The sequence below is a fragment of the Bradyrhizobium sp. 139 genome, from assembly GCF_023074175.1.
In the GTDB taxonomy this organism is placed as follows: Bacteria; Pseudomonadota; Alphaproteobacteria; order Rhizobiales; family Xanthobacteraceae; genus Bradyrhizobium.
Window position 1 is genome coordinate 115344 of record NZ_JADPKS010000023.1, and the last position, 57038, is coordinate 172381.

At 64.0% G+C, this 57038-nt stretch carries 50 protein-coding genes, 1 tRNA gene and 3 pseudogenes (2 of these 54 cut by a window edge); 17 read left to right on the forward strand and 37 right to left on the reverse strand.

Annotation, left to right across the window (positions count from 1 at the left end):
* From IVA80_RS06095 to IVA80_RS06135, 9 genes are all read right to left on the reverse strand, one after another.
* A protein-coding gene (locus IVA80_RS06095) for a chemotaxis response regulator protein-glutamate methylesterase (RefSeq protein WP_247426640.1) crosses the window boundary here: on the reverse strand, window positions 1–203 show its 5' end (the start). It extends 889 nt beyond the left edge of the window; only the first 203 of its 1092 coding nucleotides appear in the window; the start codon lies at window positions 201–203; its stop codon lies beyond the left edge, outside the window.
* 15 nt (window positions 204–218) lie between these two features.
* A complete protein-coding gene (locus tag IVA80_RS06100; protein ID WP_247426643.1) occupies window positions 219–1073 on the reverse strand; it encodes a CheR family methyltransferase in 855 nt (284 codons plus the stop codon).
* A gap of 141 nt (window positions 1074–1214) precedes the next feature.
* Window positions 1215–3383 (reverse strand): methyl-accepting chemotaxis protein, encoded by a 2169-nt coding sequence (locus tag IVA80_RS06105; RefSeq protein WP_247426647.1) that lies wholly within the window; start codon window positions 3381–3383, stop codon window positions 1215–1217.
* Between the two features lie 75 nt (window positions 3384–3458).
* A complete protein-coding gene (locus tag IVA80_RS06110; protein ID WP_247426650.1) occupies window positions 3459–3947 on the reverse strand; it encodes a chemotaxis protein CheW in 489 nt (162 codons plus the stop codon).
* Window positions 3948–3982: 35 nt separating this feature from the next.
* Complete coding sequence (locus tag IVA80_RS06115; protein WP_247426653.1) at window positions 3983–5680, reverse strand: methyl-accepting chemotaxis protein; 1698 nt, start codon at window positions 5678–5680, stop codon at window positions 3983–3985.
* Window positions 5681–5718: 38 nt separating this feature from the next.
* On the reverse strand, window positions 5719–6180 hold the full coding sequence (locus tag IVA80_RS06120) for a chemotaxis protein CheW (protein WP_247426656.1): 462 nt from the start codon (window positions 6178–6180) through the stop codon (window positions 5719–5721).
* Window positions 6180–8279, reverse strand: a complete 2100-nt coding sequence (locus IVA80_RS06125; protein WP_247426659.1) for a chemotaxis protein CheA — start codon at window positions 8277–8279, stop codon at window positions 6180–6182. The genes IVA80_RS06120 and IVA80_RS06125 overlap by 1 nt, the downstream gene beginning before the upstream one ends.
* Window positions 8276–8641: a response regulator gene (locus tag IVA80_RS06130; protein ID WP_018317043.1), complete on the reverse strand. Its 366-nt coding sequence runs from the start codon at window positions 8639–8641 to the stop codon at window positions 8276–8278. The genes IVA80_RS06125 and IVA80_RS06130 overlap by 4 nt, the downstream gene beginning before the upstream one ends.
* Window positions 8641–8964 (reverse strand): STAS domain-containing protein, encoded by a 324-nt coding sequence (locus IVA80_RS06135; protein ID WP_247426662.1) that lies wholly within the window; start codon window positions 8962–8964, stop codon window positions 8641–8643. The genes IVA80_RS06130 and IVA80_RS06135 overlap by 1 nt, the downstream gene beginning before the upstream one ends.
* 283 nt (window positions 8965–9247) lie before the next feature.
* Here IVA80_RS06135 and IVA80_RS06140 point away from each other — a divergent pair, with 283 nt between their 5' ends.
* The 5 genes and pseudogenes from IVA80_RS06140 to pncB all read left to right on the forward strand — a co-directional run bounded on the left by IVA80_RS06140 (window position 9248) and on the right by pncB (window position 15018).
* Complete coding sequence (locus tag IVA80_RS06140; RefSeq protein ID WP_247426666.1) at window positions 9248–10387, forward strand: HD domain-containing phosphohydrolase; 1140 nt, start codon at window positions 9248–9250, stop codon at window positions 10385–10387.
* 187 nt (window positions 10388–10574) lie between these two features.
* Window positions 10575–11243 (forward strand): hypothetical protein, encoded by a 669-nt coding sequence (locus IVA80_RS06145; protein ID WP_247426669.1) that lies wholly within the window; start codon window positions 10575–10577, stop codon window positions 11241–11243.
* Between the two features lie 18 nt (window positions 11244–11261).
* Entirely contained in the window at window positions 11262–13412 is a 2151-nt protein-coding gene (locus tag IVA80_RS06150) for an adenylate/guanylate cyclase domain-containing protein (RefSeq protein WP_247426672.1), read from the forward strand.
* Window positions 13413–13431: 19 nt separating this feature from the next.
* Window positions 13432–13632 (forward strand): annotated as a pseudogene (locus IVA80_RS06155) (LysR family transcriptional regulator); the annotation flags it as partial.
* 81 nt (window positions 13633–13713) lie between these two features.
* Entirely contained in the window at window positions 13714–15018 is a 1305-nt protein-coding gene (pncB, locus tag IVA80_RS06160; protein ID WP_247426675.1) for a nicotinate phosphoribosyltransferase, read from the forward strand.
* Between the two features lie 313 nt (window positions 15019–15331).
* Here the strand turns inward: pncB and IVA80_RS06165 are convergent, their stop codons facing one another.
* Window positions 15332–15952 carry a TetR/AcrR family transcriptional regulator gene (locus tag IVA80_RS06165; RefSeq protein ID WP_247426821.1) on the reverse strand — a complete coding sequence of 207 codons (621 nt, stop codon included), beginning with the start codon at window positions 15950–15952 and terminating at the stop codon, window positions 15332–15334.
* 51 nt (window positions 15953–16003) lie between these two features.
* On the opposite strand from IVA80_RS06165, the gene IVA80_RS38555 reads away from it, so the two are divergent.
* Entirely contained in the window at window positions 16004–16270 is a 267-nt protein-coding gene (locus IVA80_RS38555; protein ID WP_346347971.1) for a hypothetical protein, read from the forward strand.
* A 356-nt stretch (window positions 16271–16626) separates the two neighbouring features.
* Complete coding sequence (locus IVA80_RS06170; RefSeq protein ID WP_247426678.1) at window positions 16627–20031, forward strand: acyl-[ACP]--phospholipid O-acyltransferase; 3405 nt, start codon at window positions 16627–16629, stop codon at window positions 20029–20031.
* Between the two features lie 195 nt (window positions 20032–20226).
* Here IVA80_RS06170 and IVA80_RS06175 read toward each other — a convergent pair whose 3' ends face one another.
* From IVA80_RS06175 to tcuA, 4 genes are all read right to left on the reverse strand, one after another.
* Complete coding sequence (locus IVA80_RS06175; RefSeq protein ID WP_247426681.1) at window positions 20227–20799, reverse strand: disulfide bond formation protein B; 573 nt, start codon at window positions 20797–20799, stop codon at window positions 20227–20229.
* Window positions 20800–20809: 10 nt separating this feature from the next.
* The gene (locus IVA80_RS06180) at window positions 20810–20968 is read right to left on the reverse strand and encodes a DUF5993 family protein (RefSeq protein WP_247426684.1); all 159 of its coding nucleotides are present in this window, start codon (window positions 20966–20968) and stop codon (window positions 20810–20812) included.
* A gap of 73 nt (window positions 20969–21041) precedes the next feature.
* Window positions 21042–22148, reverse strand: a complete 1107-nt coding sequence (tcuB, locus tag IVA80_RS06185) for a tricarballylate utilization 4Fe-4S protein TcuB (protein ID WP_247426687.1) — start codon at window positions 22146–22148, stop codon at window positions 21042–21044.
* Window positions 22135–23526 carry an FAD-dependent tricarballylate dehydrogenase TcuA gene (gene tcuA / locus IVA80_RS06190; RefSeq protein ID WP_247426690.1) on the reverse strand — a complete coding sequence of 464 codons (1392 nt, stop codon included), beginning with the start codon at window positions 23524–23526 and terminating at the stop codon, window positions 22135–22137. The genes tcuB and tcuA overlap by 14 nt, the downstream gene beginning before the upstream one ends.
* Window positions 23527–23674: 148 nt before the next feature.
* Here tcuA and IVA80_RS06195 point away from each other — a divergent pair, with 148 nt between their 5' ends.
* Complete coding sequence (locus tag IVA80_RS06195; RefSeq protein WP_247426693.1) at window positions 23675–24358, forward strand: GntR family transcriptional regulator; 684 nt, start codon at window positions 23675–23677, stop codon at window positions 24356–24358.
* Window positions 24359–24371: 13 nt separating this feature from the next.
* Here the strand turns inward: IVA80_RS06195 and ybaK are convergent, their stop codons facing one another.
* The 8 genes from ybaK to mobB all read right to left on the reverse strand — a co-directional run bounded on the left by ybaK (window position 24372) and on the right by mobB (window position 34043).
* Complete coding sequence (ybaK, locus tag IVA80_RS06200) at window positions 24372–24845, reverse strand: Cys-tRNA(Pro) deacylase (protein WP_247426696.1); 474 nt, start codon at window positions 24843–24845, stop codon at window positions 24372–24374.
* A 148-nt stretch (window positions 24846–24993) separates the two neighbouring features.
* Window positions 24994–27762, reverse strand: coding sequence for a formate dehydrogenase subunit alpha (gene fdhF, locus IVA80_RS06205; RefSeq protein ID WP_247426700.1), 2769 nt, complete (start codon window positions 27760–27762; stop codon window positions 24994–24996).
* Window positions 27759–29462, reverse strand: a complete 1704-nt coding sequence (locus IVA80_RS06210; protein WP_247426703.1) for an NADH-ubiquinone oxidoreductase-F iron-sulfur binding region domain-containing protein — start codon at window positions 29460–29462, stop codon at window positions 27759–27761. Before IVA80_RS06210 ends, fdhF begins: the two co-directional genes overlap by 4 nt.
* Window positions 29463–29613: 151 nt before the next feature.
* Window positions 29614–29889: a hypothetical protein gene (locus tag IVA80_RS06215; protein WP_247426705.1), complete on the reverse strand. Its 276-nt coding sequence runs from the start codon at window positions 29887–29889 to the stop codon at window positions 29614–29616.
* Between the two features lie 83 nt (window positions 29890–29972).
* On the reverse strand, window positions 29973–31625 hold the full coding sequence (locus IVA80_RS06220) for an OFA family MFS transporter (RefSeq protein ID WP_247426708.1): 1653 nt from the start codon (window positions 31623–31625) through the stop codon (window positions 29973–29975).
* 315 nt (window positions 31626–31940) lie between these two features.
* Entirely contained in the window at window positions 31941–32204 is a 264-nt protein-coding gene (locus IVA80_RS06225) for a sulfurtransferase TusA family protein (protein ID WP_247426711.1), read from the reverse strand.
* A gap of 45 nt (window positions 32205–32249) precedes the next feature.
* Entirely contained in the window at window positions 32250–33506 is a 1257-nt protein-coding gene (gene glp, locus IVA80_RS06230; RefSeq protein ID WP_247426714.1) for a gephyrin-like molybdotransferase Glp, read from the reverse strand.
* Between the two features lie 9 nt (window positions 33507–33515).
* Complete coding sequence (mobB, locus tag IVA80_RS06235) at window positions 33516–34043, reverse strand: molybdopterin-guanine dinucleotide biosynthesis protein B (RefSeq protein WP_247426719.1); 528 nt, start codon at window positions 34041–34043, stop codon at window positions 33516–33518.
* A 203-nt stretch (window positions 34044–34246) separates the two neighbouring features.
* Here mobB and fdhD point away from each other — a divergent pair, with 203 nt between their 5' ends.
* A complete protein-coding gene (gene fdhD / locus IVA80_RS06240; RefSeq protein WP_247426721.1) occupies window positions 34247–35137 on the forward strand; it encodes a formate dehydrogenase accessory sulfurtransferase FdhD in 891 nt (296 codons plus the stop codon).
* Window positions 35082–35765 (forward strand): molybdenum cofactor guanylyltransferase MobA, encoded by a 684-nt coding sequence (mobA, locus tag IVA80_RS06245; protein ID WP_247426725.1) that lies wholly within the window; start codon window positions 35082–35084, stop codon window positions 35763–35765. Before fdhD ends, mobA begins: the two co-directional genes overlap by 56 nt.
* 16 nt (window positions 35766–35781) lie before the next feature.
* Here mobA and IVA80_RS06250 read toward each other — a convergent pair whose 3' ends face one another.
* From IVA80_RS06250 to IVA80_RS06260, 3 genes are read right to left on the reverse strand one after another with little or no spacing between them, the layout of a single operon-like run.
* Window positions 35782–37731, reverse strand: a complete 1950-nt coding sequence (locus IVA80_RS06250; RefSeq protein ID WP_247426728.1) for a molybdopterin biosynthesis protein — start codon at window positions 37729–37731, stop codon at window positions 35782–35784.
* A 13-nt stretch (window positions 37732–37744) separates the two neighbouring features.
* Window positions 37745–38851, reverse strand: a complete 1107-nt coding sequence (locus IVA80_RS06255) for a molybdopterin-binding protein (protein WP_247426731.1) — start codon at window positions 38849–38851, stop codon at window positions 37745–37747.
* Window positions 38852–38905: 54 nt separating this feature from the next.
* Window positions 38906–39739 (reverse strand): substrate-binding domain-containing protein, encoded by an 834-nt coding sequence (locus tag IVA80_RS06260; RefSeq protein WP_247426734.1) that lies wholly within the window; start codon window positions 39737–39739, stop codon window positions 38906–38908.
* A gap of 129 nt (window positions 39740–39868) precedes the next feature.
* On the opposite strand from IVA80_RS06260, the pseudogene IVA80_RS06265 reads away from it, so the two are divergent.
* Together IVA80_RS06265 and IVA80_RS06270 are read left to right on the forward strand one after the other, a co-directional pair.
* Window positions 39869–40064 (forward strand): annotated as a pseudogene (locus tag IVA80_RS06265) (substrate-binding domain-containing protein); the annotation flags it as partial.
* A 98-nt stretch (window positions 40065–40162) separates the two neighbouring features.
* On the forward strand, window positions 40163–41377 hold the full coding sequence (locus tag IVA80_RS06270) for an ABC transporter substrate-binding protein (RefSeq protein WP_247426737.1): 1215 nt from the start codon (window positions 40163–40165) through the stop codon (window positions 41375–41377).
* 130 nt (window positions 41378–41507) lie between these two features.
* On the opposite strand, the gene IVA80_RS06275 is transcribed toward IVA80_RS06270, so the two are convergent.
* Complete coding sequence (locus IVA80_RS06275) at window positions 41508–42485, reverse strand: TAXI family TRAP transporter solute-binding subunit (protein ID WP_247426741.1); 978 nt, start codon at window positions 42483–42485, stop codon at window positions 41508–41510.
* A gap of 107 nt (window positions 42486–42592) precedes the next feature.
* Here IVA80_RS06275 and IVA80_RS06280 point away from each other — a divergent pair, with 107 nt between their 5' ends.
* The 4 genes from IVA80_RS06280 (at window position 42593) to IVA80_RS06295 (ending at window position 45144) form a co-directional block, all read left to right on the forward strand.
* On the forward strand, window positions 42593–43570 hold the full coding sequence (locus IVA80_RS06280; RefSeq protein WP_247426744.1) for a tripartite tricarboxylate transporter substrate binding protein: 978 nt from the start codon (window positions 42593–42595) through the stop codon (window positions 43568–43570).
* Between the two features lie 346 nt (window positions 43571–43916).
* Window positions 43917–43992: transfer RNA gene (locus IVA80_RS06285), tRNA-Ile, on the forward strand.
* A gap of 119 nt (window positions 43993–44111) precedes the next feature.
* A complete protein-coding gene (locus IVA80_RS06290; protein ID WP_247426747.1) occupies window positions 44112–44696 on the forward strand; it encodes a hypothetical protein in 585 nt (194 codons plus the stop codon).
* Between the two features lie 40 nt (window positions 44697–44736).
* On the forward strand, window positions 44737–45144 hold the full coding sequence (locus IVA80_RS06295) for a hypothetical protein (RefSeq protein ID WP_247426823.1): 408 nt from the start codon (window positions 44737–44739) through the stop codon (window positions 45142–45144).
* On the opposite strand, the pseudogene IVA80_RS06300 reads toward IVA80_RS06295, so the two are convergent.
* Window positions 45071–45238, reverse strand: a pseudogene (locus IVA80_RS06300) (TetR family transcriptional regulator); the annotation flags it as partial. The gene IVA80_RS06295 and the pseudogene IVA80_RS06300 overlap by 74 nt on opposite strands.
* Before the next feature lie 315 nt (window positions 45239–45553).
* Here IVA80_RS06300 and IVA80_RS06305 point away from each other — a divergent pair.
* On the forward strand, window positions 45554–45901 hold the full coding sequence (locus IVA80_RS06305; protein ID WP_247426749.1) for a hypothetical protein: 348 nt from the start codon (window positions 45554–45556) through the stop codon (window positions 45899–45901).
* Between the two features lie 10 nt (window positions 45902–45911).
* Here the strand turns inward: IVA80_RS06305 and IVA80_RS06310 are convergent, their stop codons facing one another.
* The 10 genes from IVA80_RS06310 to IVA80_RS06355 all read right to left on the reverse strand — a co-directional run.
* On the reverse strand, window positions 45912–46058 hold the full coding sequence (locus tag IVA80_RS06310) for a DUF3302 domain-containing protein (RefSeq protein ID WP_247426752.1): 147 nt from the start codon (window positions 46056–46058) through the stop codon (window positions 45912–45914).
* Window positions 46059–46111: 53 nt separating this feature from the next.
* The gene (locus IVA80_RS06315) at window positions 46112–46621 is read right to left on the reverse strand and encodes a hypothetical protein (protein ID WP_247426754.1); all 510 of its coding nucleotides are present in this window, start codon (window positions 46619–46621) and stop codon (window positions 46112–46114) included.
* Between the two features lie 200 nt (window positions 46622–46821).
* A complete protein-coding gene (locus tag IVA80_RS06320; protein ID WP_247426757.1) occupies window positions 46822–48501 on the reverse strand; it encodes an arylsulfatase in 1680 nt (559 codons plus the stop codon).
* Between the two features lie 76 nt (window positions 48502–48577).
* The gene (locus IVA80_RS06325) at window positions 48578–49978 is read right to left on the reverse strand and encodes a BatD family protein (protein WP_247426759.1); all 1401 of its coding nucleotides are present in this window, start codon (window positions 49976–49978) and stop codon (window positions 48578–48580) included.
* The gene (locus IVA80_RS06330; protein WP_247426761.1) at window positions 49975–51498 is read right to left on the reverse strand and encodes a VWA domain-containing protein; all 1524 of its coding nucleotides are present in this window, start codon (window positions 51496–51498) and stop codon (window positions 49975–49977) included. Before IVA80_RS06330 ends, IVA80_RS06325 begins: the two co-directional genes overlap by 4 nt.
* Complete coding sequence (locus IVA80_RS06335; RefSeq protein WP_247426763.1) at window positions 51491–52489, reverse strand: VWA domain-containing protein; 999 nt, start codon at window positions 52487–52489, stop codon at window positions 51491–51493. Before IVA80_RS06335 ends, IVA80_RS06330 begins: the two co-directional genes overlap by 8 nt.
* Window positions 52482–52967, reverse strand: a complete 486-nt coding sequence (locus tag IVA80_RS06340; protein WP_247426766.1) for a DUF4381 domain-containing protein — start codon at window positions 52965–52967, stop codon at window positions 52482–52484. The genes IVA80_RS06335 and IVA80_RS06340 overlap by 8 nt, the downstream gene beginning before the upstream one ends.
* The gene (locus IVA80_RS06345) at window positions 52960–53949 is read right to left on the reverse strand and encodes a DUF58 domain-containing protein (protein ID WP_247426770.1); all 990 of its coding nucleotides are present in this window, start codon (window positions 53947–53949) and stop codon (window positions 52960–52962) included. Before IVA80_RS06345 ends, IVA80_RS06340 begins: the two co-directional genes overlap by 8 nt.
* A 7-nt stretch (window positions 53950–53956) precedes the next feature.
* A complete protein-coding gene (locus tag IVA80_RS06350; protein ID WP_247426772.1) occupies window positions 53957–54976 on the reverse strand; it encodes a MoxR family ATPase in 1020 nt (339 codons plus the stop codon).
* A gap of 33 nt (window positions 54977–55009) precedes the next feature.
* A protein-coding gene (locus tag IVA80_RS06355) for a fused MFS/spermidine synthase (protein ID WP_247426775.1) crosses the window boundary here: on the reverse strand, window positions 55010–57038 show its 3' portion. 509 nt of this gene lie beyond the right edge of the window; 2029 of the gene's 2538 nt are visible here — the last part of the coding sequence; the start codon falls outside the window, past its right edge — the gene reads right to left on this strand; the stop codon is at window positions 55010–55012.

A 57038-nucleotide genomic window follows, 5' to 3' on the forward strand; every position in this document is an offset into this window, starting at 1 on the left:
GTCATGCCGTCCATGCGCGGCATTTCGATATCGAGAATCATGACGTCGGGGATCTCGTCCTGGAGGCGGCGCGCCGCCGCGAACGGATCGGAAGCCGTCCCCATCACCTCGATATCAGGGTCGTCATTGAGAATCGTTTGCAGGATTTGGCGCACCGACGCCGAATCGTCCACGATCAGCACGCGAACTTTCTCCCTCGGCATCACGTGTGACTCCAATCAGACCTGGAAAATGGTTGGCTGAACTTGCTTCAAACCCGGAACGGAACTGTGAATCATCGATTCCGAATGCCCGACCAGCAAATACCCGCCCGGCCGCAAATGGCTGCAGAGCTGTTGGACGACCTTGCGCTGGGTCGGCTTGTCGAAATAGATCAACACATTGCGGCAGAAGATGAGGTCGACGTCCCGGTCTACCGGATAGGACGCGTCCATGAGATTCATCCGCATGAAATGCGTCATGCGCCTGAGCTCCGGCACCACGCGGACTTCCCCGCGGGAGCGATCCCGCGACGACAGGAAATATCGTTTCGCGAAATGCTCCGGCACCGGCGCAATCACGTCGCGGGTGTAGATCGCGCTCTTGGCAAGGCGCAGTACCGCGGTCGAAATATCGGTCCCGAGGATGCGGTACTGAAACCGCGAGCCGCTCCGCGTCATGTCGTCGAGCACCATGGCGGTGGTGTAGGCTTCCATGCCGGTGGAGCTCGCCGAACTCCAGATCTTCAGGTTCGCTGTCTTGCGTCCATGCGACTTGAGCAAGGACGGGATTGCGACGTCCCGCATGAAGGTGAAGTGCTGGGGCTCGCGGAAGAAGTCGGTCTTGTTGGTCGTCACCACATCGATGAGATGGGTGAGCTCGGTATCGAAATGCTCAGCCTCGAACAGGTTGTCGACATATTCGTTGAGATCGGAGAAGTTCAGCGCGCGCACGCGCTTGTGCAGCCGCCCCTCCAGCATCAACCGCTTGCCCTGCGGCAGCTTGATGCCGACCTGGCCCTCGATCAATTCGGCGATGGTCCGGAAGTGGCGGTCCGACAGATGGACGGCGGTATCCTGCACGGCAGGCATCATGGCTGAATGCCCGGATCCGGGATCGTCGCCGCCTGCACTGAATGTCGGGCCGAACGGGCCATCTTGAATCCTACGCGGTTGCGCTGGTTACTGAAGACGGGGCGGCCCACCGGTGAAGGTGGGCCATTCCCCTAGAAGGCCTTAGCGCTGGAACTCGGCGTCCCGATCGTCCTCGCCGTCGTTCATGTCGAAGGCGAAGCCGCCACCGGCCGCCTTCACGGCACGCGCGGGCTTGGCCTGCGGCTTCTTGGCCGGACGCTCGACCGCCGCCATGGTGGCCGCCTTGGCGCGCAACTGGTTGACCGCCCGGTCGATCGGCGCGGCCGCCTGGCTCCGCCCCTGCTCGATGCGGAAATAGGCGATGGTCGACTGAAGCTGCTCGGCCTGCGATGCGAGTTCTTCCGAGGTTGAGGACACCTGCTCGGATGCGCTGGCGTTCTGCTGGCCGACCTTGTCGAGCTGCTGGATCGCCTGGTTGATCTGGGCCGAACCGACGTCCTGCTCGCGGCAGGCGGCGGTGATCTCCTCGACGAGCTCCGCGGTCTTCTTGATGTCCGGGACGAGCTTGGACAGCATATTGCCGGCTTCCTGCGCGACCTTGACGGTCTCGGTCGACAGCGTGCCGATCTCGGCGGCGGCCGCCTGGCTACGTTCGGCGAGCTTGCGCACTTCGGACGCCACCACCGCAAACCCCTTGCCATGTTCGCCGGCGCGCGCGGCCTCGACCGCCGCGTTGAGCGCGAGAAGGTCGGTCTGGCGCGCGATCTCCTGCACGATCGTGATCTTCTCGGCGATGGTCTGCATCGCGTTCACTGCGCGACCGACTGCGGCGCCGCTGGCTTCGGCATCCTGGGCCGACCGCGCTGCGATCTTCTCGGTCTGATTGGCGTTGTCGGCATTCTGCTTCACGTTCGAGGCCATCTCCTCCATCGAGGAGGACGCTTCCTCGGCGGACGAAGCCTGCTCGGTCGCGCCCTGCGAGAGCTGCTCGGCACTCGCCGAGAGCTCCTGGCTGCCGGCGGAGACGTTCTGCGCAGCCGTGAGCGCCTCGGCGACGATCTGCCGGAGCTTTTCCACCATGCGTTCGAGCGCGAGGCCCAATGTATCCTTGTCCGACAGCGGCTTCGCCTCGACCGTGAGATTGCCCTGTGCGATCTCGCTGGCCACCGCGGCGGTTGCGTTCAGATTCGCCGTCATCGCATTGAGAGCCGAGACAAGGTCGCCGACCTCGTCGTTGCTGGACACCGCAATCTTTTGGCTGAGGTCGCCGACCGCCACCGCCTTGGCGAGATCGACCGCCCGGCCGAGTCCTCGGCTGATGTTGAGGGCGATCCAGGTCGCGGAAGCCACTGCGATCAGGAGAGCACCAACGATCATGCTGATCAACAACGTCTTGGCGAGGGCTGCCTCCCTGGCGCCCTCCTCCACGACGTCCGCCATCTGCTTCTCGTTCAGCTTGACGTACTGTTCGATTGCGGTCAGCGTCTCGTTGAAGACCTTGCGGCCTTCGCCGCTTGCGATAGCCGCCGCCTTCATGTTCCCAGCTTCGAGGGCTAGTCGCGTGACGCTATCGACGGTCTTCGCAAGACGCTCCGACTGCGCATTGATTCCCGCTGCTGCACCGGCCTGGCCCGCCTGCGCCACCGCCGCCTTGACGTCATTTAACCGCTGCATGGCCTCCTTGACGTCCACCTCGATTTCCTGCGTGCTTGTGGCGGAATAGGCCGTCACGATCGCGCGAGACAGACGCGCAATGTCCGCACGCGCGGTCAACATCGCCGTGACCACACGCTGGTTTTCGGATGCGCCCTTGCTCAATTCGGCAACAGCAGCGTCGAACATCAGGTCGAGATCCTTGGCCGCGGCCTGACCCTCGGCCTTCCAGAGCTCGGCAGCCTTGTTATTCGAGTTGAGCAGCGCGAACTTTCCGGCCTGCTCCTCGAACTCGTTCATGCGCTTCATGGGGCCGGAAGCCTGGTCGAGCATGCGTTTTCCGTTGTCGCTCGCCTGCCCATGCAGGTCGTTGTAGAGCTTGAGCGTCTTCTCGCGACGGACCAGCATTGCGTTGTAATTGTCCTGGGTTTCCTTGTCCGACACCGCCTGGATCATCCGGGTCTCGGCGCGTTGCTGGCCCTGGATCGCGTCCATCACATCCGCGGCGAGCTTGGTGCGGGCGGCCTGGCCAATGATCCGCTCCTGCTGCGCGGTCAAGCTGGAGAGACTGTTATAGGCGACACCTCCCGTGATCATTGAGAGAAGAATAACCGCGCCGAATGCCGAGGCCAGCTTAGCTTTTACCGTGAATCTCATTTTAGTCTCGTTGGTTCGAATTGGGGTGCTTACGCTTGACCACGCTTACTCTTGCAAACTCAGTCTCTTGCAAACTCAGGCAGCACGGGATGAATCCGCGGCCGCATCGCGCCCTTGCGGGATCTCGTCATGCGCCATCAGCTTGGCGAGGTCGAAGATGACGACGAATTTCTCGCCCTTGCGGCCGATGCCGGCGGCATAGTCGGACTGCCATTTGCCGCCCACTTCAGGAATCGGCTCGATCGCCTGCTCATCGATATCGGTGACCTCGAACACGCAATCGGCGACGAAGCCGACGCCGACCAGACGGTCCTTCATCGGCACGTCCAGGATGATGATGCGGGTCGCTTCAGTCGCCGTCACGGCCGGCAAGCCGAGCTTGGTCCTCAGGTCGACGATCGGATAGCCGCTGCCGCGCACGTCGATCATGCCGAGCAGGAAGCTCGGCGCATGCGGCAACCGCGAGATCGGCCGCATGTCGAGAATTTCGCGGACGTTGCGGATGCTGATGCCGAACGTCTCGCCGGCGAGCCCGAGCGTCAGATATTGCGAGGTTGCGGCCATGTTAAAGTCCGGGTCAGATTGGTTTACAAGATGCGTCAGCGCTGAAACGCGGCGTCGCGGTCGTCTTCGCCGTCATGCATGTCGAAGGCGAATCCGCCGCCATTGGCGACCTTCATCGCGCGCGCCGGCTTGCGGGCGGGCGCGGGCTTCTTGACGCCGCGGTCCGCTGCCGCCATGTGAGCGGCCTTGGCGCGGAGCTGGGTGACCGCACGGTCGATCGGCGCGGGCGCGGCGCCCTCGCCGCGGCCGGCATGCTCGATGCGGAAGAACGAGATCGTCGACTGAAGCTGCTCGGCCTGCGAGGCGAGCTCCTCGGAGGTCGAGGACACCTGCTCTGAGGCGCTGGCGTTCTGCTGGCCGACCTTGTCGAGCTGCTGGATCGCCTGGTTGATCTGGGCCGAACCGACGTCCTGCTCGCGGCAGGCCGCGGTGATCTCCTGGACCAGCTCGGCGGTCTTCTTGATGTCGGGCACGAGCTTGGACAGCATATCGCCGGCTTCCCGGGCAACCTTCACGGTTTCAGTCGACAGCGTGCCGATATCGGCCGCCGCCGCCTGGCTGCGTTCGGCGAGCTTGCGCACTTCGGAGGCGACCACCGCAAAGCCCTTGCCGTGCTCACCGGCGCGCGCGGCTTCGACCGCGGCGTTGAGGGCAAGCAGGTCGGTCTGGCGCGCGATCTCCTGCACGATCGTGATCTTCTCGGCGATGGTCTGCATCGCATTGACGGCACGCCCCACGGCGACGCCGCTGGATTCGGCGTCCTGCGCCGATCGCGCCGCGATCTTTTCGGTCTGGTTGGCGTTGTCGGCGTTCTGCTTCACGTTCGAAGCCATCTCTTCCATCGAGGACGAGGCCTCCTCGGCGGACGAGGCCTGCTCGGTCGCGCCTTGCGAGAGCTGCTCGGCGCTGGCAGACAGCTCCTGGCTGCCGGCGGAGACGTTGTTTGCCGCGGTGAGGGCTTCCTCGACAACCTGCCGAAGCTTTTCGACCATCATGTTGAGCGATTTGACGAGATCGCCGATCTCGTCATTGCTGGAGACGTCGATCGTCTGGCTGAGGTCGCCGCCCGCCACCGCGCCGGCAAGGCCGACCGCACGGCTAAGGCCACGGGCAATGCTGATCGAAATCCAGATCGCGGCGATCAGGCCGATGACAAGCGATGCCAGCACAGCCGAGACCAGCAGGAGGTGGGCGCGGTTGCCGTCTTCATGCGCCTGGGCCGACTGGTCGGCCATGTTCTTCTTGACGTTGGTGACATAGGCATTGGCGGCTTCCATCGCCTCGCCGACCGCCTTGCGAACGTCGGTCATCGAGCGCTCGGCGGCCTTCGCCTTGTCGCTCCGCGCGGTCTTGAGCGCATCATCCTGAACCGCGTTCATCCGCGCATAGGCGACGCCGAAATTTTCGATGAGCTTCTTACCCTCGGGAGAGGCCAACGCCTGGATCTCTTCCTTCAGCTTCGAAAGCGACTCGCGCTGCTTGGCGATCTCGGCAAGGAAGCGTTCGGCCTCACTTTCGGACGCAAGAATGAGGTTTTTCTCGGCGCGGACCTGGAGCAGGATTCCCTTCTCGATTTCCGCCGCGCGGTCCATCCGGCCGGCGCGTGAGACCAGGCTGTCCGCGGTGTCGATCATCTCGCTCAGCTTCACGTAAGCGACGCCACCCGCCGCCATCGAGAGCAACAGGACCACACCGAACGCACTGGCAAGTTTTGCCCTGACGGTAAATCTCATTTCCAGCCCCTACCCTGATCTCGCCCCGAGACCTGATCTCAATTCAGAATGCGTTCCATGTTTGGAACGATGACGAACTCTTCACGCCACTTGGCGATGAAGCGAATGAACTCCGGTTTCCAATGCATGCCGACGCGCGGCGTCTGCTGCACGTCGGTCTGCGATATCTCCGTGACCTCGTAAACCTTGTCGGCGGTGACGCCGACCAGGACCGGCTCGCCGTCGAGCGCGAGCTCGATGACAACGATGCGCGTGTCGGCCGAGTTCTCGGGCTGCGGCATGCCGAAGCGGATGCGCAGATCCGCGAGCGGAATGACGTTGCCGCGCACGTTGATGACGCTGGGAACGAAGGAACGCGCGCCTGCGACCCTGGTCACCGGCACGGGATCGATGATCTCGCGCACGAGGCCGGCGTCGAGCGCGAACTTCTCCTCGCCGAGACCGATCATCACGACCTGCATCGCGCCCGTCTGACGTTCGCCCGTCTGCACCTCGTTCATCACGCCGCCTCGCTGATGTGCTGTTTCTCGACCTTCGACTGCGCGAGTGTAACGAGCTGCGCGACGTCGAGGATCAACGCCGCCGTGCCGTCGCCCAGAATCGCCGCGCCGGAGAAGATCGTGACGTCGGAATGCAGCTTGGAGAGCGACTTGATCACGGTCTGGTGGTTGCCGATAATCTGGTCGGCGACGAGGCCAACGCGGGTCTCGCCGGTCGAGATGATGATCGTCTTCTGGTGCCGGTCGGGCGAACCCGACGCGGACATGATCTCGCGCAACCGCAGGAACGGAACGAGGTTGCCGCGAACGTTGAGGAAGTTGCGGCCGCGGGAGCGCTCGTCCTCGGCCGTCAGCTCGACGCATTCCTCCACCGCCGACAACGGAATGATGTAGCGGCCTTCGCCGACACGGATCAAAAGCCCCTCGATGATCGCGAGTGTCAGCGGCAGGCGCAGCGTCACCGTGGTGCCCTGGCCCGGCCGGGTCGACAGGTCGATCGTGCCGCGCATGTTTTCGATGGTGCGCTTGACCACATCCATGCCGACGCCGCGGCCCGACAGCGCCGAGATGGTCTGCGCGGTCGAGAAGCCCGGGTGAAACAGGAACTGGTGGATCTCGTGATCAGTCAGCACCGCGCCAGAGGCGATCAGCCCCTGCTCTTCCGCTTTCGCGCGGATGCGCGCGGTGTTGAGGCCGCCGCCATTGTCCTTCACGGTGACGAGCACCTGCGCACCGGAATGCACGGCCGCGAGCTCGATCCGGCCCTGCTCGGTCTTGCCGTTCGCAGAGCGCGTTGCGGTGTCTTCGATACCGTGATCGATGGCGTTGCGGATCAGATGCACCAGCGGATCGGCCAGGCACTCGATCATGGTCTTGTCGAGCTCGGTGTCCTCGCCCGTCGTGACGAATTCGACCGGCTTCGCCAGATCGCGCGACAAATCGTGCACCAGGCGGCGGAAGCGGCCGAACAGCGAGCCGATCGGTACCATGCGCGCGCCCATCGTGGTATCGCGCAAGGAAGAGGCGAGGCGCTCGATTTCCTCGGCGATCATCTTGATCGAGAGATCCGAGCCGGACGAGGCGAGCTGCGTCAGCCGCGCTTGAGCGATAACAAGCTCGCCGACCCGGTCCATCAACTCGTCGAGACGCTCGGCCTGGACACGGACGGTGGCGATGCCGCGCTCGTCGCGCTTGCCCTCGGGCTTCGGTTCCGGCTTTGACACGGGCTTCAGCTCAGGCTTTGCTTCAGACTTGGACTGCGCCTTTGCGAGGGGCTGCTTGGTGACGGGCGCAGCAACAGCCTCGACCATCGGCGCAATCATCTCAATCACCGGGGCCGGCTCCTCGTCGAGGAGCTGGAACAGCGGCACCGGCGCGGGCGCCTCGACATGCTCCAGCGGCGAGAGCGTCAGCTTCATCTCGTCCTGGACGAACATGAAGACGTCGTCGATCGCCTCCTTGTCGCAGGCCGCATGCAGCTTGACGTCCCACTTCAGATAGCAGTCTTCCGGCTCCATCTCGTCGAGGAACGGGATGCCGTCGGTAACAGGCACGACGAAACACGGGCCGAGCTTGCAAAGGTCTTCCAGCAGATCGAGCGGGTTCGAGCCGTTGCGCAGGACGTGCGATTCGAATTCCAGATACAGATGCCAGCCGACCTGCTTGCTCTCGCTGGAGGCCAGCGGCGGCGCTTCGGCCATTTCGGCGACAGGAGCGACAGGCTGATCGGGAAGGACAAAGCGCTTGAGGTCGTCGAGAATGGCCTCGCCGATGACGTCGTCGGTCGACTGCGGATCCTCGATCAGCGCGCGGATATAGTCCTTGGCGGCGAGCGCGACCGAGATCAGCTCCTGCGTCGGCTTGATCTCGCCCTTGCGGACGCGGTCGAACGCGGTCTCGAATTCATGGGTGAAGCAGGCGACCTTGTCGAAGCCGAACATGGCGCCCGAGCCCTTGATCGTATGCAGGGCGCGGAAGGCGGAATCGACGAGTTCGCGGTCGTCTGGACGCTGGCCGAGATCGAGCAGGGCCCCTTCCAGGACTTCGAACAGCTCGCTGGCTTCCTGGCGAAAGACCTCGGTCGGGTCCATCGCGCTCATGCGCGCACCAGCTTGCCGACGACGGCGAGCAGCTGCTCGGGCTTGAAGGGTTTGGTAATCCAGCCGGTGGCGCCGGCGCTCTTGGCTTCCTGTTTCACCGTATCGTTGGATTCGGTGGTCAGGAACACGATGGGCATGCCGACCGCGCTCGGCAGCTTGCGCAGCGCGCGGATCAGCTCCAGCCCGTTCATGACGGGCATATTAAGGTCGGTGATGACGAGGTCGAGCTTGCCGGCCTGCGCCTTGGCGAGCCCCTGCGCGCCGTCGCCAGCCTCGATCACGCTGTGACCGGCAGGCTCGAGCACAACCTTGATCATCTGCCGAATGCTGGGGGAATCGTCGACGGTCAGAATCGTGGCCATCAGGCGCCATCTTTCTTTTGCAGGAAATGCTGATCGATCATCGCCTCGCTGGCGAAGCCGGCGCGATGAAGCGTGTTACGCAGAGACTGGGAGAATGATGTGAGCACCACTGGGCGGCCCTGGGCCTCGCCTGTCTTGGCGGTCGACAGCAGAAGCTGGATTGAGGTCACGTCGGCCTTGTCGACGCTCGAACAATCGATCTCGAGCCGGTCCTGCCGGCCGAAAGCTTCGCGGATCAGATCATAGACGCTCCGGATCGCAGCGATGCTGCAATCCGCAGGCAGCCGTAGGGACCACTTCGGCTCAGTGACATCAGACGACATTCGTCCCCCAAATTTCATCGGGATTCGCTGCGCGCATGGCGCGAATCCCGCACGACGACTATTCGCAACGGAGAGTATGCAAACCCCTAATGGGCTCCCCCGTACAACTACGGGTCACAAACCGAAGAACTTCGCGTCTGCATGCATGAGTGCATAGCCCGCCCAAATCGCATGCGTTGCGCGCAGTCTTGGGCAGTTCGCCGCGGCATGAACGTTTGCTCCGCGTTAAATCACGCGGGCTATTTCTTGAGGTCATGCCTCGCCATCCGAACGAGCCCGGCCGATGTTGACCCAAGCGCTTCTGATTGACGACAGCCGCTCTGTCCTCAATTTCCTGAAACGTCATATCGAATCCGAAGGCCTGGTCGAGGCCACCACCTTCCTCGATCCCATCGAGGCGATGGCCTGCGCGCGCGAACGCGTCTTCGATCTCGTGCTGGTCGACTACGAGATGCCACGTATGGACGGCATCAGCTTCATCCGCGCCTTCCGCGCCCTGCCCGGCCGCGCCGACATCCCGATCGCGATGATCACTTCGCGACAGACCGATGACGTCAAGATGGAAGCGCTGCAGGCTGGTGCAACCGATTTCTTACCGAAACAGCCGCAGAGCGTCGAAATGACGATCCGCCTGCGTAACCTGGTGCACCTGGGTGCAGCCGTGCGCAAGCAGAACGACCGCGCCGCGGATCTGGCGAGCGCGGTCGCCGCCGCGACCCAGAAGCTCGGCGAGCGTGAGGAGGAGATCATTCTGCGGCTCGCGCTCGCGGTCGAATACCGCGACAACGACACCGGCGAACACACGCTGCGGGTCGCCCGCTACAGCCGCATCATCGCCGAGCAGCTCGGCCTGCCACCCCGGCTCTGCCGGGACATCTATCTGGCCGCGCCCCTGCACGACGTCGGCAAGGTCGCCATCCCCGACAATATCCTGCTCAAGCCCGGCAAGCTGACCGACGCGGAGATGGCGGTGATCCGGACGCATGCGACGATAGGCGAAAGGATCCTTGCCGACTCCAGCTGCGAGCTGATCCAGCTCGGTGCGCAAATTGCCGCAGGCCATCACGAGCGCTGGGACGGCGCAGGCTATCCGAACGGCCTCAGGGCGGACGACATCCCGGTCGCCGCGCGGGTGGTCGCTGTCGCCGACGTCTTCGACGCCCTGACGACGCGGCGGCCATATAAAGAGCCGATGGCGCTGGACGTGGCGCGCAACTATCTGGTCGAGAACCAGGGCCGGCAGTTCGACCCGGCCTGCGTCGAGGCCTTCCTGTCGCGCTGGGACGAGGTCGTGGAGATCGCCGCCGGCCAGCAGGCGACGCCGTATCAGAAGACCGAAGCCGCTCTCGCTGCTGTTATAGAGTGTGCGGCTGAGAGCCGCGCGGTCGAGGACCGGTTGCCCGAGGCCGTCCCGGCCGCTTGACATTATCCGTGTGGGCAACAGCTTGCCGCGGCTCTGTTTTCTCCGGTCGCCGGTTTGAACCTGTTGCTGATAGAGTGCACCAATATCAAAGAGTGATTCCGGTCACACTTGCCTGGGCATCCTGCTGCTAAGCATCGGACCAGGATGAGGACCGGCAAAGCATCGGTCGAATTGGATGAGAATACCCATGAGAAGCCTGATCGGCGCCGCTTTCGGCGCGTTCTATCTTGCGGCCCCCGCTTTTGCGGAGACCCCGGCCGCGATCGTCGAGGATGTGCAGGGCAAGGTCGACGGCATCGCGTTCATGGACTACGTGGCGCCCGGCAAGATCATCAAGCTCGGGCCGAAGGCGAGCATCACGCTCAGCTATCTCAAATCCTGCCTGCGCGAGACCATCAGCGAAGGCGTCGTCCTGGTCGGCACCGAGCAGAGCACGGTGCAGCTCGGCCAAGTACAGCGGGAAAAAGTGCCCTGCGATACCAACGCGGCTCGGCTATCCGAGCGCGAGGCGAACCAGAGCGCCGCAACCACCTTCCGCACTATGCGATCGGACTCGAAGGTTGCGCCGACCAAGCTGCCGACGATCTACGGCGTCGCGCCGCTGGTTCAGGCCAAAAGCGGCAGCACCCTGATCATCGAGCGCACCGACGGCAAGGAGCCCACGATCAACATCCCGCTCAAGAGCGACATCATGGTCGGCGGCAAATTCTATGACTTCGCCAAAGTTGGGAAGTCGCTGACCCCCGGTGGCAGCTATCTCGCCATTCTCGGCGCCAAGCGCTACGCCTTCCAGGTCGATGCCAGCGCCACCTCGTCGCCGACGCCGATTGTCGGCCGCCTGCTGCGGCTCGAATAGGCGGTCAGCGGCGGCGCGATGCGGCGGATCGGCAGGCGGGATATCGTTGCGGCGATCCTGATCGCGCTCGTTGCGGGCGCAGTCTTCACGTCTCCGCCGCTTCAGACGCTGCAAGGTCTCTCGCTCGACATCCTCACGGCGACCCGCGGCAAGCTCGCCCGTGACCGCCGCGATCCCGCGACATCGCCGGTCGTCGTGGTGGCGATCGACGGGGAGACCTACGACACCCCGCCGTTCAAGGGATCGCCGACGCTGACCTGGACGCGCGAAGTCGGGCGCGTACTGGGAAGCGTGATAGACGGCGGTGCAAAGGTCATCGGCTTCGACGTCATTTTTCAGAGCTCGATCGAACAATCGGAGATTCCCTTCGGCGACGCGCCGCTCGGCACGCGCATGAAGGGATTTGACCGGGATTACCTGATCGCCCTGCGGCAGATCTCCGACAGCGGCAAGCTGGTGCTTGGCGAGAGCCTGAGCAACCAGCATCCGGACGTTCCCTACCGTGCGCAACAACTGGCGGTGAAAAACAACATCCGCGCCCTCAACGTCCATACCGACGCCGATGACGTGATCCGTCGGCTGCCGCTGAGCTTTTCGATCGAGGGCAAGCCGGTCGCCGCGATGGCGGTCGAGCTCGCCGCGCGCACGCTCGGTGCAAAGCCTGAGACCGGACCGTCCGGTGTGACGAAGTTATCCGGCTACGCGATCCCGGCTGCGGTGCCGAACACGCTGACGCTCAATTTTCGTGGGCTGGGCCGAGACGTCCCGACGTATTCGTTCGCGGACCTGCACGCCTGCGTCGAGAAGGGCGACCGCGATTTCTTCCGCCGCGCCTTCGACGGCAAGATCGTCCTGCTCGGCACCATCCTCAATTCGGAGGACCGCAAGCTGACCTCGATGCGCCTATCCGGTGGCTATGATGGAACACCGGCCGCACGATGTACCCTGCCCGCCCCGGCAAACACCGCGCAAAAGGCCCGCAGCGACATCGCCGGCGTCTTGGTGCATGCCACCGCGGTCCGAAATCTGATGGAGCGCGATGCCGTGACCGAACTCGGCCTTCCCGCGCGCTCCATTCTCACGATCGCGTTCGCAGCGATGATCGCCGTTGCGGCCTGCATGCTTGCACCGAGCGGCGCGCTGATTGCCTGGTTCGGCCTCACCGCCGCTTACGCCGCCGTGGCAATCGGCGCATTCGTCTACGCCTTTGCGCTGCCGTTGACCGAGCCTGCGCTCGCGAGCCTTGCCGCACTCGCGATGATGATCGGCTATCGCTTCGTGCTGGCCGACCGCGACGAGCGTTTTCTGCGCAAGAGCTTTGCCTTCTATCTCGCCCCCGAAGTCATCGACACCATGGTTGCCTCCGGCAAGATGCCGGCGCTCGGCGGCGAGATGCGCAATGTCACCATGTTCTTCTCCGACCTCAGCGGCTTCTCCTCGATCGCGGAGACGATGACACCGGGCGAACTGGTGACCTTGATGAACGAATATCTCTCCGCCATGACCGACATCATCGAGGGCCATGGCGGCTATGTCGACAAATATATCGGCGATTCCATCGTCGCGATGTTCGGCGCGCCGGCCGACGATCCCGCGCACGCGCGCAACGCCGTTCACGCCGCGCTGAAATGTTACGAGAAGCTCGCGGAATTGAACGCCAGCAATCCCGCCTTCGCAGGCCACGGCCTGTCGCACCGCATCGGGCTCAACAGCGGCGAAGCCGTGGTCGGCAATATCGGCTCGCGCCGCCGTTTCAACTATACCGTGATGAGCGACACCGTGAATGTCGCTTCGCGGCTTGAGGGTGCCAACAAATATTACGGCACCGCGATCATGGCCTCCGAGACGACGATGGCGCAGACCGGCGACAGTTTCGCCTGGCGTGAGCTCGATGCGATCAAGGTGCTCGGCCGCGGCGAGACAATCAAGGTGTTCGAGCCGCTGGCGGACAAGGGCGCGGAGAGCGCCGGGCAGACCAAGGTGGCCACGGCGTATGCGGAGGGGCTCGCCTGCTGGCGCGCGCGAGATTTTGCCAAGGCGGCTGACGCGTTCGAGAGTGTGGCGAAGGCTGATCCAGCCTCGGCGTCGTTCGCGAAACGCGCCAAGGCCCTCCTCGCAAATCCCCCACCGCCGGATTGGACACCGGTCAATACACTCGAAGGAAAGTAGCGGCAAAACCAAGCGCGCGATGCTGGCGAGCATGCCGAGCCTGCTTGCTTCCGGCGTGATGCGCGGCTTTGCACATGTGCGGATTCCGCTGGCCCCGCGCAGGCGAACGCTGGCCGAGCTGCCGATGTTCATGGTCTGGCACCAGCGCTACCAGAAGGATCAGGCCCATCGCTGGATCAGGAGCCAGCTCGATACCGTGGCGGCGATGGCCGAGGCCTGAGCGATCGGCCCCAGCCCCGCCAAAACCTGATCCCCGCCAAACCCACTGGTTGCGCCGCCGCAGCCACGCTAGAATTCCCCCATGACCGTGACCGATATTGCGAGCAGGACCTACAATCACAGCTGGCGGCTGGATCCCATCATCCGCAGCCTGCTCGATACCGATTTCTACAAGCTGTTGATGTTGCAAATGATTCGAGAATCTTACCCGAATCAGCAGGTGACCTTCTCAGTCATCAACCGCTCGCGTCATGTGCGGCTCGCCGAGATCATCGACGAGGGCGAGCTGCGCGCCCAGCTCGACCACGCCCGCACCATCCGCTTCACCAAAAAGGAGCTGATCTGGCTTGCCGGTAACACCTTCTACGGCAAGACCCACATGTTCTCGGCGGACTTCATCCGCTGGCTGGCCGAATTCCGCCTGCCCGAATACGAGTTGCGCAAGGTCGAGGGCCAGTACGAGCTGCATTTCCACGGTCCCTGGACCCACACCACGATGTGGGAAATTCCGGCGCTGGCCATCCTCAACGAACTGCGCTCGCGCGCGGCCATGAAGGGCCGCGGCCGCTTCGAGCTCGACGTGCTCTACGCGCGCGCCAAGGCCAAGCTGTGGACCAAGGTCGAGCGGCTGCGCCAGCTGGAGAATTTGAGGCTCTCCGACTTCGGCACGCGCCGCCGCCACGGATTCCTGTGGCAGCGCTGGTGCGTGGAGGCGGTGAAGGAGGGCCTCGGCCCGTCCTTCATCGGCACCTCCAACGTGCTGCTGGCGATGGACAATGATCTTGAGGCCATCGGCACCAACGCGCATGAGCTGCCGATGGTCGCGGCGGCGCTCGCCCGGGATGACCAGGAATTGCGCTGGGCGCCTTATCGCATTCTCGACCAGTGGCGCCAGACCTATGGCGGCAACCTCTTGATTGCACTGCCCGACGCCTTCGGTACGAAAGCCTTCCTGCGCGATGCGCCGGAATGGGTCGCCGACTGGACCGGCTTCCGCCCCGACAGCGCGCCGCCGATTCAAGCCGGTGAAGAGATCATGAAATGGTGGGAGTCGAAGGGCCGCAATCCCAAGGACAAGCTGCTCGTGTTCTCCGACGCGATGGATGTCGGCTCGATCGAGGAGACCTATCACCACTTCACCGGCCGCGTCCGGCTCTCGTTCGGGTGGGGCACCAACCTCACCAATGATTTTGTCGGCTGCACACCGGACGGCTCGTTCAATCTCGATCCGATCTCGCTGGTCTGCAAGGTGTCGTCGGTCGACGGACATCCGGCCGTCAAGCTCTCCGACAATCCGGAGAAGGCGACCGGCCTGCCCTCGGAGATCGAGCGCTATTTGCGCGTGTTCGGCGACGCCGGCCGGGTGCGCAAGCCGGTACTGGTCTAGACCGATATCTCCCCATCACGTGAATTGCGCACAAAGACTCGAGCCATCGGCTCGGGGACAAGCGCATGTCACCAATCCGCAGCATTTTCATCAATGTGCCCGCACGCGCTTCACAGCCTTTCAGCATCGGCGTTGCCTGCATTGCAGGCGGCAGGACCACGCTGGAGCATGCGATGCGGCGTGCGGACGCGCCTACTATCGCGCCAAGGAAAAGGGACGCAACCGGGTTCAGGTCGACAGCGCGGGAGCGGGCATCGTCGCTGTTGCGGCCCGGCCGCGCGAAGCCGCGCGCGCCTGACGCTGCTCGCCCCTGTCACCGCAGAGGCGGAATCCCGAGACCGGCCAGATGTGCGTCGAGGAATTGTTCGACCTGCTGGCGCAGCATCTGCGGCGGCACGGCGATCATGCGCTCTTCGAGGCCGAGCGAGATGATCCCGTGCACGGCGGAAAACAGGGTGCGCGACAGAAGAGCGACCTGCACGTCGTCGGCTTCCGGTAGCAGCCGCACCAGAGGTGCATGCATCAGCGCGAAGGCATCCATCACCATCTGAAGGATGTCGTCGGGATAGGGACGGTCGTCCTCCATCCGATGCTCGAACAGCGAGCGCAGCAGGTTTGCGTGCTCGGCAAAGAATTCGAGATAAGCCTCAGCCAACCCGTAGAGCTGGCGAACCGAATTTTCGGCCGGAACCTTGCCAAGTCGTCCCGTCAGCGCCTGAACCGTCTCCCGATTGACGGTGAGGATCACCCCGTCAAAGTCGCCGAACTCGTTATAGACGCTGCCGACCGAGCAACCGGCGGCCTCCGCGACCTCCCGAACCTTCAATGATCTCAATCCCTTACTTGAAATAATGCCGCGCGCGATCTCCAGTATCTGAAGCCGCCGGCGGCTTTTTTTCTGGTCTCGCAGCGATTCTTCTTGAACATTGTTCATTTTCAAGCTACTCAATTGAACATTGTTCAATTTAGCCCGGAGACCTGCAAAATGCAAACCCTCGCTGCTGATATCGCCTCCACCTTCGTCGATGACGCCTCGGCTCTCATGGCCGGATTTGGCCGCGCCCTCCTGCGGTTCGCGATGGCACCGATCGACCGCATTGCAAACGCCTGCGACATTGCCGGCGTGCTCACCGAGCGCCGCGCGACCTTCCGGATGTGGCGGGCGAGCCGCGCCCGTGCCCGTGACGAGGGCCGTCGGTTCAGCCTGCTCGGCCGCCTCTCGCCCTTTCGCCACCTTGCCCATCTCACCTGAGGCGCACGCAGCTGGCACGTTCTGGTCGGCTCGAATGCAAGAGCGGGCTGCAACGCAGGACTCACCATGTCCGACATTCGCAGCGGATTGCGCGGCCTGCGGCGATGCGGTTCAGCTTTTCCTTATCGCCCGGCGCGATATCCCGATAGGCGCGGCCCCTCCCGACCGAACCTCGCCGCGACCAGAAATTTGCGAACCTAACGAGACCATTTGGAGACCAACAGGATCGGAAGGATCGAGGGACAGAGCAGGCCGACGAGCTTCGCCCTGCAATCGATCGTCCGATACCCTTCCGATCGTGACGCCTCACCGGCAACGTAACAACCTCAGGCTGCCTTTCCAAAACAGGACTTGTCATGATCAGGGAATTGATGTCGTCACGCCGCTTCGCGCCGCTGTTCTGGGCGCAATTCTTCTCGGCGCTCAATGACAACGTGCTCAAGAACGCACTCGTCATCATCCTGCTTTACAGTGCCGCGACCGGTCACGGCGACGCGCTGGTGACGGTCGCGGGCGCCGTCTTCATCTTCCCCTATTTCATCCTGTCGGGGCTCGGCGGCCAGCTCGCGGACAAATACGTCAAATCCGCCGTCGCGCGGCGGCTCAAATTCGCCGAGATCTTTGCGGCAGGCTTTGCCGCCGCCGGCTTCCTCCTGCACTCGGTGCCGCTCTTGTTCGCAGCGCTCGCGCTGTTCGGCATCATCGCCGCGCTGTTCGGCCCCGTGAAATACTCCATGCTGCCGGACCAGCTCGAACTCGGAGAACTCGCGACCGGCAACGCGCTGGTCGAAGGCGCGACCTTCATGGCCATCCTGCTCGGCACTGTCGCCGGCGGCCAGTTCGTGGCCGGCTCCGCGCATATGGGCTGGGTCGCATCGGCCGCGGTCGTGCTGGCCCTGCTGTCCTGGGCCTTCGCCTCCCGGATTCCCGCCACCACGCCTTCGGCACCCGATCTATCCGTCAACGCCAATCCCTGGACCTCGACGCTCGGCCTCTTGAAAACGCTCTACGCGGACAAGCGGCTGTGGGACGGCACCGTGATCGTCTCGTGGTTCTGGCTGGTGGGCGCCATCGTGCTGTCGCTGCTGCCGGCGCTGGTCAAGGACGTCGTCGGTGGCACCGAAGGCGTGGTGACGCTGTGTCTGGCGACCTTCGCAATCGGCATTGCCATCGGCTCGCTGTTTGCCGCCAGCCTGAGCCACGTTCGCCCGAACCTCGCGCTGGTGCCGATCGGCGCCATCATGATGGGATTTGCCGGCATCGACCTCGCCTGGGCCATCGGCGTGACCGCCAAGGGTCAGGACATAGCCGCGGCCGACTTCGCGACGTCGATTTCCGGCTTGCGCATGCTGATCGACTTCGTCGTCTTCGCATTCGGCGGCGGCTTGTTCGTCGTTCCGTCCTTCGCCGCCGTCCAGGCTTGGTCGGCGCCGTCCGAGCGTGCCCGCATCATTGCCGCCGGCAACGTGCTGCAAGCCGCCTTCATGGTGGTCGGCTCGCTGTTCGTCGCGCTGTTGCAGGCGGGCGGACTGCACGTCGGCTGGATCTTCTTCGGCCTCGGCGTCGCCAGCTTCGGCGCGGTCTGGTTCGTGCTGACGAAATGGGGCAAGGAAGGCGTGCGCGACTTCGGCGGACTGTTGTTCCGCGCACTGTTCCGCACCGAAATTCGCGGGCTCGAAAACCTGCCGCCTCCCGGCACGCGCATGCTGATCGCGCCCAACCATGTCAGCCTGATCGACGGCCCGCTGCTGCACGCCGTGCTGCCGATCGACGCGAGCTTCGCCGTCGATACCGGCATCTCCAAGGCCTGGTGGGCCAAGCCGTTCCTGCGCGTGGTCAAGCACTACACCATGGACCCGACCAAGCCGCTGGCCGCGCGCGACCTGATCAAGCTCGTCGCCGCCGGCGAACCGGTCGTGATCTTCCCGGAGGGACGCATCACTGTTTCCGGCTCGCTGATGAAGGTCTATGACGGCACCGCCATGATTGCGGACAAGGCCGACGCAGTCGTCGTGCCGGTACGGATCGAGGGCGCGCAACGCTCACATCTCAGCTATCTCAACAGCAGCCAGATCAAGCGCTCGTGGTTTCCGCGGGTGACGGTCACCATCCTGCCGCCGGTCAAGCTTCCGGTCGATCCGTCGCTGAAGAGCAAGGCGCGCCGCAATGCCGCCGGCAACGCGCTCCAGGACGTGATGATCGATGCCATGGTGAAGAACGCCATGCTCGATCACACCCTGTTCGAAGCGCTCGGACACGCCTATCGCGACCGCGACACCGGCAAGGTCATCGTCGAGGACGCGCTCGGCACCAAGCTGACCTATCGCAAGCTGATCCTCGGCGCGCAGGTCTTGAGCCGGAAGCTCGAGACCGGCACCATTGTCGGCGAAAATGTCGGCGTGCTGCTGCCGAACTCCGCAGGCGTCGCCGTCGTCTTCATGGCGCTGCAAAACATCGGCCGGGTGCCGGCGATGCTCAATTTCTCGGCCGGCCCGGTCAACGTGCTTGCCGCGATGAAGGCCGCGCAGGTCAAGACCGTGCTGACGTCGAAGGCTTTCATCGAGAAGGGCAAGCTCGACAAGCTGATGGCCGCGATCTCCGCGGAGGCACGAATCGTCTACCTCGAAGACGTCCGCGCCTCGATCGGCACGGCCGACAAGATCAAGGGCCTGCTTGCCGGCACCGCGCCACGCGTCGCTCGCCAAGCCAACGATCCCGCCGTCGTGCTGTTCACGTCGGGCTCGGAAGGCACGCCCAAGGGTGTCGTGCTGTCCCATCGCAATATCCTCGCCAACGCGGCGCAGGCGCTGGCGCGGGTCGATGCCAACGCCAACGACAAGGTGTTCAACGTGCTGCCGGTGTTCCACTCCTTCGGGCTGACCGGCGGAATGATGATGCCGCTGCTCGTGGGCATTCCGATCTACATGTACCCCTCGCCGCTGCACTATCGGATCGTGCCCGAGCTGATCTACCAGACCGGCGCCACGATCCTGTTCGGAACCGACACTTTCCTCACCGGCTACGCACGCTCGGCGCATGCCTACGATTTCCGCACGCTGCGCCTGGTGATCGCCGGCGCCGAGGCGGTGAAGGATCGCACCCGGCAGGTGTTCATGGAGCGTTACGGCATCCGCATCCTGGAAGGCTACGGCGTCACCGAGACCGCGCCCGTGCTGGCGATGAACACGCCGATGGCCAACCGTCCCGGCACGGTCGGCCGCCTGTCGCCGCTGATGGAAAGCCGGCTCGATCCGGTCCCCGGCATCGAGGAAGGTGGACGCCTCTCGGTGCGCGGACCGAACGTGATGCTCGGCTACCTCAGGGCCGAAAATCCCGGCGTGCTCGAACCGCTCACCGAGGGCTGGCACGACACCGGCGACATCGTGGCGATCGACCCGGCCGGCTTCATCACCATCAAGGGCCGCGCCAAGCGCTTTGCCAAGATCGCAGGCGAAATGGTCTCGCTGTCGGCAGTCGAAAACATCGCGACGACGCTGTGGCCGCAGGCCGCATCGGTTGCCGTGTCGATCCCGGACCCGCGCAAGGGCGAGCGCATCGTGCTGCTGACGACGGAGAAGAACGCCGAGCGCAGCGCGATGCAGGGTCAGGCCAAGGCGATCGGCGCGTCCGAGCTGACCGTTCCGGCGGCGATCATGGTGGTCGGCAAGATGCCGCTGCTCGGCACCGGCAAGACCGACTACGTCACCGCAACGACGATGGCCCGCGAGCAGGCTTCCGCGCCGGAGCGCGAAGTGGCGTAAGACAGATGCGCGAGGTGCCCTTGACAGGCGACGCGCAATGTCCGGGAGTGGTTCTGCTGCACGGCATCGCGCGCACCTCGGCGTCCCTGACCAGGTTCATCGTGAAGACGTCCCATACCGGACTTCCGCGCACGCTGTCGCGATCGAACAGACGATCGCGTTCCTGCACGACGGCCGCTTCCGCACCTGCCCTGGTCACTTGAGCAGGAGATAGCGGACTGGGTTGTCGTCGCACTGACCCGCGCCACATTCCAGCACGGTGGACAGCAGATTCGCGGCAACCAGCAACGCGAAGATCGTGAAGGCCGCGTTCGAGGCAAGCCCGTTCGTGGGGACGTGCCCGGCGCCGTTGCGCTCGCCCGCCAGATCCTTCAGGACAAAGACAACAGCGACATAGCATATGACGCCGACCGCCGCGATGAGTGCCCAGGTGTAGAAATGCAGGCCGAACAGCGTCGACCCGTATCCGGGATCACCAGGCGTGAGATGCAGCGATACCTGCCGGATCGAGATGAAGCCGGTGACAAGGCTGGCCACGAGGATCATCGCGTAGTGCGACGCCCGCTCACCGATGCGCAGGTTGAACAGGAACCCCATACCGATTGCAATGAACCCGGCCCTTTGCAGCAGGCAAAGCGGGCAAGGCAACTCGCCGAGCGCAAGCTGATAATAGAATGCGACAGCCAGAACCAACGAGATCCCGAGCAACCCAAGCATGTTCAGGATCGCGCCGGCCGATCGTTGTCTGCTCATCTCCGTAATGCTCATCCCGGCGCCGTCAGAAAGAGAAGTTCAGCGGATCGGTCGCGTGGTGAAAGAACCATGCGACGGTGATGACGATTGTTGCGCTCCAGAGCACATAGCCCAATCCCGCATACGAACGCCCGACGCAGGCGCAGCCTGCGAGCGCCAGCAAAAAGGGCAGAAACATGTACATCGGGACGGGACTCCTCGAGCGATTCGCGCTCTGCGCGAGCAGGCGCAAGACATACGTCAGCCCTGCACGCCCCTCAAGAGCCGGCCCCGCTGCGCCGCTCCTGCGCATAGCGCACCAGCGCCGCGAAGCGATAGATGCCGTGCACGAACTTGCCATAGGGCATGGTGATGAACAGCGCGAACACTGCCCCCAGATGCAGTGCCAGCAGCGGCCCCATGGCCGCGGTCTCGCGCAGGACAAGCAGCGCTATGCCGGTTAAGCCGGTCAGAAACAGCATGGCGATGAAGCCGACGTCCATGCCGTAGCGGTTCTCGTCGAGCAGCGCCGGATCACGGCGCATCTTCGCGACGAAGAGCCCGATCGGACCGACGATGAGGCCGATGCCGCCGAACGTGCCGAGCACGACAGGAAGGTCCCACCAGGGATACGGCGCCTCGCGGGACAGCAGATAATGATACAGCGTGGCGACCGAGGTTGCGGCAAAGCACAGCAGGAAGCCATAAAAGGTCAGGTGATGAAAAAACTTGCGCCGGTCGGTCGGCTTGTCGTCCACGTTGTAGCAGCCGACGCCGCCGCCGTGGAGATAGCGCAGTTCGCCGGCATCGCGGATCGCCTGGAAGATCGAGCCGCCATCGGCCCGGCCGCCGATCGGCGTGCCGATATCGCGCCAGAACGCGCGCACGCTCATGACCAGCGCCAGGATAGCATAGAGAAAAGCGGCGCTGAACAGCGCAGCCATCGCATTGTGCGGCATCAGCTTGTAGAACGCGCCCGGCCCGGTATGGACACCGAACAGCACGCTGCGGTCATTCAAGGCCGCGAAGCCGAGGATGAAGGCGGCCATGCTGAGCGCGGCGACGATGCTGATGACGAGGCCGTTGCGCGCGAAGGCGCCGGACAGCGCCTGCGGCCAGGCATAGGCCGCATAGGATTCGGCACGCGCAACCGCGAGCGTCTTGGGGACATTGACGTTGAACTCGTGCGGCGGCGAGAACTGGCAATCGACATAACAGGCGCCGCAGGAATGGCAGAGATTGGCGAGATAATTGAGGTCGCCGTCGGAGAAGGCGCGGCGCATCTCCATGGCCGGAAAGACCGCGCACAGCCCTTCGCAGTAGCGGCAGGAATTGCAGACCGTCATCAGACGGTCGGCTTCGTCCAAAATCCTAGTTCCGTGCATGTTTCGCCGCTTCCCGTCCTGCGATCCGCCCGAACACGCTGCCGATGGTCATGCCCATACCGGCGGCATAACCCTTGCCGAGCACGTTGCCGGCCATGATCTCGCCCGCCGCGAACATGTTGGCCGACGGCTTGCCGTCAGCCATCAGCATGCGCGCCTCCTTGTTCACGCGCGTGCCGAGATAGGTGAAGGTGATGCCGGGCCGCACCGGGTAGGCGAGATAAGGCGGCGTCTCGATCCGCCTTGCCCAGTGCGTCTTGGGCGGCGTGATGCCTTCAGTCACACAGTCGTCCAGGATAGTATGGTCGAAGGTGCCGGGCCGCACTGCCGCGTTGAACTCGGTGATCGTATTCTCCAGCGCGGCGGGATCGAGCTCTAGCTTGCCGGCGAGCTCGGCGACCGTCTGCCCCCCGATCGGCGGGAACAGCGTCGGCATAAAGCTGGTAACGACAGTGGAATCGAAGATGATGTAGGCGATCTGGTCGGGCTGCGCTGCGACCAACCGGCCCCAGATCGCATAGCGCTTCGGCCAGATGTCCTCGCCCTCGTCGTAGAAGCGCTGCGCGTGCTTGTTGACGACGATGCCGAACACGACGGAATCGTGGCGGGTGATGATGCCGCCGTCGAATTTCGGCGCGCGAGCATCGATCGCGACCGCATGACACTGGGTGGGATCGCCGACCTCCTGCACGCCCTGGTCCAGCAGCATCTTCAGGATCGAGCCGCGATTATAGGGCGTGCCGCGGATCAGGAAATTGTCGGCGGCCTCGCCCCAATATTGCTTCAGCCATTCGATGTTGGCTTCGAACCCGCCGGCCGCGGCGACCAGCGACGTCGCGCGGATCTCGGTCTTGCCCTTGATCGGCCGTTTCAGGCGCGCGGCGAGAAACATGCCGTCCTCGATCACGAGGTCGGTGACTTCGGCGTCGTATTCGACGTCGACGCCGAGTCGCTCGGCGGTGAGATAGAGCGCGTTCAGCATCGCGCGGCCGCCGCCGAGAAAGAAGGAGTTGGTGCGGCCAAGGCTCAGCGTGCCGCCGAGCGAGGGCTGCCAACGCACGCCCTGCTCCACGATCCAGTTCAGGATGTCCTTGGATTCCCGAATCATGTGGCGCGCGAGCACCTCGTCGGTCTGCCCGCCGGTGACGCGCAGCAGATCCTCCCAGAACTCGTCCTCAGTGTAGGGACCGGTCAGGATTTCCGTTGCCGCGTCATGGGCGCAGCGCATGTTGCGGGTGTGGCGGGTGTTGCCGCCGCGATAGAATTTCGGCGCGCCCTCCAGCACGAGCACCGAGGCACCGCCGTGGCGCGCCGAGATCGCCGCGCACAGCGCCGCGTTGCCGCCGCCGATCACCAGCACGTCGTATTTGCTGCTCATCCATCTGCCCGATGCGACGAAGTTAAAGACATTCTGCTCGCCGGCAGCCCGATCAAGCCAAGCCGCCATTGCGTACTTTTGTATACAAAGATATACATCGGCGGTGCAAGCGGCATCTCTGCATGCATTGGATGCGCATCGGGGGAACATGGCCAGAGGCCCGGCAAAGGCAGGCGGATCAATCGCGCGCGGCGGCGGCGTAGCGTTGGGCGAGGCCGTATTCCGGTCGCTGTGCGAGGCCCTTCAGGCTGGCAGCTATCGCGCCGGTGACCGCCTGCGCGAGGAAGAGGTCGCGCAACGGCTGAAGGTCAGCCGCACGCCGGTGCGGGAAGCTCTGGGACGGCTCGCCGCGCGGGGCTTCGTCGAGCCCGCCGGTGGCCGTGGGCTGATCGTGCGCAATCTCGATATTTCCGAGGTGCTCGAGCTCTACGCCATGCGCGAGATCATGGAAGGCGCCTCCGCCCGGCTTGCCGCCGAGCATGCATCGATGCCGGAGATCGACGCGCTCAGGGATATCGAGCAGGCCTTTGTCGAGGCGTCCGCGACCGACGCGGCCGAGATGGCGAGGCTCAACCGCGCCTTTCACGAAGCCATCTGCCGCGCCGCACGCAACCGCTATCTCGACAATGCCTCGCGCGAATTACAGGACTGGATCGCGCTGCTCGGTCCCACCACCTTCACGGTGTCAGGCCGTCCCGCGACCAGCCACGGGGAACATCAGGCCATCGTTGAGGCGATCGCCGCGCGCGACGGCGACAAATCGGAACAACTCGCCCGTGCCCACATTCGCGAAGCGCTACGCTGTCGGCTGAAGCTGCTGCAGAAGCAGTAGCAGAGCGCGGCACTCAGGCGACCAGTTCTGCGGCAATCGCCTTCAACACGTCCCGCACGTCGCGTGGACTGAGCCGCACCTGCAGTCCGCGCTGACCGCCATTGACGTACACATGGTCATGCGCGAGCGCGCTCTGCTCGATCACGGTGCGTACCGGTTTCCGCTGCCCGAACGGGCTGATGCCGCCGACCTTGAATCCGGTGACGCGCTCGGCCTCAGGCGGCTTCATCATCTGCGCCGACTTGCCGTTCGTCGCGGCGGCGAGCTTCTTCATCGAGATTTCCTGGTCGGACGGAACGATCACGCAGACCGGCTTGCCGTCGACCAGCGCCATCAGCGTCTTCAAGACGCGCGCCGGATCCTCGCCGAGCGCAGCGGCCGCCTGAAGGCCGATGCTTTCGGCGTCGGGATCGTAATCATAGGTGTGGACGGTGAAGGCGACGCCGGCGGCCGTGAGCGCGCGCGTGGCTGGGGTGGCTTTGGACATGCGCCACGTCTACCACCGTCATTGCAAGGAGCGAAGCGACGGCGAGGCAGAGACATGTATGCGCCACATACTCAGCCGTCGTCCCGGCGAACCGCCGGGACGACAGCGGTGGCTTGGCGAAGCCGTGCCGCCAAACGACGACAGGGCCCTACTCCGCCGCGTCCCGCATCTCCGCGCGCTCGGCCCTGGCCGCGCAGAACTTGAACTCCGGTATCTTGCCGAACGGATCGAGCGCCGGATTGGTGAGGAGATTGGCCGCCGCTTCCGCGTAGCAGAACGGCATGAACACCATGTTCTCCGGCACGTCGCGATCCGAGCGGACCTTGACCTCGACCGCACCGCGGCGGGTCTCCAGCCGGATGAAATCGCCGGGCGCGAGCTTCTTCTTGCGCATGTCCTTCGGCGACATGAACGCGACCGCCTCCGGCTCGATCTGGTCGAGCACCTGGGCGCGGCGCGTCATCGAGCCGGTGTGCCAATGCTCCAGCACGCGGCCGGTCGACAGCACCATCGGATATTCCGCATCGGGGATCTCGTCCGGTGGGATCACCTTGGCCGGCACGATCTTGCCGCGGCCGCTCGCGGTCGGGAAGCCCGTGGTGAAGATGATCTCGTTGCCCGGCTTGTCGGGATCGTCGACCGGATAGGTGACCGCGCCTTCGCGGACCAGCCGCTCCCAGGTGATGTTCTTCAGCGATGGCATCAATTCCGCCATCTCGGTAAAGACCTCGCCGGGGCCGGAGTAATTCCAGGGCAGGCCCATGCGCTTGCCGACCTCCTGGATGATCCAGAGATCCTGCCGCGCATCGCCGGGCGGCTTGATCACCTGGCGTGCGAGCTGCACGCGGCGATCGGTGTTGGTGAAGGAACCGTCCTTCTCCGCAAAGGCCGAGGCCGGCAGGATCACGTCGGCGTGGAACGCAGTCTCGGTGACGAACAGATCCTGCACCACGAGATGATCGAGCATGGCAAGCGCGTGCCGTGCATGCTGGAGATCGGGATCGGACATCGCGGGGTTCTCGCCCTCGATATACATGCCCTTGATCTCGCCCGCATGGATCGCGTTCATGATCTCGACCACGGTCAGGCCGCGGACGGGATCGAGATCCTGCTGCCAGAGCTTTTCGAAGGCACCGCGCAGGTCGTCGCGGCCGACCGGTTGATAGTCCGGCAGGAACATCGGAATCAGGCCGGCGTCCGAGGCGCCCTGCACGTTGTTCTGGCCGCGCAGCGGATGCAGACCGGTGCCGGGGCGGCCGACCTGGCCGGTGATCAGCGCCAGCGCGATCAGGCAGCGCGCATTATCGGTGCCGTGAACGTGCTGGCTGATGCCCATACCCCAGAAGATGATCGAGGATTTCGCGCGAGCATAGGTCCGCGCCACCTCGCGCAGCGTTTGCGCCGGGACGCCGCAGATCGGCTCCATCTTCTCCGGCGTGAATTCCTTGATCTTCTCCTTGAGATCCTCGAAACCCTCGGTGTAACCGGCGATGTACTGATCGTCAGTCAGGCCTTCGGTGATGATCGTGTTGATCATCGCGTTCAGCATGGCGACGTCGGAGCCGGGCTTGAATTGCAGATGCCTGGTCGCATGGCGCGACAGCGTCTGCCGCCGCGGATCCATCACGAACAGCTTTGCGCCATTCTGCTTGACCGCGTTCTTGATGAAGGTCGCGGCGACCGGATGGTTCACGGTCGGATTGGCGCCGATCACGATGATGACCTCGGCATCCATCGCAGCCGAGAACGGCGCCGACACCGCGCCGGAGCTCAGACCCTCGAACAGCGCTGCCACCGACGAGGCGTGGCACAGACGGGTGCAGTGGTCGACATTGTTCGAACCGAAGCCGGTGCGTACCAGCTTCTGGAACAGATAGGCCTCTTCGTTCGAGCCCTTGGCCGAGCCGAAGCCGGCCAGCGCCTTCACACCGTTGGTGTCGCGGATCTTGACCAGGCCCTTGGCGGCGATGTCGAGCGCTTCCTCCCAGCTGGCTTCACGGAAATGGGTAAAGGGATTGGCGGGATCGACCTGGTCGTTGGCATCCTTCTTCGCATTGGGCAGCCGCACCAGGGGCTTGGTCAGACGATGCGGATGGTGGATGTAGTCGAAGCCGAAGCGGCCCTTGACACAAAGACGATTGTGGTTGGCGGGGCCATCGCGGCCCTCGGCATAGATCACCTTCTCGTCCTTGACCTCATAGGTCACCTGGCAGCCGACGCCGCAGAACGGGCAGAGCGAATCCACCTTCTTGTCCGCGTAGGTCACACGGGTCTGCTTCTCATCCAGCATCACGGCCGGCATCAGCGCGCCGGTCGGACAGGCTTGCACGCATTCGCCGCAAGCCACGCAGGTGGACTCGCCCATGGGGTCGTCGAAATCGAACACGATCTTCGAGCCATGGTTGCGGTAGGCCATGCCGATGACATCGTTGACCTGGACCTCGCGGCAGGCGCGCACGCACAGGCCGCACTGGATGCAGGCATCGAGATTGACGCGCATCGCCGGATGGCTGGCGTCGGTTGCCCAGCGCTCCGCCGCGGGAAAGCGGCTCTCGGTGACGCCTGTCGTCTCGGCCCAGTGCCAGAATTTCGACTCCGGATCGTGCGAGGTCTCGCGCGCCGGCTGGTCGGCGACGAGCAGCTCCATCACCATTTTTTGCGCGGAAACCGCACGTGCGGACTCGGTCTTCACTTTCATGCCGACCGACGGGGTGCGCTTGCAGGACGCGGCGAGCACGCGCTCGCCCTCGATCTCGACCATGCAGGCGCGGCAATTGCCGTCGGGGCGATAGTCCGGTGCGGGCGAATAACAGAGATGCGGGATCTCGCGGCCCTGGCGCTTGGCCACCTGCCAGATGGTCTCGCCAGCGGTGGCCTCGACCTGCTTGCCGTCGAGCTCGAACGTAATTTTGGTCATTCGGCCGCTTCCTTGAACTCGTCAGGGAAATATTTGATCACGGTTGAAAGCGGGTTCGACGCCGCCTGTCCGAGCCCGCAGATCGAGGCATCGCGCATCGCCTGACTCAATTCGTCCAGAAGTGCGCGGTTCCAGACCGGCTTCTGCATCAGAAGCGCCGCCTTCTGGGTGCCGACGCGACACGGCGTGCACTGGCCGCAGCTCTCGTCCTCGAAAAATTTCATCAGGTTCAGCGCTGCGGCTTTCACGCTGTCCTGCTGCGACAGGATCACGATCGCGGCCGAACCGATGAAGCAGCCGTATTTCTCCAACGTGCCGAAATCGAGCGGGATGTCGTCCATCGCGGCCGGCAAAATGCCGCCCGACGCGCCTCCCGGCAGGTACGCGTAGAACTGATGGCCATCGGCCATGCCGCCGCAATATTCGTCGATCAGTTCGCGCACGGTGATCCCGGCGGGCGCGAGCTTCATGCCTGGAGTCTTGACGCGACCCGAGACCGAGAAGCTGCGCAGGCCATGACGCTCGTGGCGGCCGTGACCCTTCCACCAGTCGGCGCCCTTCTCGACGATGTCGCGCACCCACCACAGTGTTTCGATGTTGTTGATCAGCGTCGGCAGGCCGAACAGCCCGACCTGGAACGGATAAGGCGGCTTGTGCCTGGGCAGGCCGCGCTTGCCCTCGATGCTTTCGAGCAGCGAGGATTCCTCGCCGCAGATGTAGGCGCCGGCACCGCGCCGCATATGCAGCGTCGGGCCGCCCGCCGGCAGTTTGGCGATTTCACGATCGAGGATCGCGCGCGCCGCCGGATATTCGTCGCGGATGTAGATATAGATGTCGGAGGCCTGCACCACATGCGCGCCGATCAGCATGCCCTCGATGAAGCGGTGCGGATCGCTTTCGAGATAGACGCGGTCCTTGAACGTGCCGGGCTCGCCCTCGTCGCCGTTGATCGCCATCAGCCGCGGGCCGGGCTCCCCCAGCACCGCGCGCCATTTGCGCCCGGTCGGAAAGCCGGCACCGCCAAGACCGCGCAGCGAAGCATCGTCGAGCGCCTTCAGGAGATCGTCGGTCGACAGTTCACCGGAACGCAGTCGATTGAGCAGCTTGTAGCCGCCGCCAGCGACATAGGCGTCGTAATCGACATATTTCGGCAGATGCGCGTGGGTGTCGCCGGCCTTCGCCGCCGCCAACACGCTATCGACCGTGGCGCGGTCGACGAAGTTGTGACCCACTTCTGCCGCAGGCGCCGTATCGCAGCGGCCGACGCAGGGCGCGCGCACCACGCGGATGCCGGGGCCCGCCGAACTCTGAAGATCCTCGAGCAGCTTCTCAGCCCCGAGCATCGCGCAGGTGAGTGAATCGCAGACGCGGATCGTCAGCAGTGCGATTTCGGGCTCGCCCTCCTTCACCACGTCGAAATGCGCATAGAACGTCGCGGTCTCGAACACTTCGGCGAAGGCGAGCTTCATCTCGTCGGCGAGCGCCGCGAGATGCGCGGCCGAGATCTGGTGATATCTATCCTGGATCAGGTGCATATATTCGATCAGCAGGTCGCGCCGCCGCGGGCGGTCGCCAAGCAGGGTCTCGATCTCGTGCGCGGCCGTGGGGTCAACCTGCCGGCCCTTGGGCGTGGCCTTGGCTCGCTTCCGTCCCTCGCCCGGATGTTCGAACGAGCGGATTTGTTGCACGTCGTGGCTCATCAATGCGTCTCGTCACTCTTCCTTAGAACAAACCCAAGTCTAGCTCCTGGCATACCAGATGCCAAGAGAATTCATGCGTTCCGATAAGCATTTAAGGGGCATGCAGCCGCCAGGCTCCATGCCCCTCATCGACACTCGATCCGGCGTTGTCTCACGTCTTGCTCATGCACTCTTCGATGTAGAACCAGCGGTCGTCGCCGGCGAGACCCTTGGATTTCACATCGGCGCGACAGGCCTTGAGCTTTGGCTTGTTGGCCGCCCACTTCGCCTTCATGTCCTTCAGCTTCTGCATGGTGAGCTTGATCTTGCCAGGCTTGGCTTCGGTCGTTGCAGCAGGCGCCGCCGGTGTCGTTGTCGTCTGCGCGGATGCGGTATGAAGACCAGCGACGAGCAACACGGCCGCAAGGCAAATTCGGGTGCGAAGCATTTAAATCCCCCAAGTCCCATTTCTTGATGATGTCTAAAAGGCGAACGCCGCGGGATGAGCATCCCGCGACGTTGGGTTTGCGATCAGAGGATCTTAACCGCGCTCTCGAGCGTCTTGTACACACCCCACGCCAGCGGGACGCCGACGAAGAGCCAGAACAGCGCCGCTTTCGTATCGAGGCCGCCGGTGCCGATTCCGAACGAGCCCGTCTGAACCGTATTGGCGCCGGCGCCTGCCGCCTGCAGCTTCGCGACTTCGGCTTCGTTCATGTACCATTTCGAGTCGACCGGCTTGATCAGGTAGTTGCAGATGATGCCGGCGATCAGCATCGCACAGAGAATGTACATGGTCGTGTTGTAGAGCTGGTCACGCGGCACGCCCGCTGCGAGCTGGAACTCGCGGATGTAGTTCACGACAACGGGGCCGATGATGCCCGCGGTGGACCACGCCGTCAGCAGCCGGCCGTGGATCGCGCCGACGAACTGGGTGCCGAACATATCGGCCAGATAAGCCGGCACCGTGGAGAAGCCGCCGCCATACATCGACAGGATGATGCCGAAGCCGAGCACGAAGAGCATCTTCGAGCCCATCGCCGCAAACGTCGGCGCCAGTGCGTAGAGCACGATGCCGAGGATAAAGAACGTGTAATACGTATTCTTGCGGCCGATATAGTCAGACAACGACGCCCAGACGAAGCGGCCGCCGATGTTGAACAGTGACAGCAGGCCCGCGAAGCCCGCCGCGATTCCGGCGATGACAGTCTTCTGCTCGACCGAGAGCTGACCAAAGGCGAGCTCCGGATGGCCGATCAGCTTGCCGGCGAAGATCTCCTGCAGCATCGGAGAGGCCATGCCGATCACGCCGATGCCGGCCGACACGTTCAGGCACAGCACCCACCAGATCAGCCAGAACTGCGGCGTCTTGTGCGCGTTGTCGAGATGGACGTGATGCTCGGAGATCATTGTCTTCTTCTCGCTCGGCGGCGTCCAGCCGTCAGGCTTCCAGCCGGCCGGCGTCACGCGGTAGGCGAAAGCGCCGATTGTCATGAAGACGAAATAGACGATGCCCATCACGAGGAAGGACTTCCACACGCCGACATCGGTCGGTGTCTTGAAGTAGTTGATCAGGATGTTGGCAAACGGTGCACCGATCATGGCGCCGCCGCCGAAACCCATGATCGCCATACCGGTCGCCATGCCGCGGCGATCGGGAAACCATTTGATCAGCGTGGACACAGGCGAGATGTAGCCGAGGCCAAGGCCGATGCCGCCGATCACGCCGGACCCCAGCCACATCAGCCAGAGCTGGTGGGTGTAGATTCCGATCGCACCGAGGAACAGGCCGCCGCACCAGCAGATCGCCGCGACGAAACCGGCCTTGCGCGGACCAGCCCGTTCGAGCCAGCCGCCCCAAACTGCAGCGGCAACGCCGAGCACGACGAAGAACAAGGTGAACATCCAGCCGAGGCTTGCGACCTTCCAATCGCAGCTAGTGGTGAAGAGCTCCTGCCACAGCGACATATCCGGGCACGCCTTCGGCGCGGTCACTCCGATCGCGCGCGACAGCGGCAGCCAGAACACCGAGAAGCCGTAGGCCATGCCGATGCAGAGATGGATGCACAGTGCAGCCGGCGGCACCAGCCAGCGATTGAAGCCGGCCTTTGCGACCGTATGGTCGCGATCGAGAATTCCCGCGCCAGCGCCCGAAATTGTTCCAGCGCTTTCGATAGTAGCCATACATTCCTCCCCTAAGCCGCCCTTCTGAGCAGCCTGCCACTATGATCCTGTTTCTCAGCCAGCTGCGGTGCAGCCACTGTCCCTGCTGCTCCCCACAATCATCCGACGCGCGCAGGATCGTCACGCGTGTCCGAAGAATTAACCCCTCGAGCGGGGCTCTATGCCCGATACGACGTGCAGGCTTCGTGCGTGGCCCGTTGATCTGCGTATCGCAGACAAGACTCAACCTCCGCGCCTGCACGGAGAAAGTCAATTTGGGCAGAAGCCGTGATCGATGTCGATAGACAAAAGGTCGGAATCAGCGCGGTAACGTTCTCAAGAACGCAGCGCAGCATTGACGCCTTCTATCGAACCATTTGCTTTTTCTATCAGGAACACGATGCGCGCGTCGTTGCGCTCGGTGATCGCCACCGTGTCCCCCGTCTCGCGGATCAGGTTCGGAATGTCAATTACCGACAAGGGGTCGGTACAGTGCACTTCAAGCTGATCGCCCGGCTGTAATGGTTTTAGCGCCTTGCGCGTCTTCAAGGCCGGCAGCGGGCATTTCAACCCCGTGAGATCGAGCATCGTTCTGGTCATGGGCGCAACATGGCGAGGCCACTCGATGACGTCAACGCAAAGCCTCTAGAGCAGATCGGCATAGGACAAGAAACCTACGCTCTGCCCCGGGTCGACCTGCGTCATGTCTTCGCCGAGTTCAACGAGGCCGTCGGTCTCCACCAGCGACGATAACAGCCCGGCGCCTTCGCGCGGGAACTTGACCGCCTCCAGCGTGCCGTCCTCCGCACGCCGCAACGAGGTACGCACATATTCGCGGCGGCCCTCCTTCTTCTTGTAGGTGAAAGCGGCACGCAGCGGGATCGGCGTCAACGGCTCCGGCAAGCTACCGGCGAGCGCAAGCACGGTCGGCCGCACAACATGCACGAAGGTGACGAAGCTTGCGACGGGATTGCCGGGCAAGCCGATCAGCGGGGTGCCCCCGATGATGCCCATCGCCACGGGACGTCCGGGTTTGATCGCCATCCGCCACAGCACCAGCGAGCCAATGCTCTCGACCGCTGCCTTGACGTGGTCCTCTTCGCCGGTCGAGACGCCGCCGGTGGTGAGGATCAGATCGTGGCTGCCTGCCACCTGCTTCAAGCCATTCGCGAGCGACGTCCGCTCGTCGCGCAAGATGCCGAGATCAGAGACCTCGCAGCCGAGCCGGCGCAGCATCGCCATCAGCATGAAGCGGTTGGAATCGAACAGCTGTGACGCCGCGCGCGGCTCGCCCGGCGAAGCCAGCTCGTCACCGGTCGAGAACACGGCGACGCGGATGCGCCTGACGACGTCGAGCCTGACAAGGCCGAATGCTGCAGCAAGCGCGACATGCTGCGGCCGCAGCCGCTGGCCGGCACGCAGCGCGATATGCCCCTCGGGAATGTCCTCGCCCGCCGGACGGACATTCGCGCCTGGCTTCAATCCCGGCGGCAGCACGATCTTGCCGGCCTCATCGAGGCGAACATCTTCCTGCATGAAGACGGCCTCGGCACCCGGCGGCATCGGCGCGCCCGTGAAGATGCGCGCGGTGTGGCCGGGCTTGATCGGCGCTTGCGCAAGTCCGCCGGCCTGGATGCGGCCGTCGAGCGGGAATGCCCGTTCCGCGCTTTCCGGAAGGTCGACGTTGCGCACGGCGTAGCCGTCGACGGCGGAATTGGTGAAGGGCGGCAGCGGCAGCGGCGCCGCGATATCGCGCGCCAGCACGCGCCCATCGGCATCGACGAGCGCCACTGTCTCGAGATCGACAATCGCGTTGACGCGCGTCGTGATGAGACCAACGGCCTCGTCGACCGACATCATCGGTCCACCGAAGGCAAAACAATCGTCCGACAGTTGCGCCATGGTGCCTCGTCAGCGCATCGCAGCGCTTTTCGCCACCGCTTCCTCGACCGGCATCGCCGCACGCAGCAGCAATGCCGCGACAGCCGGGATATTGTCGAGATGGACGGTCGGCAGCCGGGTTTCAATGGCGATGTCGGTCGCGATCCCGAAAATTCCGGGATCATCAGGAAACAGCAACGGCTTGCCGTTTCCGCCGCGATGCACCTCGATCTTGCGATGCGGCTCGCGCTTGAAGCCTTCGACCACGACGAGGTCGACGGCAGACAGCTTGCTCAAGAGCTCCGGCAGCCGAGGCTCAGCCGCGCCGCGCAATTCATGTATCAGGGCCCAGCGGTTCGACGAAGCAACCAGCACCTCGGCCGCGCCGGCCTCGCGATGCCGCCAGGAATCCTTACCCGGCACATCGACATCGAACTGGTGATGCGCATGCTTGATCACGGAAACGCGCAGCCCTTGCGCGTTGAAATGCGGGATCAGCCGCGTCAACAACGTGGTCTTGCCCGCACCGCTCCAGCCTGCAAGGCCGATGACTTTCATTCCAGCTCCGTCTCCGCGAGCGCCTTCATCGTTGATGGAACCGCTGCCTCATCGTCATTGCGAGCGCAGCCAAGCCAGAGTGTCTCTGCGGGCGCATTTCTGGATTGCTTCGCTGCGCTCGCAATGACGATGAGGCGACATTTCGTTCCCTTCCCGCCATGCTTATATCGGCTTGACCCGAATGTCATGCTAACCTCGCGGCCATGATGAAGATCGACAAAATCCCGGTGCCCCTGATTGTCCCTGATACGGACGACCCGCGCCTGACCCAGAGCGTGACCGGCACCGACCAGACCGGCGCCAAGGTCGAGATCAAGGTGCCGATGGAGCGGCCGCTGACGCTCTACCTGAACTCCCAGGAGATCGTCACCATGATGACGATCGGCGACTATCCAGAATATCTGGCGCTGGGCTACCTGCTCAACCAGAATATGCTCAAATATAACGACGAGGTCACCGAGGTCGAATACGACGACGACCTCCAGGTGGTCGTGGTGCGTACCGAGCATCACACCAATTTCGAAGCCAAACTGAAGAAGCGCACGCAAACCTCGGGCTGCGCACAGGGCACCGCCTTCGGCGACCTGCTCGAAGCGGTCGAGAGCGTGGCGCTGCCGAAGGCGGAGCTGCGCACCTCTTGGCTCTACCAGATGACGCAGACCATCAATACCATGCCCTCGCTCTATCTGGAGGCCGGCGCGATCCACGGCTGCGTGCTGTGCAAGGAAGGCGAGCCGCTCTGCTACACCGAGGACGTCGGCCGCCACAATGCCGTCGACAAGATCGCGGGCTGGATGTACCGCCACGGCGTCGATGCCTCCGACAAGATCCTCTACACCACGGGACGGCTCACCTCGGAAATGGTGATCAAGACCGTGCGCATGGGCATTCCGATCCTGGTGTCGCGCTCCGGCTTCACCGCCTGGGGCGTCGATCTCGCACGCCAGGTCGGGCTGACGCTGGTTGGCCGCACGCGCGGAAAGCGCTTCATTGTGCTCGCGGGCGAGGAGCGGATCGTCTACGACCAGAACCTCGCCTATGTCGAGGACGAATCGGCGAAGCACAAGCGCAAGGGTGAAGGTGGTGACGACTAAAATTCCGCCGACGCAATGCGTGCTGCTCGCTGGCGGCCTGGCACGGCGCATGGGCGGCGGCGACAAGCCGATGCGGACCATCGGCGGCCGCACCATCCTGGAGCGCGTGATCGCACGCCTGAAGCCGCAATGCGATGGACTGATCCTCAATGCGAATGGCGATCCGGCACGCTTTGCGGCGTTCGGATTGACGGTTGTGCCCGACGACGTGCCCGGCTTTCCCGGCCCGCTCGCCGGCATCCTTGCCGCGCTCGAGTGGACCGCGGCGAACCGGCCCGAGCTGGAGTGGGTGCTCAGCGCCGCCGGCGACTGCCCGTTCCTGCCCCGCGATCTGGTCGCGCGCCTGCATCAAGCGCGAGAGCGGGACAACGCCGAGCTCGCAGTCGCCGCATCAGGCGACCAGTCGCATCCGGTGATCGGACTGTGGCGCGTCGCCTTGCGCGACAAGCTCCGTCATGCTCTGGTCGTCGAGGACCTCCGCAAGATCGACCGCTGGACCGCGCGCTATCCGCTCGCGACGGTGACGTGGCCGGCCGAGCCGCTCGATCCGTTCTTCAACGCGAACACGGTCGAGGATATCGCGGAGGCCGAGCGGCTGGCGGTGCTGGATGAGGTGCGCCCGGTTTGAACGCCACATCGTACGTCTACGCCGGCCGGAAGCCCGCCCGCTCCAGCGCGGTACGCGCCTCGTCCGAGCCCAGTGCGTCGAGAAAGGCTTTGACCGACGGACGTTGCTTGCGCGCCGTCACCAGCGCGAAGTCATAATGCTCTTCCGCCAGCGGAATGAATCCGAGCCCGACCGCATCGGCGACCGGCGCAATGGTCATGCCCCAGTCGGCACGATGTTGTGCGACGGCCGCGGCGCCCGCATTGTGCGAGCGCGGCTGGTTCCAATAGCCTTCCGGGCGCGCGCCGCCGAGCAGCCGGTCGATCAGGATGCGCGTGCCGGCGCCCTGATTGCGGTTGACCATGATGCAGGCGGGGTCCGCGAGCGCGGCGGCGACGGCCTCCTTCGCACCGAGGCCCTCGAAGCGCTTGTCGCCCTTGCGAAACACGATGCCCTGCATCCGCCGCCAGCCCGGCAGGAGCTCGAGACCGTCGACGAGATAGGGTGAGTTGTAAGTCTCGCTCTTGTCGTCGAACAGATGGATCGGCGCGAGATCGCATTCGCCGCGCCGCGCCGCCGCGAGCCCGCCAAGGCTGCCGACGGCGATCGAGCGCACGGTGAGGCCGGCATGCGCGAGCTGCGCGGTGACGAGATCGAGGCCGGTGCAATGACTGCCGACGATGACGAGATCGGGCACGCGCACATGCGGCGTGAACAGCGTCACCTCGGCCCCGGTCCCGGCGGGCATCTGGTCGGCCAGCGCGTCGATGCGCAGAAAACCGTCGGCCTGCGCAAAGGACGTGATCGCACCGGACCCCTTGCCGGATGGATAGGCGATCAGGCCGACCTTGCCCGTGACCAGCGAGACCATGACGAATTCCGTGCGGCCGAGCTCGGAGGCGATACGCACCGGCACGGTCGCGTTCACCTTGGCATCCGAGCGCGGCGGCAGCCCGGCCATCCTGCGCAGCACCGGCACGATCATGTCGTGGAAGGTGAACATCGCCGATGTCGGAAAGCCCGGCAGGATCACCACCGGCTTGCCGTCGCACACCGCAAGGCACAGCGGCTTGCCGGGTTTGAGCGCAACGCCATGCGCGATGATGCCGGGCTTGCCGAGCCGGCCGATGATGCGATGGGACAGGTCACCCGCGCCTTTCGACGTGCCGCCCGAGAGCACCAACATGTCGGCGTCCGCCAGCGCGCGGCGCATGGCAGCTTCGAGCTTTGCTTCATCGTCCGGAATGGCGCCGAGGAAAACCGCCTCGCCGCCGTTCTCATCGATCGCGGCCGCGACGATCGCGCCGTTGGTGTCGTAGATCGCAGCCGGCGCGAGCGCCTCGCCAGGCTGAACCAGTTCGTCGCCGGTCGAGACCACGGCAACTCGCGGCTTGCGCGCGACCGTTACCTCGGCGATGCCGCAGGCCGCCAGCATGCCGATCTCGCGCGAGCCGATGATCGTGCCGGCGCGCAGCAGCGCTTCGCCACGCGCGATGTCAGATCCCGCATAGGAAATGAATTGTCCGGGGGACGCGGCGCGGCGCACGTCGATCGCATCGGAGCCGGCGAGCTGGGTGTGCTCGACCATGATTGCGGCGTCAGCGCCACGCGGCAGCGGGCCGCCGGTGGCAATCGGGCTTGCGGTTCCAGTCCTCACTTGCAGCTTGGGCACAGTGCCGCAGTGGATGGTCTCGCCGTTCAGTGCAAGGCGAACAGGTGCGCTTTCGCCGGCCGCGGCAAGATCCGCCGAACGCACGGCAAAGCCGTCGACATTGGAGCGGTCGAACGGCGGAACGTCGATCGGCGCCGTGATGTCTTCAACAAGGGCCGCACCGAGCGCAGCACCGAGCTTGCGCGTTTCGCTCGCAAGGGCGCGCGGGAACAAAGCCGCCTCGAAACGCGCCAAGGCCTCCTCACGCGAGAAAATCTTGAGGAACTGCTCCTGTTCGAACGCGCTGCGGTCTTGCGATTGCGGGATCATCGTCATGCCAAAACCCATATCATTCCCGCATCAGATAGGCATCGACCAGCGTCCCTGCCGCAAATCCCTCGTGGCTGGCGGGAACGATCAGCCATGCATCCGCTCGGGCAATTGCCTGAAGCGGCCATTCACCTACCGCAAGCGGGAGCCACGCATGATGTTCCTCAACCAGCAGCACGATTTCAGCGATGCCGACGCTGGATGCGATTTTTCGCGCGAGCGGCAAGGTCATGCGTCGGCGTAACTGCCGCGCCGACAGGCGATCGACGATCGGAAGCACGAGCGCGAGCCAGGCCGCGAGCGCATGATCGGGCGAGTCGGGCAAGGCGACGACGGGAACCTGTCCGAGCCGCCCGACCGCCGCGGTGCGTCCGGGCTGGAGCGCGAGGCCATGGGCGAGCACGTCACCATGCTGAGCCAGCGCGCTAACGGCGGCATCCCGGCGGCCGACGCCGCTGCCGCCGATCGTCGCGACGAGATCGCAGGTGAGATCGCCGAGCGCTTCCGCGATCGATGCCGCATCTCGCGCGACAGCTTCGCGGGTTTGCACACCCAGTCCCGCTGCGCGCGCGATCTCCGCAATCATGTGCGTCGTCACGGCTGCACCCGGCACGTTGACGATGCACAGCCGCGGCTGCCGTACGCTCAGCTTTTCAGCACCGGCGGCACGCGCGAGCAACAGAGCGGCAGGATTGATCAAATGCCCTTCCGCCACGGCAGGCGTGTGCCCGGCGATGTCGCTTCCGGCGCGCCTGACGCCCAGTCCGGGCACGCCCTCCGCCAGTACCTGGGCGAGTGGACCCGACACCTCGACCGCGTCGGCATCGAGCACACAATCACATCCGTCGGGCATCGCGTCGCCGGCATCGACCCAAACAGGTGCTTTTGTCAGAGGCAGCGGCGAATAGGCGGACGCACCGGCAATATCGTTGGCGCATAGCGCCCAGCCATCCGCAGCGGCAATGTCGCGCGGCGGATAGGCCGCAAGCAGCGGCGTCCCCGCCGCGATGCAGCCCGCTGCCTCGGACAGGGGCAACTCGATGGTCGCTATCGGATCAACGCCTCGCAGCAACACCGCGAGCGCGGTGTCGAGTGGCGTCAGCGAAGGCGGCAGGCGCTGGGTCATGCGCCATGATGGACCATGCATCGCCCGGTTTGGCAACCGCCGGCGATGCGGACGTCAGCCGCCCGACTTGTCCGCATTGGGGAAGAACAGCTGCTGCCCGTCGACCTTGTAGCCGGCGATCGCCGCTTGCCCCTCCGGCGAGATCAGCCAATCGATGAAGGTCTGCCCCAGTTCCTGCTTCACATTCGGAAACTTCTCGGGATTGACCAACATCGCGCCGTACTGATTGAGCAGCCGCTTGTCGCCTTCGACCACGATGTCGAGATCGCCGCGATCCTTGAAGGCGATCCAGCTGCCGCGGTCGGACAGCACATAGGCATTCGCGGCGCGCGCGGCATCGAGGGCAGCGGTCATGCCCCGCCCGGCCTCGCGATACCAGGCGCCCTTGGCGGCAGCGATGTCGATGCCGGCGACGATCCAGAGCGCGAGCTCGGCGGCATGAGTGCCCGAGCGATCGCCGCGCGTCACGAACGGCGCGCCCTTGGCCTCGATCGCCTTCAGCGCGGTCGCGATGTCCTTGCCCTTCACGCCGGCGGGATCGCTCTTCGGCCCGATCAGCACATAATCGTTGTACATCACGTCGAAACGCTTCACGGCAAAACCGTCGGCGACGAACTTCTCCTCCTGCGGCCGTGCGTGCATCAGCACGACATCGACTTCGCCCCTGCGCGCCCCGTCGAGCACTTCATCGGCGCGCCGCGCGATCACGGTCACGTCGATGCCGGTCTTGTCGCGGAAGATCGGCAGCAGATAATCGAGCAGGCCGGACTCCTGGGTCGATGTGGTCGAAGCCAGGACGATCGCGCGGTCCTCCGCGGATGATGCCGCAACGCCCGCGGCGAGGCCGCAAAGAAGCGCGAGTGCGACGGACAGGCGGCGGACGGTCATGATCGGGTTCCTTGGCGATGACGCGATCATGATGATGATCGATTGCGCCGCACTCGTGACGCGTTTGCTCTTGCGCGCGCCACCCGGGACATTTTCGGCAATGCGCCGAGCGGTATGCCGATTGCAATCGCGAGCGCCACGGCCGCCTCGATTTCGTGCCGCTGGTCTGGGAAAACGTCGATCTCGCTATGCGGCAGCGCAGCTATTTCCGCCCGCCGATGCAGACCCTGATCCGATTCCTCGGCGAAAGACGGCTGCGCAGCGCGCCGAGGTGCTGGCCGGCTACGACCCCTCCCCCGCAGGACAGATCCGCTTCGCGGCCTGACATTGACGCCCGCCCCCGAATAGTTGCAAAAGAAACCAATTCAGCCGGGCCATACCCGGGCAACACCGGCCAACGAGCCGGATCAGGGGAGGACAAGCGTGAATCCAACAAGATTTGGACTGCCGGTCGCCGCCGCCTTGGCGGCAACGCTGCTGCCGGGTGCGGCGTCGGCGCAGGTTTCCGACGACATCGTCAAGATCGGCGTGCTCACCGACATGAACGGTCCGGCCTCGGCGCCGACCGGCCAGGGTTCGGTGACGGCGGCGCAGATGGCGATCGACGATTTCGGCGGCACCGTGCTTGGCAAGCCGATCAGCATCGTGATCGGCGACCACCAGCTCAAGGCCGACATCGGCGGCGCCATCGCCCGGCGCTGGTACGATGTCGACCAGGTCGATCTGATCGTCGACGTGCCGGTCTCCGCGGTCGGGCTTGCGGTGCAGAACATCGCCAACGAGAAGAAGCGGCTGTTCATCACCCACTCCACCGGCACGGCGGATTTCCACGGCAAGTTCTGCTCGCCCTACGCGATCCAGTGGGTGTTCGACACCCGTGCGCTCGCGGTCGGCACCGCGGACGCGGTGGTCAAGCGCGGCGGCGACAGCTGGTTCTTCATCACCGACGACTATGCCTTCGGCCATTCGCTGGAGCGCGACGCCTCAGCGGTCGTGACCGCCAATGGCGGCAAGGTGCTGGGCTCGGTGCGGCCGCCACTGGCAACGCCCGACCTCTCCTCCTTCGTGCTCCAGGCGCAGGCCTCCAAGGCCAAGATCATCGGCATCGCCGCCGGTCCGCCCAACAACATGAACGAGATCAAGACCGGCTCGGAGTTCGGCGTGTTCAAGGGCGGCCAGCAGATGGCGGCGCTGCTGGCGCTGATCACCGACATCCACGGCCTCGGCCTTCAGGCTGCGCAAGGGCTGCTGCTGACGACATCGTTCTATTGGGACATGGACGACAGGACCCGCGAATGGTCGAAGCGCTACTTCGCCAAGATGAACAAGATGCCATCGATGTGGCAGGCCGGCGTCTATTCGAGCGTGATGCACTATCTCAACGCCATCAAGGACACCGGCACCGACGATCCGCTCAAGGTCGCCGCCAAGATGCGCGAGAAGCCGATCGAGGATTTCTTCGCCCGCAACGGCCGCTTACGCGATGACAATCTGATGGTGCACGATCTCTGGCTGGTGCAGGTGAAGACGCCGGAGGAGAGCAAATATCCCTGGGACTATTACAAGATCCTCACCACCATTTCCGGCGACAAGGCCTTTGGGCCGCCGGATCCGGCATGTGCGATGGTGAAGAAGTGACGGCGTAGCAACCACGGAGAAGGTCGTCATGCCCGGGCTTGTCCCGGGCATCCACGTCTTACGTCATGCGTGGAAGCGCGTGGATGCCCGGGACAAGCCCGGGCATGACGATTGTGGGTGTGGCCGCGCTCTATTTCACCACGCCGATCTCGCGAAAGTACTTCATCACGCCGGGATGAATCAGCTCCGGCTTCGGCGCTGCCGCCACCGTGTTCGACGCCGTGGTCTCGCAGGCCTGCGCCAGCGTCCTGCAGAATGTCACCTCGACGCCGTGCAGCGTCTTGGCCAGCCGATAGGCGACATCGTCCGGCAGATCCTCGCGCGTCAGCACAAAACTCCAGGAGCCAAGCGAGGCGATCGGCTCGGATTGTTTTGGATAGCTGCCCGCCGGCACGGTCAGCGGCTTCAGGAACGCATGTTTGGCGCGGATGCGCGCGATCTCTTCGGCACTGGGCGCGATGAAGCGCGCGCCTGACGCGCTCGAGGCCACCGCCGCAAAGCCGGGCCAGCCGATGCCGGCGCCCCAGAGTGCGGCGACACGTCCATCCTCGACCATCGCGGGACCGTCGCCGGCGCGGTCGAGATAAACAGCCTTGAAATCCTCGTCCTGCTTCAGGCCGAGCCCATCCAGCACGTAGCGCGCCAGGATCGGCAGGCCCGAGCCTTTTGCGCCGAACGCGACGGGCTGACCGACGAGATCGCGAATCGTCTTGTAGGAACTGTCCGCGCGCACCACGAACATGCCGGGGTTGGAATAGATCGCCGTGAGAATCTTCAGCCGCACCGGCCCGCGGCCGATGCCGGCAAAGGCTTCATAGGCCGGCTCGCCCGCGACCAAAGCGAGATCGAGCTCGCCTTTCTCCAAGAGCGGAATGTTCTCGTTGCTGCCCTTGGTGTTGCGCGGGACGATAATGGCTTGCGGATCGGCCGCATTCATCGCTTGCGCGAAGGCGTTGCCATAGAGGGGAAAGCCGCCGCCGGGCGTCGCGGTGCCCAGGCTAATCGTAGAGCTGATTGTCGTGGTCGAAATGGCCTTGCCTCCGGTTTGAGCAGCGGCGAGGCTTGAAAGCAGCGCCGCGCCGAGAACAATGGTGATTGCGAATCTCATGGTCGGTCCCGGCGGGCCCGCGTCAACATCGACTTGCGACGATGTAGGCAGCGCCCCGATTTTGTGAAAGCATGCAGCCCAACGACAATAGAACAATGGGAGGCTTCATGTTGCGAATTTTGCGTAACAGTATTTTCGGGCTGGTTTTCATTTCAACGCTTTTTAGCGCCGCACCTCCCGCCTCCGCAGCCGGATATCCCGACCGTCCCGTGCACTGGATCATCGGCTTCTCCGCCGGCGGCCCGGTCGACATCGTCGCGCGGATCATGGCGCAATGGCTGTCGGACCGTCTCGGCCAGCAGTTCATCGTCGAGAACCGCACCGGCTCGGGCGGCAACATCGCCGCCGCGGCCGCGATCAGCTCGCCGGCGGACGGCTATACGCTGCTGTTCGTCGCGCCCAACAACGCGATCTCGACCTCACTCTACAAGAAGCTGCCGTTCGACTTCCTGCGCGACACCGTGCCGGTCGCGAGCATCATGCAGCTCACCAACATGCTGGTCGTCGCCAACGCGTTTCCCGCGAAGACCGTCCAGGAGTTCATCGACTACTGCAAGGCCAATCCCGGCAAGATCTCGTTTGCCTCGTCCGGCAACGGCACCTCGGTGCACATGTCGGCGGAGTTGTTCAAGGTGATGACCAAGTGCGACATGGTGCACGTGCCCTATCGCGGCTCGGCGATCGCCTTCCCGGACATCATCTCCAACAAGGTGCAGCTGATCTTCGACAATCTTCCCTCCGCGCTGGAACAGGCGAAAGGCGGCAACGTCCGCGCGCTCGGGGTGACCTCGCCGCAGCGCTGGCCGATCGTCCCCGACGTGCCCGCGATCGCCGAGACCGTGCCGGGATTCGAATCGATCGGCTTCTACGGCATCTCCGCGCCGAAGGGCACGCCGCCCGAGGTGGTCGAGATCCTCAACAAGGCCGTCGGCGAAGCGCTGAAGGACCCGAAGCTGGTGGCACGGCTCGCCGAGACCGGCGGCATCCCCAAGCCGATGACGCCGGCCGAGTTCGGCAAGCTGGTCGCCGACGAGACCGAGAAGTGGAAGAAGGTCGTGGAGTACGCCGGGGTTTCGGTGGATTAGGGCCGGCGATCCCCCGCGAGCTTGCAGCTCGCCAGCAAGGCATTGGAGGGGATCGGGACATCCCTCCAATCAAAAATGCCGAAAACAACCCCATGCACAGTAGAAGAGGCGAGCGATTACAAAGGGTTACGGAAACACAAAAATGATCCTTCGCCGGAGCGATTTGACTCGTCGGGCAAAACAGGAGCATAAGGGCATCATCGCCAGTTTCGGGTATTCGAAAATCTCTAGCGCTGCCGCGCCGGCGTTCCCCTCCGCCAGAGCCAGCATTGCACCCCCGCCTCCATCCCTGTAAACGAACCGCGCACCGTTGCCGGCCGCGCATTCCTGCGGCCGTCTCGCGGCGGGGCCTGTAGCTCAATGGTTAGAGCCGGCCGCTCATAACGGTCTGGTTGCAGGTTCGAGTCCTGCCGGGCCCACCAGCGCTGGAATGCACTCTACAGCTCGCCCTACCTGTGAGGAAATGGTCGCGACGGTCGAATAGCCGTTTGTGTCTTCGGGCTTGTAAACTGCCGGAACCTTCTTGATAAATCTGAGAACCATGACCGCGTTTGCTCAAGCCCCCGAGAAAGAGACACAGACGCTACGGTGGCTGCCCTTCATTGCCGCAATTGCCGCGGTCACGACTGCAACGCCCTTTGCGTGGGATAAGAGCCTTGGCACGTTTCTGTTTCTCATCTCACTCTACTTGCCCGCGGTGGCATTAGTTTGCGTCGGACTCTGCATCTGGGCCGGAGTCGAGAGGAAATCCTCCCGAGCTCGTTCGATAGTCGTCTCGCTCGTGGTGATGCTCACGCTGATCGGCGGGACCTTCGGGGCACTGCCGCGAGCCAAAGATGAACTTCGGTTTCTAGCTTGGTCTTACGCGCACAACGACGCACTAAGAGGGTTCGCGGACAAAGACTCGGTCATGCTGGCTTGGGAAAGCTGGGGAATGGCAGGTATGGAAAATGACGCTTACCTCGTCTCGAACCCGAGCGATAACGGCGGAGGACGGTGGAGCTTCGGAGTGGCTCCGCCACGTCGGATCAAGTTGCGAAATCGTTGCTTCGAAACGGATGCGTCGTGGAATCTATGTCATCACAACGTACAATTGTCCGCTGCGATAAGGAACATGCAGGTGTAGAGCGGAGAGCATCGGCGAAGTTACGGTGCCAATTCACTCAATGATCGACCGCTATCGAGCACGCAAGCCTTATGAACTAAGTGTCACCGGATTGCCCGGCTCACAGCAGCACTTGTCGGTCTCTAAGCCGCTACGCAGGATTAATACGGATAGCCGCAAGAAAGAAGATGGGTGCCGCCGATTGACCGGACGCCCCTTTTCTTCCCAACTGACAACAGCGGGTGGGCGCGCGGGAATCATTGTGCGGACTGGTATCGCAACCGATAGTTCAACAAGCGTATTTTTCCGCGATCTTGTCGCCAATCGAAAGCTCTTCAGCCTCCATGATTTTCAAACCGGTCTCGGTTATTTTGACAACATCGGTCACGCACGATTCAAATTTTGTCTTTTGACCTTGGGGCAGGCAAATATCCGCCCACGTGGTCGTTGCCACCGTGCGCGGCGATGAACATGGCGACGGCCGACCGGCAATAGGATTCGATTTCGTTGTCGTCCTCTGCTCTCGCCTCATCGAAGCGTTCGTCCTGAACCAGGACTATCAGCGACTGAGCCGAAGCTGCCGGACCGAGCGCCCGCCGACACAAAAAACGATTCCGCAGCGTCTCGAACGACTTACAGGATCGAGTCGTTTTCAAAACGAAAGCACCGCTGATCGAGTCGTTCTTAAGGTCAAGATCGAGTCGTTCTCAAAATGCAGGAATCAGCAAACTCAAGCACTTAGCCGAGTCGTTTTCAAAGTGTCCCCACAAGGCACTTCTGAAAACACCCAAAACGCCCGTGCAACGATTGGTGCAGTGATTGGTTTTCCGATCATCCACGTCTGTGCGCCATCTGTACCGCGTCAAACGGAGAGGATCATGACCAAGTTCATCGCGGTCATCGCAACGCTTGTGACCACTTCCGCTCTCGCGAAGACCCTATCCGACGCCGACACGCGACGGTCGGGAGCGCATCCAGCGCACCGGAGCCTGCCCGACTGGCTACGTTGGCGTCGGCGACAAGTGCGAGGCTTGGCCATCGCGCAGTCGGACGATCCCACGAGGAATGCGACGACCGCCAATCGGAAAACTTCACCAAAGTACACGCCCATTGCCGTTTGGAAAATGTTTGAGGAAATGGAATTGCTGTTCGAGCGCCGAAATGCGCTTCTCGAGCTCCGCTGGCGTTGTACCGCGGCCGGGGCCGGACAGACCCCAGCCGCGTGAACAGGCTGACTCATGTCGCCGCGCCGATCGCGTCCCGATGCGGGTGATCGCGCCGCTTGGCGATCTCGTAGGGAATCCCCCAGACGGCGACCACGCCGTACACGACGCGCGGCAGCACGGCGATGAGGATGGCAAGTGCGACGTAGTCCAGCGTCATGGATGTGGCTCGCTAGGTGGTGCCGGCCGCTGCGCCGACGATCCTCCCGATCACTACCGGCAATAATCCCAGAAGCCCTGCGTGCGGGACGGGTCGGTGTAGTACCAGCACATCCCGGGCGCGGGCGCCGCGCCCGCCCAGGCCGCAGCGGTCGCCGCGCTCACGAATCCGATCGCCGCACCGGCGGCGATCGCGCCGCCCCTTGGCCAGTGGTAGTAGCCGGGGCGCGCCCAGCCGCCGCGTCCTCGCACGGCCGTCGTGCTGCGAACGGCGACATTACCCCGCGGTCCCCGGACCGCGGTTCGACCGTGATAGGCTCCGCCGCGAGGTCCAACCGCGGCGCCGCCGCGGTGCACCACGGCGCCACCGCGGGGGCCGACCGCAGCCCCGCCGCGGCGGCCGGCCGCGCGAACCTCGATGAGATCGGGCGAGGCCGTCATGTCCTGGCGGATTGCCGCCGGCTGCAGCGGCGCCGCCACGGCCTTTCCGACGGGCATGGCAAGGTTGGATGTGACCATCAGGACAACGGTTGCGAACGAGATCGTATAGCTGTGAATGGACATCAAAGTACCTCTTCTCGTTGTTCTGGTTGCCATCGTAGCCGCCCCGTCGGCGAAACGCGCCAACACCAGAGCATGCCTTCACTGTCGAATTTGGCGATGCGCCCGGCGGGCGGGAAGAAGCTCCCACCGCCTTGCGTCGTGATACACGCGACGAAATCGGCAATTCGCCTTTTTCGCCGCGCCGTCGTTCCTCTCCGTTGCTATTGCGGCTTGAGCGTTTCAAGCTCGTTGAGGCGCTTCAGCGCCGCCTGTTGCCGGAGCATTCCGTAGTTGATGCTGCCCGCGTTCAGCGAACTGCCTTCCTGATACGGGAACTGGTCGAAATCGGAGAAGAACTCCTTGATCTTGCCCTGCACAGGCACGATCAACCACATGTTCTGGGCAAGGAATTTCATCGCCTCGCCGCCTTCTTCCAAACCGCGCTCGTATGGATCCATGCGCAGATTGGTGATCAATGACCAAGCCGTGACGTCGCGCGTGCCTGTTGCGATGTTTCCCTTCGACGAGGCAAAGCTCAGCTTCCAGTCCTTCCACCTGATGGCATTGAGGTTGCCGCCCTGATCGAAGTAGTAGATCGCCTCGCGTGGCCCCTCCTTGGCATCGCCCTTCAAATACGGCATGAAATTGTATCCATCGAGATGGACCTTGAAGTTCTTGCCGCCGGCGCCTGCAAAGCCGGTCTTCATCTTCTCCTTGACATCAGGGATCCCTGCAGCTGCGGCCAAGGTCGGGAACCAATCGATCAGCGAGATGATGTCGTTGTACTGGGTACCGGGCTTCACCACGCCCGGCCAGCGCACCATCATGGGAACGCGCATGCCGCCTTCCCACGTCGTGCCCTTCTCGCCATGGAATGGCGTCATGGCTCCATCCGGCCACAGCGCGATCTCGGCACCGTTGTCGGTCGTGTAGAGCACGATCGTATTGTTGGCGATGCCGAGGTCGTCGAGCTGCTTGAGCAACTCTCCGACCATTCCGTCATGCTCGAGCATGCCGTCGGCATGGATGCCCTTGCCGGTCTTGCCGAGCGACTCCTTCTTCAGATGGGTGAAGACGTGCATGCGCGTCGAGTTGAACCAGACGAAGAACGGCTTGTCCGCCTTGGCCTGCCGGCCGATGAAGTCCTTGGCGGCGCCGAGAAACTCCTCGTCGACCGTCGGCATGCGCGCGGTGTTGAGCGGCCCGGTGTCTTCGATTTTGCCGTCTGCCGATGATTTGATGACGCCGCGCGGACCGAACTGCTTCCGGAAGTTCGGATCCTTCGGATAGAAGTAGCCTTCCGGCTCTTCCTCGGCATTGAGGTGATAGAGGTTGCCGAAGAACTCGTCGAAACCGTGCTTGGTAGGCAGATGCTCGTCTCGATCGCCGAGATGGTTCTTGCCGAACTGCCCGGTGGCGTAGCCCTGGGTCTTCATGGCGTCGGCGATTGTCGGCATCCAGTCCTGGATGCCGTGGGGATCGCCGGGCATGCCGATGGTGAGAAGGCCGGTCCGGAATGGCTCCTGGCCGAGAATGAAGGAGGCGCGGCCGGCGGTGCAGCTCTGCTGGCCGTAGGCGTCGGTGAAGATCGCCCCTTCGCTCGCGATGCGGTCTATGTTGGGCGTGCGATATCCCATCATGCCCATGGTATAGGCGCTGATCTGCGGGATGCCGATGTCGTCGCCGAAGATGACCAGGATATTCGGCTTGCGGCCCGAGGCACCTGCAGCCGGGGCAGCAGCGGGAGCAGCTTTCTGCGCCTGCGCGAGTGCCTGCGACGTCAGTGTCGCTGCCGCGACAAGGGACGACGAGCCGAGCAGTACGGCTCGGCGATTCATGATTGAATTGTCACCACAGGCGGAATCGGCGACGGTGTTGTCCTGCTTCTTCTCACAGCTCATTCGACGCTCCTTGATTTTCTGGCTTTGATTGTAGCCGTTGGTTCGAGTCTGGTAGTCTGCTTGATCGGTCTCCTTCTCATCGCGCAGGCTTTCTGCCCAGGTAAGCCGAAGCGCTGGAAGCCGCGGCCGGATTCAGGTGCTGGGGTAGACGTGTGTTGGTGTGGACCCGCGCATGCGAGCGCAGGCTGCGCCTGGCAACGGTCACGCCGCGCAACAGCTGACGCGGTGACCAGCGATCCGCCTCGCGCTGACCTCCGAACAATTCGCCTTCGAGAGCGCCGAGCTGCCGGTCCAGCGCAGGGTCGCGCGCAATCGCCTTGAAAGCGCCAAGCGTGTTGTCAGGCGGTGCTGCATCCAGATGCGGCAACCAGTCGAGCAAGGCGAAGTACGCGGCCCTTGCATCGCGGTGACGCACCGCGCGGCGAAGCCGGCCGAAGGCAAAGGCCTCGGATTGCAAATAGGCCTGCCGCCGCCGGCGATGACGGTCGGCGACTCGCCGCATCACGCCGGGTCCGAACCACGTGAGTGCGGCGATGCAGAGAACGACGAGCAGTGCGGACAGCCAGTGTTCTGCGACGAAGTCGACGAAGCCATCCCAGGTCCAACCCTCGCTCGACCCGCCAGCAGGCGCAGCGCCGGGTGCAGCGGGATTGACCGCGACCTCCAGCGGCACGGCATCGAGATGAACCGTCTCGATCTTGCCGCTGCCGACATTCCACCAGCCGACATCGATCGCGGGCAACGCATAATCGCCGGGTCGTTCCAGCATGTAGGTCGCGGAATCGATTCGGGTCGACGTCATGACGTCGGTACGTACGTCCGTTCTGTCCTCTAGCGACGGCTGGGCCGGATACAGCCTCAACCCCGCCATCGCTGCGAATGGGTACGGAGGCAGCAGCATCGCGGGCGTTCCCTCCGCCCTCAGCGTCACGGTGCGCGTCACGGCGTCGCCCGCCTTGAGCTGATCCGACGAACGCCTGACCTCCTGCTCGATCGTCAGCTTGCTGGCGGACAAGAACGGTTGCAGTTCGAGAGCCGCGTCGGGAATGAAAGCTTCAAATGCAACATCCGGCAGCGCGACGTCGGCCTCGCGCGTCGCCGGCGGCTCGGCTGCATACTTGATGTGCGCCTTCTGGCCGGAGACGGCGTAGGAACCAGGCTCCTGCGGGTAGATCGCATACTCAAACTGCACGCCAGCGTAGGACACTCCGTCCCGCTGCTCGTTCGTATTGACGCTCTGCAACTGCCGGGTCACGGCATTGCGTACCTGGAAGCCCGGCAGATCGGGGGGCGACGTCATGTAGTTCGGCGCCAGCACCAGGATGTGGAGCGTCGCCGGCTGGCCGACCACCACGCGCGGCGGATTGACCGTCAGTTCGACAACGGGCTCGGGCGGCGCAGCCTGCTGCGCATGCGCATATTGCAGCGTCAGCGCGGCCGCGGGCAACAGGACGAGGACGGCGAGCCAATGTCTCACGGCGACGCCCCCTTCTGCACCGGCGCGGACGCCTGGATCGCAAATTTCAGCTTCAGAAAGTCGGCGGGCGAGGTCTGGACCTGGCGCATCCAGGCCTCCGCTGCGCCCGCGGTGGTGACGTCCTGCGGCGTGACCTTGATCATCTTGCCGCCCTTCTGCTTCGGATCGACGCGCATCTCGTCGGCCTTCTGATCCGGCGGCGCGCTATCGTCCTGCTCCTGCTTGCGGCGTTTCTCCTCTTTCGCGTCCAGCGCGGCCTGCACGATCGCCCGATTGGTCTTGGCTGCGACGTTGTCCGGCTGCACCTTCAGCAGATCGTCATAGGCGGCGATCGCTTTTTCGAAGGCATGGTTCTGGGCCTGGGCGTTGCCAAGCGCGAACGCACCCTCGGGGGTCTTGACCTTTGCAAATTCCTGCGCGGCCACGATGAAATCGTAGGCGCGGTAGGCGGAAATGCCCCGCCACATCGGATCGGCGAACAGCGTTGCGGCGGCGCGATAATCACCCCGATCGAACGCGAGCCGGCCTTGCTGATCCGGCGTCAGCCAGAGACCGGTGAAGCGCGAGGTGTCGTCGGCCCGCGATGGTCCGGCGTGTGTCGCGATCACCAGGGCAACCACCCAGGCGACCGTCGTGCCGCGCCGGAACCAGACCAGGGTCAGGAGCACGAGCGGAAACAGCAGCCAGAAACCTTCGTCCTGCCATCGCGTGCCGAAGGCCTCGCCCTGGGCGGATTGGAAGCGGGTCTCGATCCGTCTCTCCAGCCGCAGGATGTCGCTGCCGTCGATGCTGACCTTGACGGCGTCGCTTCCGAGCGGCGCGGACGTGACGTCTCCGGTCACGGCCAGCATCACAAGATTGCTGCGCCCGGCAGCCTGGCGGACCGCTGCGGCGTCGGCGGTGCCGAGGTCGTCGGCCACTACCAGGATCGTGCCGGCGACGAGCTCGGACGCGAGCGACTGCGCTGCCAGGGCAACGGCACCAACCACGTCCTTGCCATCGGCCGGCATCAGCCCCGGCGCCAGCGCGGCGAGGAACGGAGCAATGACAGAGCGGTCATCCGTCAGCGGCATCACAAGATGCGCGGTTCCGGCGTAAGCGACCAGCCCAGTCCTGGCGCCTGCACGGGCAGCAAGGAGGTCTGCGATCTTTTGCTTGGCGCGCTCGAGGCGCGAGGGCGCGACATCGCTCGCGCTCATCGAGGAGCCGACCGCGAGCGCAATCATCAACGGGGCCTTGTCCTCGACGAACGGCGGCAGCTCCCGCCGCCACGTTGGACCGGACAGCGCGACGATGCCGATCGTCATCGCTGCCGCGACCAGATATAGCGGGTTGACGCTGCGCCCGCGGCCGGGCTGCACGACCAGATGGTCGAGAAGATGCGGCGCGATCACGCCGCCCCACTGCGCCCGCGCGCTTTGCCGCCAGAGCAACAGCGCGAACACGGCAGCCACCGGGATCAGCGCGATAAGCCATAGCGGGCGCAGCAGATGGAAGGACATGGTCGCGGCGTCAAGCATGACTGAGGGCCCTCGCCCGCCGCCACTCGCTCCCGAGCAGCAGCGCGAGCCACAGCAGCAGGCTCAGAATGATCGCGGCGCCGAGCGGCCACTGAAACAACGGCAGCTTCGGCCGCCAAGACAGCGTCTGAAGCTTTGCCGGCGCAAGCCGGTCGATATCGGCATAGATCGCCTGCAACTGTGCGCCGTCCTCGGCCCGGAAGAAATGACCGCCGGTCGTGCTCGCGACGGATTGCAGTACGCCGAGATCGACACGGTTTTCGCCCGACGCTGCGGGATCGCCGACGCCGATCGTATAGACGGCCACATCGTTCTGATGCGCAATGTCGGCGGCGTGCTCGGGCGGGACGCGGCTTGCCGTGTCGTTGCCGTCGGTCAACAGGATCAGCAGCTTCTGCTTCGCCGCGCTCGTCGCAAAGGTCTTGATGGCGAGTCCGATGGTATCGCCAATCGCTGTCTGCTGGCCCGCCATGCCGACCGCAGTCTGGTCGAGCAATTGCTGCGCCGTCTGCAGATCCTGCGTGAACGGCACCTGCACATAGGCCCTGGTGCCGAACAGGATCAGCGCCACGCGGTCGCCCGTGCGGCGCGCGATGAAGTCCTTGATGACGCGCTTGACGCCGTCGAGCCGCGTCAGCGTCGTGCCGTCAGGTGTCTTGAAATCGCGCTGCTCCATCGACCCCGAGATGTCGATCGCCAGGATCAGGTCGCGCGCGGAAACCTCCCGCGTCACGGGATCGTCGACCCATTGCGGCTTGGCCAGAGCCGCGATCAAGAGTATCCAGATGACGACCGCCGCGATCATCTGCAAGACACGCCGCTCGAGCACCACGGCACCACGTTGCGGCGTCTGCCCGGTCGCGGCCGCCAGCCGCTCGAAGAACGGCACTTGGACCGAGGCCTGCCGTGCGCGATAAGGCGGCAGCCACCACCAGACCAGAATTGGCATCGGCAGCAGCAGGAACATCCATGGCCAGGCGAACTCAAGCATGGTGCCCCCTGATCCAACGTCGCACCAGGCCGGACAGCGATTGCAACTCGGCGTCGTCCGGCTGAACCTGCTGATAGGGCCCGCTGACAAGCAGGCGCCCGACACCTTGCGAAAACTCCTGCCCGCCATAGGAGCGGTCGAGGAAGGAAAGCCATGCCGGGCCGGCCAGGGATGCCACCTGCTCGCGCGGAAAGGCCGCGAGCGCAGTTCGCCGGACCAGCAGGGTCAGCCGTGTCAGCAGATCGTCGGGGCCGGCGCGACGCGTCCCCGCCATCGACCTCAATTCGGCGAGCGCCTCGCGGCGATAGCGGTTGACGCGCCGATACTGCACCAGGTGCCAGACCGCAGCGATCACGACCGCAAGCAGCAGGACAATCGCAATCCGCGATTCCCAGGTCTGCGGCCACAGGCTGACCTCCCCTGGCAGTGGGATGTCGATGAGCCCGGCGACGGGATCGATGGGTTGAGCGTCAGCCAAGGGTCGCCTCCGCACTATGGCCACCGCCGCCGCCGCGCCCGTGTCTGGCCGGCATCGCGCCGAGCAGGCGCCGCAGCTGCGCTGGAGTTTCCTCGGCCGCGCTGAGCGGCAGCACGGGAATGCCGAGTTCGTGCGTCAGGGCGAACACACCCTTCAGGCGCTCCTCCGTGGCCTCCGAAATGCTCTTGCGTACGCTGTCGCGCCCGACCTCGAGCCGGATCTGCAACTCTCCATCGGTCACGGTCATCCTGGCGGAAGGCGGCAGGTCGCTCTGCAGGGGGTCGTGGACCAGCAGGGCAACGACGTCATTGTGCTGCGCCATCGCGCCGATCATCTTGCGCGTTGCATCGTCCGCGCCGTCAAAATCGCTGATCACGATCACTAGCGCGTCGTGCAGCGCGCGACGCTGAGCATGCTCCAGCGCCCTGTTCAGCATCGCCGGCGCGGAGACGAGACCGCGCCCGACGCCAAGCGCCTGGTTCTGCAGCACGATGGCCGAAAGGATCTGGAGCACGTTCGCCCGGCTGCGCCTCGCCCTGACCTCGACCAGATCCCGGTCGTTGAACACGATCGCGCCGACGCGGTCGCCGACACCGAGCACCCGCCACGCGCCGATCGCCGCGGCCTGGGCCGCGGTCACCGATTTCATTGCGAGCCGGCTGCCAAAGAACATCGACAGGCGCTGATCGACCAGCAGGACCGCCTGCCGATCGCGTTCCTCGTTGAAGACGCGGATATGGGGCTTCTGCAGCCGCGCCGTCACCTTCCAGTCGATTGATCGGACATCGTCGCCGGGACGGTAGTCCCTGATCTCCTCGAAGTTGAGCCCGCGGCCGCGCATGCGCGAGGCGAAGCGGCCGGACAGCAGGCTGTGCACCGGTTGGCGCGGCAGGAACGAAACCTTGCTGCCGCGGTATTCGAGCGCGATCAGATCGTCGAGACCGACATAGACGCCAGGCGTTTTGGCTGATGTCTCGATCATGGCGCCCTCAGCCGGATGCGACCAGTTCGACGATCTTGTCGATCACCTGGTCGGGCGTGATGCCTTGCGACACCGCCTCATAGCTGGGAATCAGCCGGTGCCGCAGGCAGTCGTGAACCACCGCGCGCACATGGTCGGGCGTCACGAACTCATATTGGTCGAGCCAGGCGCGGGCGCGCGCGCAGCGGTCGAGCGCAAGGCTGCCGCGCGGGCTGGCGCCGACCTGGATCCATTTGCCGAGTGGATCGCCATAACGTTTCGGGAAGCGCGTCGCGAAGATCACGTCGACCATGTACTTCTGGGCGAGGTCGGAGACGAAGATCCCGTCGATCTCGCCGCGCGCATCCAGGATTGTTTGTTGCGGTATTGGCGGCGGCTCCGCCGCGTGGTCCTTTGGCTTCTGCGCGTTTTCGTTGCGATTGAGCCTGATGATCTCGCCCTCGACGGCTTCGTCCGGATAGGTGATGACGACATGCATCAGGAAGCGGTCGAGCTGCGCCTCCGGTAGCGAATAGGTGCCCTCCTGTTCGATCGGGTTCTCGGTCGCGAGCACCATGAACAGGCCCGGCATCTTGTAGGTCTTGCCGGCGACGGTGACCTGGCGCTCCTCCATCGCCTCCAGCAGCGCCGACTGCACCTTGGCCGGCGCGCGGTTGATCTCGTCCGCGAGCACCAGATTGGCGAAGATCGGTCCCTTCTGAAAGTCGAATTGGCCGCCCTTTTCGGTCTGGACATAGATCTCCGCGCCGGTCACGTCCGACGGCAGCAGGTCAGGCGTGAACTGCACGCGCGACAGATCGGCCGCGAGATGTTTTGCCAGCGTCTTGACGGCACGGGTCTTGGCAAGACCGGGAAGACTTTCGATCAGCAGATTTCCGTTGGCGAGCAGTCCGATCAGCATGCTCTCGACCAGATGGTCCTGACCGAGCACGGACTTTCCGATTCGCGACTTGAGCTCGAGCACCGCATCGCGCGCAGCGGATCTTACGGCACCTGGAGGGGGCAAGGGCACGCCTGCAATTGGCATTTTAGATTCTGACATATGACCTGACGACAATTGCTATGGTTGCTGCTTTGGACTAACGAACCAGCGATAGTACGGATTTGTCTTGGCTACCTCCGAGACGCGCGCAGAATTCTCGGCATATTGTTGACGGTCGCGCGCGTAGACGCTGAGAGCAAGCTTGTAAAAAGCGTCCAACTCCTTGCGCGCAGCGGCAAGTGTCGACATTAACTTTTCGTTGGCGTTCTGAAGCGGCGGATCGTTGCGCAATTGCTGCAAATTGCTAAACGTGCGGGCGAACTCCCCAGGTCGCACCCAGCCCGCATACTCGATGGCTGGCCGATCGTCGGTTACAGCCATCGTGCCGCCAACATATTGCTTGAGTCCCTCCCGGTCGGTGATCCAGGTCGATATTAGGGCGGCGGGAGAACCAATGCCGACCGCCGCAAGGGCGGCAGACGTGGAGGCCTGATCAAATCGCTCGGAGATTCGCTGGACATCCAGTTCGATCGGCTGAAAGGAACCGACCAACATGGTCTCATGAAGCTCTGTGCTCCAAAGCGAAGCATAGGGAAATATGTCGATAAAGCTGCGCACGAGGGCCCGTGTATCTTCGTCATTCTGCGTTGGCAGAGGTAACCACTGAGCGACGATCCCCTTGTCGTTCAGTCGAGAGCCTGCGAGCTTGTAGAAGTCTCTTGAATAGAGGTTGACGACACCAGCCGCCGAGGGCGGCGGAGGTTCGAGCGTGATCAGATCATAATGTTGATTGCTGTGCTGCAACTCCATGCGTCCGTCGCGCAAACGCTTCTCCAACCCTGGGTCAGTCGCCGCATCAAATGTCCCTCGGAAATTAGGCGCCGCGCGAAGTACGGCAGGCAGCAGTTCACTGACCACTCGCCGCTCGAGCATCGGGAACTGCGATAACGCACCGGCCGTTATGCCGGTACCATAGCCGATAACCAGTGCGGATTTGGGGTTGCCGTTGTGAATGATCAGCGGCAACAGCGCCTGCAGGCGCATGTAGCGCAGCGACGGCATCGCATCGCCCGAATTGGAGACACCCTGGATGTAGAGGCGACGAAAGCGGCGGCTGCCGTTCGCTGTTTCGACCACCGCCACGGTTCCAGCACCGCTCTCCTCATAAAAAGCAACCCTACCTGCCTGCGCCGCCGGCAATAGCCGTATGAGTTGGTCGGCGGGGGTGGCGACGGCAACCAAAATACTGGCAGCGCACACCGCAGAAATAGCCCACCGTATCCGGCTGCTTGCGGCGAACACTATTGTTGCCACGACACCGATCAGTGCAGCCAAGATCGCCAAAACGCCTAACGTGCGAACCAGGCCGAGCCACGGGATCAACAAAAACCCGGTAACAAGCGTGCCAGCTATGCCGCCGAGCGTATTCACCGCGACGACAAGGCCAACATCGCGGCCAATTCTGGCGTCGCCCGCAATCAGCTTTAGGGCGGCAGGGAACGCGGCGCCGAGCAACACAGTCGGTACGAACACGATGAATATCGCTGCGACTGCAAACCGCGCGCACATGCCAGCAAGATCGCTCGCTGTCACACGATACACGACCGTCTCGAACAAGGTCTGGCCAACGATTAGCCAGTGCCCGAGCACGGCGATTTCCATCATCGCGATCCAACCCGCAGTAGCTATTAGCAGTCCAAAAACGCCACCAGCGTCTCCGACGCGATTGCTCCAACGGGCGAAAAGAAGGGCGCCAAGAGCAATTCCGCCGAGATAAGTCGCGAGCACGACCGCGAAGGCAACACTTCGTGTGCTCATGAACTGAACAATGGCCTGTGACCAAACGATCTCATAACCAAGCGCTACGCCGCCGGCCGCGCCATACAACGCCAGGGCCAAACGATCACGTGCAACGCGCGGCGTGGTAGGGGAAGGGCCTTCAATCGATCCGCTCACAAGCCAATCGAGCACAATTGCCCCGATCGCTGCGGCAACGTTAAGCGCAGCCGCTGCGTGGACTGTCCCTTGTACTCCGAAGGCAGGGATGAAAAGGAATACCGGCAGTAAGGCCCCGAGAATGGCACCCCCGGTATTGGCGGCATAAAGC

Coding starts and splice junctions, on each gene's coding strand:
- IVA80_RS06100 (WP_247426643.1), bottom strand. CDS start 1,073: ATGATGCCTGCCGTGCAGGATACCGCCGTCCATCTGTCGGACCGCCAC.
- IVA80_RS06105 (WP_247426647.1), bottom strand. CDS start 3,383: ATGAGATTCACGGTAAAAGCTAAGCTGGCCTCGGCATTCGGCGCGGTT.
- IVA80_RS06110 (WP_247426650.1), bottom strand. CDS start 3,947: ATGGCCGCAACCTCGCAATATCTGACGCTCGGGCTCGCCGGCGAGACG.
- IVA80_RS06115 (WP_247426653.1), bottom strand. CDS start 5,680: ATGAGATTTACCGTCAGGGCAAAACTTGCCAGTGCGTTCGGTGTGGTC.
- IVA80_RS06120 (WP_247426656.1), bottom strand. CDS start 6,180: ATGAACGAGGTGCAGACGGGCGAACGTCAGACGGGCGCGATGCAGGTC.
- IVA80_RS06125 (WP_247426659.1), bottom strand. CDS start 8,279: ATGAGCGCGATGGACCCGACCGAGGTCTTTCGCCAGGAAGCCAGCGAG.
- IVA80_RS06130 (WP_018317043.1), bottom strand. CDS start 8,641: ATGGCCACGATTCTGACCGTCGACGATTCCCCCAGCATTCGGCAGATG.
- IVA80_RS06135 (WP_247426662.1), bottom strand. CDS start 8,964: ATGTCGTCTGATGTCACTGAGCCGAAGTGGTCCCTACGGCTGCCTGCG.
- IVA80_RS06140 (WP_247426666.1), top strand. CDS start 9,248: ATGTTGACCCAAGCGCTTCTGATTGACGACAGCCGCTCTGTCCTCAAT.
- IVA80_RS06145 (WP_247426669.1), top strand. CDS start 10,575: ATGAGAAGCCTGATCGGCGCCGCTTTCGGCGCGTTCTATCTTGCGGCC.
- IVA80_RS06150 (WP_247426672.1), top strand. CDS start 11,262: ATGCGGCGGATCGGCAGGCGGGATATCGTTGCGGCGATCCTGATCGCG.
- pncB (WP_247426675.1), top strand. CDS start 13,714: ATGACCGTGACCGATATTGCGAGCAGGACCTACAATCACAGCTGGCGG.
- IVA80_RS06165 (WP_247426821.1), bottom strand. CDS start 15,952: ATGAACAATGTTCAAGAAGAATCGCTGCGAGACCAGAAAAAAAGCCGC.
- IVA80_RS38555 (WP_346347971.1), top strand. CDS start 16,004: ATGCAAACCCTCGCTGCTGATATCGCCTCCACCTTCGTCGATGACGCC.
- IVA80_RS06170 (WP_247426678.1), top strand. CDS start 16,627: ATGATCAGGGAATTGATGTCGTCACGCCGCTTCGCGCCGCTGTTCTGG.
- IVA80_RS06175 (WP_247426681.1), bottom strand. CDS start 20,799: ATGAGCATTACGGAGATGAGCAGACAACGATCGGCCGGCGCGATCCTG.
- IVA80_RS06180 (WP_247426684.1), bottom strand. CDS start 20,968: ATGTACATGTTTCTGCCCTTTTTGCTGGCGCTCGCAGGCTGCGCCTGC.
- tcuB (WP_247426687.1), bottom strand. CDS start 22,148: ATGCACGGAACTAGGATTTTGGACGAAGCCGACCGTCTGATGACGGTC.
- tcuA (WP_247426690.1), bottom strand. CDS start 23,526: ATGAGCAGCAAATACGACGTGCTGGTGATCGGCGGCGGCAACGCGGCG.
- IVA80_RS06195 (WP_247426693.1), top strand. CDS start 23,675: ATGGCCAGAGGCCCGGCAAAGGCAGGCGGATCAATCGCGCGCGGCGGC.
- ybaK (WP_247426696.1), bottom strand. CDS start 24,845: ATGTCCAAAGCCACCCCAGCCACGCGCGCGCTCACGGCCGCCGGCGTC.
- fdhF (WP_247426700.1), bottom strand. CDS start 27,762: ATGACCAAAATTACGTTCGAGCTCGACGGCAAGCAGGTCGAGGCCACC.
- IVA80_RS06210 (WP_247426703.1), bottom strand. CDS start 29,462: ATGAGCCACGACGTGCAACAAATCCGCTCGTTCGAACATCCGGGCGAG.
- IVA80_RS06215 (WP_247426705.1), bottom strand. CDS start 29,889: ATGCTTCGCACCCGAATTTGCCTTGCGGCCGTGTTGCTCGTCGCTGGT.
- IVA80_RS06220 (WP_247426708.1), bottom strand. CDS start 31,625: ATGGCTACTATCGAAAGCGCTGGAACAATTTCGGGCGCTGGCGCGGGA.
- IVA80_RS06225 (WP_247426711.1), bottom strand. CDS start 32,204: ATGACCAGAACGATGCTCGATCTCACGGGGTTGAAATGCCCGCTGCCG.
- glp (WP_247426714.1), bottom strand. CDS start 33,506: ATGGCGCAACTGTCGGACGATTGTTTTGCCTTCGGTGGACCGATGATG.
- mobB (WP_247426719.1), bottom strand. CDS start 34,043: ATGAAAGTCATCGGCCTTGCAGGCTGGAGCGGTGCGGGCAAGACCACG.
- fdhD (WP_247426721.1), top strand. CDS start 34,247: ATGATGAAGATCGACAAAATCCCGGTGCCCCTGATTGTCCCTGATACG.
- mobA (WP_247426725.1), top strand. CDS start 35,082: ATGTCGAGGACGAATCGGCGAAGCACAAGCGCAAGGGTGAAGGTGGTG.
- IVA80_RS06250 (WP_247426728.1), bottom strand. CDS start 37,731: ATGACGATGATCCCGCAATCGCAAGACCGCAGCGCGTTCGAACAGGAG.
- IVA80_RS06255 (WP_247426731.1), bottom strand. CDS start 38,851: ATGACCCAGCGCCTGCCGCCTTCGCTGACGCCACTCGACACCGCGCTC.
- IVA80_RS06260 (WP_247426734.1), bottom strand. CDS start 39,739: ATGACCGTCCGCCGCCTGTCCGTCGCACTCGCGCTTCTTTGCGGCCTC.
- IVA80_RS06275 (WP_247426741.1), bottom strand. CDS start 42,485: ATGAGATTCGCAATCACCATTGTTCTCGGCGCGGCGCTGCTTTCAAGC.
- IVA80_RS06280 (WP_247426744.1), top strand. CDS start 42,593: ATGTTGCGAATTTTGCGTAACAGTATTTTCGGGCTGGTTTTCATTTCA.
- IVA80_RS06290 (WP_247426747.1), top strand. CDS start 44,112: ATGACCGCGTTTGCTCAAGCCCCCGAGAAAGAGACACAGACGCTACGG.
- IVA80_RS06295 (WP_247426823.1), top strand. CDS start 44,737: ATGATCGACCGCTATCGAGCACGCAAGCCTTATGAACTAAGTGTCACC.
- IVA80_RS06305 (WP_247426749.1), top strand. CDS start 45,554: ATGACCAAGTTCATCGCGGTCATCGCAACGCTTGTGACCACTTCCGCT.
- IVA80_RS06310 (WP_247426752.1), bottom strand. CDS start 46,058: ATGACGCTGGACTACGTCGCACTTGCCATCCTCATCGCCGTGCTGCCG.
- IVA80_RS06315 (WP_247426754.1), bottom strand. CDS start 46,621: ATGTCCATTCACAGCTATACGATCTCGTTCGCAACCGTTGTCCTGATG.
- IVA80_RS06320 (WP_247426757.1), bottom strand. CDS start 48,501: ATGAGCTGTGAGAAGAAGCAGGACAACACCGTCGCCGATTCCGCCTGT.
- IVA80_RS06330 (WP_247426761.1), bottom strand. CDS start 51,498: ATGCTTGACGCCGCGACCATGTCCTTCCATCTGCTGCGCCCGCTATGG.
- IVA80_RS06335 (WP_247426763.1), bottom strand. CDS start 52,489: ATGCTTGAGTTCGCCTGGCCATGGATGTTCCTGCTGCTGCCGATGCCA.
- IVA80_RS06345 (WP_247426770.1), bottom strand. CDS start 53,949: ATGATCGAGACATCAGCCAAAACGCCTGGCGTCTATGTCGGTCTCGAC.
- IVA80_RS06350 (WP_247426772.1), bottom strand. CDS start 54,976: ATGCCAATTGCAGGCGTGCCCTTGCCCCCTCCAGGTGCCGTAAGATCC.